Annotated in this window: 55 protein-coding genes (1 of these 55 only partly in view); 42 read left to right on the top strand and 13 right to left on the bottom strand. The window is 33.7% G+C overall.

Annotated features, from left to right (window positions below):
* The first annotated feature begins 144 nt into the window (after positions 1 to 144).
* Together ACK1U5_RS09385 and ACK1U5_RS09380 are read left to right on the top strand one after the other, a co-directional pair.
* A complete protein-coding gene (locus tag ACK1U5_RS09385; RefSeq protein WP_069605411.1) occupies positions 145 to 540 on the top strand; it encodes a DUF2871 domain-containing protein in 396 nt (131 codons plus the stop codon).
* A gap of 17 nt (positions 541 to 557) precedes the next feature.
* On the top strand, positions 558 to 1,037 hold the full coding sequence (locus ACK1U5_RS09380; protein WP_000561046.1) for a CcdC family protein: 480 nt from the start codon (positions 558 to 560) through the stop codon (positions 1,035 to 1,037).
* 47 nt (positions 1,038 to 1,084) lie between these two features.
* Here the strand turns inward: ACK1U5_RS09380 and ACK1U5_RS09375 are convergent, their stop codons facing one another.
* Complete coding sequence (locus tag ACK1U5_RS09375) at positions 1,085 to 1,315, bottom strand: DUF896 domain-containing protein (RefSeq protein ID WP_001179612.1); 231 nt, start codon at positions 1,313 to 1,315, stop codon at positions 1,085 to 1,087.
* 189 nt (positions 1,316 to 1,504) lie between these two features.
* On the opposite strand from ACK1U5_RS09375, the gene ACK1U5_RS09370 reads away from it, so the two are divergent.
* Positions 1,505 to 2,788, top strand: a complete 1,284-nt coding sequence (locus ACK1U5_RS09370) for an aminopeptidase P family protein (RefSeq protein WP_000842970.1) — start codon at positions 1,505 to 1,507, stop codon at positions 2,786 to 2,788.
* Positions 2,789 to 2,882: 94 nt separating this feature from the next.
* Here the strand turns inward: ACK1U5_RS09370 and ACK1U5_RS09365 are convergent, their stop codons facing one another.
* Complete coding sequence (locus tag ACK1U5_RS09365) at positions 2,883 to 3,518, bottom strand: pentapeptide repeat-containing protein (RefSeq protein ID WP_000687273.1); 636 nt, start codon at positions 3,516 to 3,518, stop codon at positions 2,883 to 2,885.
* 362 nt (positions 3,519 to 3,880) lie between these two features.
* Here ACK1U5_RS09365 and ACK1U5_RS09360 point away from each other — a divergent pair, with 362 nt between their 5' ends.
* On the top strand, positions 3,881 to 5,521 hold the full coding sequence (locus ACK1U5_RS09360) for a multicopper oxidase family protein (protein ID WP_030025079.1): 1,641 nt from the start codon (positions 3,881 to 3,883) through the stop codon (positions 5,519 to 5,521).
* Between the two features lie 51 nt (positions 5,522 to 5,572).
* Here the strand turns inward: ACK1U5_RS09360 and ACK1U5_RS09355 are convergent, their stop codons facing one another.
* Positions 5,573 to 6,118 (bottom strand): hypothetical protein, encoded by a 546-nt coding sequence (locus ACK1U5_RS09355; protein WP_069605410.1) that lies wholly within the window; start codon positions 6,116 to 6,118, stop codon positions 5,573 to 5,575.
* A gap of 322 nt (positions 6,119 to 6,440) precedes the next feature.
* Between ACK1U5_RS09355 and topB the strand changes: the two genes are divergently transcribed.
* Positions 6,441 to 8,585, top strand: a complete 2,145-nt coding sequence (topB, locus tag ACK1U5_RS09350; protein WP_000766764.1) for a DNA topoisomerase III — start codon at positions 6,441 to 6,443, stop codon at positions 8,583 to 8,585.
* 204 nt (positions 8,586 to 8,789) lie between these two features.
* On the top strand, positions 8,790 to 10,037 hold the full coding sequence (locus ACK1U5_RS09345) for a DUF4153 domain-containing protein (protein ID WP_069605409.1): 1,248 nt from the start codon (positions 8,790 to 8,792) through the stop codon (positions 10,035 to 10,037).
* Between the two features lie 204 nt (positions 10,038 to 10,241).
* Here the strand turns inward: ACK1U5_RS09345 and ACK1U5_RS09340 are convergent, their stop codons facing one another.
* Positions 10,242 to 11,207, bottom strand: a complete 966-nt coding sequence (locus tag ACK1U5_RS09340; protein ID WP_000103818.1) for an arsenic resistance protein — start codon at positions 11,205 to 11,207, stop codon at positions 10,242 to 10,244.
* Between the two features lie 292 nt (positions 11,208 to 11,499).
* On the opposite strand from ACK1U5_RS09340, the gene ACK1U5_RS09335 reads away from it, so the two are divergent.
* The 5 genes from ACK1U5_RS09335 (at position 11,500) to ACK1U5_RS09315 (ending at position 16,922) form a co-directional block, all read left to right on the top strand.
* Positions 11,500 to 12,192: an FMN-dependent NADH-azoreductase gene (locus tag ACK1U5_RS09335; protein ID WP_069605408.1), complete on the top strand. Its 693-nt coding sequence runs from the start codon at positions 11,500 to 11,502 to the stop codon at positions 12,190 to 12,192.
* A gap of 238 nt (positions 12,193 to 12,430) precedes the next feature.
* Positions 12,431 to 13,789, top strand: coding sequence for a branched-chain amino acid transport system II carrier protein (brnQ, locus tag ACK1U5_RS09330; protein WP_001284785.1), 1,359 nt, complete (start codon positions 12,431 to 12,433; stop codon positions 13,787 to 13,789).
* 83 nt (positions 13,790 to 13,872) lie between these two features.
* Entirely contained in the window at positions 13,873 to 14,292 is a 420-nt protein-coding gene (locus tag ACK1U5_RS09325; RefSeq protein WP_000750855.1) for a VOC family protein, read from the top strand.
* Between the two features lie 287 nt (positions 14,293 to 14,579).
* A complete protein-coding gene (locus ACK1U5_RS09320; protein ID WP_000114337.1) occupies positions 14,580 to 16,229 on the top strand; it encodes a copper resistance CopC/CopD family protein in 1,650 nt (549 codons plus the stop codon).
* 72 nt (positions 16,230 to 16,301) lie between these two features.
* Positions 16,302 to 16,922 carry a YcnI family copper-binding membrane protein gene (locus ACK1U5_RS09315; RefSeq protein ID WP_069605407.1) on the top strand — a complete coding sequence of 207 codons (621 nt, stop codon included), beginning with the start codon at positions 16,302 to 16,304 and terminating at the stop codon, positions 16,920 to 16,922.
* A 42-nt stretch (positions 16,923 to 16,964) separates the two neighbouring features.
* On the opposite strand, the gene ACK1U5_RS09310 is transcribed toward ACK1U5_RS09315, so the two are convergent.
* Entirely contained in the window at positions 16,965 to 17,870 is a 906-nt protein-coding gene (locus ACK1U5_RS09310) for a DMT family transporter (RefSeq protein ID WP_000192805.1), read from the bottom strand.
* Positions 17,871 to 17,967: 97 nt separating this feature from the next.
* Between ACK1U5_RS09310 and ACK1U5_RS09305 the strand changes: the two genes are divergently transcribed.
* The 7 genes from ACK1U5_RS09305 to ACK1U5_RS09275 all read left to right on the top strand — a co-directional run bounded on the left by ACK1U5_RS09305 (position 17,968) and on the right by ACK1U5_RS09275 (position 23,909).
* Complete coding sequence (locus ACK1U5_RS09305) at positions 17,968 to 18,837, top strand: LysR family transcriptional regulator (RefSeq protein ID WP_000156771.1); 870 nt, start codon at positions 17,968 to 17,970, stop codon at positions 18,835 to 18,837.
* 120 nt (positions 18,838 to 18,957) lie between these two features.
* Positions 18,958 to 19,389 (top strand): Rrf2 family transcriptional regulator, encoded by a 432-nt coding sequence (locus ACK1U5_RS09300; protein ID WP_069605406.1) that lies wholly within the window; start codon positions 18,958 to 18,960, stop codon positions 19,387 to 19,389.
* 71 nt (positions 19,390 to 19,460) lie between these two features.
* Positions 19,461 to 20,111 carry a DsbA family oxidoreductase gene (locus tag ACK1U5_RS09295; RefSeq protein ID WP_016117599.1) on the top strand — a complete coding sequence of 217 codons (651 nt, stop codon included), beginning with the start codon at positions 19,461 to 19,463 and terminating at the stop codon, positions 20,109 to 20,111.
* Positions 20,112 to 20,168: 57 nt separating this feature from the next.
* The gene (locus tag ACK1U5_RS09290; protein ID WP_069605405.1) at positions 20,169 to 20,771 is read left to right on the top strand and encodes a nitroreductase family protein; all 603 of its coding nucleotides are present in this window, start codon (positions 20,169 to 20,171) and stop codon (positions 20,769 to 20,771) included.
* A 126-nt stretch (positions 20,772 to 20,897) separates the two neighbouring features.
* On the top strand, positions 20,898 to 21,029 hold the full coding sequence (locus ACK1U5_RS09285) for a hypothetical protein (protein ID WP_000997344.1): 132 nt from the start codon (positions 20,898 to 20,900) through the stop codon (positions 21,027 to 21,029).
* 111 nt (positions 21,030 to 21,140) lie between these two features.
* A complete protein-coding gene (locus ACK1U5_RS09280; protein ID WP_069605404.1) occupies positions 21,141 to 22,751 on the top strand; it encodes an amidase family protein in 1,611 nt (536 codons plus the stop codon).
* A gap of 144 nt (positions 22,752 to 22,895) precedes the next feature.
* The gene (locus tag ACK1U5_RS09275; RefSeq protein ID WP_001006597.1) at positions 22,896 to 23,909 is read left to right on the top strand and encodes an AI-2E family transporter; all 1,014 of its coding nucleotides are present in this window, start codon (positions 22,896 to 22,898) and stop codon (positions 23,907 to 23,909) included.
* An 85-nt stretch (positions 23,910 to 23,994) separates the two neighbouring features.
* Here the strand turns inward: ACK1U5_RS09275 and ACK1U5_RS09270 are convergent, their stop codons facing one another.
* A complete protein-coding gene (locus ACK1U5_RS09270; RefSeq protein ID WP_000715321.1) occupies positions 23,995 to 24,939 on the bottom strand; it encodes an L-lactate dehydrogenase in 945 nt (314 codons plus the stop codon).
* Between the two features lie 200 nt (positions 24,940 to 25,139).
* Here ACK1U5_RS09270 and ACK1U5_RS09265 point away from each other — a divergent pair, with 200 nt between their 5' ends.
* The 7 genes from ACK1U5_RS09265 to ACK1U5_RS09235 all read left to right on the top strand — a co-directional run bounded on the left by ACK1U5_RS09265 (position 25,140) and on the right by ACK1U5_RS09235 (position 32,514).
* Entirely contained in the window at positions 25,140 to 26,576 is a 1,437-nt protein-coding gene (locus tag ACK1U5_RS09265; RefSeq protein ID WP_069605403.1) for a flavin monoamine oxidase family protein, read from the top strand.
* 106 nt (positions 26,577 to 26,682) lie between these two features.
* The gene (locus ACK1U5_RS09260; RefSeq protein ID WP_001044939.1) at positions 26,683 to 27,606 is read left to right on the top strand and encodes a CobW family GTP-binding protein; all 924 of its coding nucleotides are present in this window, start codon (positions 26,683 to 26,685) and stop codon (positions 27,604 to 27,606) included.
* A gap of 262 nt (positions 27,607 to 27,868) precedes the next feature.
* Positions 27,869 to 29,086: a substrate-binding domain-containing protein gene (locus ACK1U5_RS09255; protein ID WP_000062000.1), complete on the top strand. Its 1,218-nt coding sequence runs from the start codon at positions 27,869 to 27,871 to the stop codon at positions 29,084 to 29,086.
* 90 nt (positions 29,087 to 29,176) lie between these two features.
* On the top strand, positions 29,177 to 29,950 hold the full coding sequence (locus ACK1U5_RS09250) for an ABC transporter ATP-binding protein (RefSeq protein ID WP_000149321.1): 774 nt from the start codon (positions 29,177 to 29,179) through the stop codon (positions 29,948 to 29,950).
* Entirely contained in the window at positions 29,928 to 30,629 is a 702-nt protein-coding gene (locus tag ACK1U5_RS09245) for an ABC transporter ATP-binding protein (RefSeq protein ID WP_001196709.1), read from the top strand. The genes ACK1U5_RS09250 and ACK1U5_RS09245 overlap by 23 nt, the downstream gene beginning before the upstream one ends.
* 21 nt (positions 30,630 to 30,650) lie before the next feature.
* The gene (locus tag ACK1U5_RS09240; RefSeq protein WP_000382787.1) at positions 30,651 to 31,511 is read left to right on the top strand and encodes a branched-chain amino acid ABC transporter permease; all 861 of its coding nucleotides are present in this window, start codon (positions 30,651 to 30,653) and stop codon (positions 31,509 to 31,511) included.
* Positions 31,512 to 31,560: 49 nt separating this feature from the next.
* Positions 31,561 to 32,514, top strand: coding sequence for a branched-chain amino acid ABC transporter permease (locus ACK1U5_RS09235; RefSeq protein ID WP_002004900.1), 954 nt, complete (start codon positions 31,561 to 31,563; stop codon positions 32,512 to 32,514).
* A gap of 61 nt (positions 32,515 to 32,575) precedes the next feature.
* Here ACK1U5_RS09235 and ACK1U5_RS09230 read toward each other — a convergent pair whose 3' ends face one another.
* Positions 32,576 to 33,364: a LysR family transcriptional regulator gene (locus ACK1U5_RS09230; protein ID WP_000405005.1), complete on the bottom strand. Its 789-nt coding sequence runs from the start codon at positions 33,362 to 33,364 to the stop codon at positions 32,576 to 32,578.
* 120 nt (positions 33,365 to 33,484) lie between these two features.
* Between ACK1U5_RS09230 and ACK1U5_RS09225 the strand changes: the two genes are divergently transcribed.
* A complete protein-coding gene (locus tag ACK1U5_RS09225; protein ID WP_069605402.1) occupies positions 33,485 to 34,033 on the top strand; it encodes a DUF4865 family protein in 549 nt (182 codons plus the stop codon).
* A gap of 88 nt (positions 34,034 to 34,121) precedes the next feature.
* On the opposite strand, the gene ACK1U5_RS09220 is transcribed toward ACK1U5_RS09225, so the two are convergent.
* Positions 34,122 to 34,865: a hypothetical protein gene (locus ACK1U5_RS09220; RefSeq protein ID WP_044584359.1), complete on the bottom strand. Its 744-nt coding sequence runs from the start codon at positions 34,863 to 34,865 to the stop codon at positions 34,122 to 34,124.
* Between the two features lie 304 nt (positions 34,866 to 35,169).
* Between ACK1U5_RS09220 and ACK1U5_RS09215 the strand changes: the two genes are divergently transcribed.
* The 13 genes from ACK1U5_RS09215 to ACK1U5_RS09155 all read left to right on the top strand — a co-directional run bounded on the left by ACK1U5_RS09215 (position 35,170) and on the right by ACK1U5_RS09155 (position 50,743).
* Positions 35,170 to 35,709 (top strand): DUF4352 domain-containing protein, encoded by a 540-nt coding sequence (locus ACK1U5_RS09215; protein WP_069605401.1) that lies wholly within the window; start codon positions 35,170 to 35,172, stop codon positions 35,707 to 35,709.
* A gap of 370 nt (positions 35,710 to 36,079) precedes the next feature.
* Entirely contained in the window at positions 36,080 to 36,523 is a 444-nt protein-coding gene (locus ACK1U5_RS09210; RefSeq protein ID WP_001205523.1) for a MarR family winged helix-turn-helix transcriptional regulator, read from the top strand.
* Positions 36,524 to 36,642: 119 nt separating this feature from the next.
* The gene (locus tag ACK1U5_RS09205; protein WP_069605400.1) at positions 36,643 to 37,698 is read left to right on the top strand and encodes an LLM class flavin-dependent oxidoreductase; all 1,056 of its coding nucleotides are present in this window, start codon (positions 36,643 to 36,645) and stop codon (positions 37,696 to 37,698) included.
* A gap of 593 nt (positions 37,699 to 38,291) precedes the next feature.
* Positions 38,292 to 39,695, top strand: coding sequence for a cytochrome ubiquinol oxidase subunit I (gene cydA / locus ACK1U5_RS09200; RefSeq protein ID WP_069605399.1), 1,404 nt, complete (start codon positions 38,292 to 38,294; stop codon positions 39,693 to 39,695).
* Positions 39,682 to 40,698 (top strand): cytochrome d ubiquinol oxidase subunit II, encoded by a 1,017-nt coding sequence (gene cydB, locus ACK1U5_RS09195; protein ID WP_000950083.1) that lies wholly within the window; start codon positions 39,682 to 39,684, stop codon positions 40,696 to 40,698. Before cydA ends, cydB begins: the two co-directional genes overlap by 14 nt.
* Positions 40,698 to 42,419 (top strand): thiol reductant ABC exporter subunit CydD, encoded by a 1,722-nt coding sequence (gene cydD, locus ACK1U5_RS09190; RefSeq protein ID WP_069605398.1) that lies wholly within the window; start codon positions 40,698 to 40,700, stop codon positions 42,417 to 42,419. The genes cydB and cydD overlap by 1 nt, the downstream gene beginning before the upstream one ends.
* On the top strand, positions 42,416 to 44,140 hold the full coding sequence (gene cydC, locus ACK1U5_RS09185; protein WP_000073648.1) for a thiol reductant ABC exporter subunit CydC: 1,725 nt from the start codon (positions 42,416 to 42,418) through the stop codon (positions 44,138 to 44,140). The genes cydD and cydC overlap by 4 nt, the downstream gene beginning before the upstream one ends.
* Positions 44,141 to 44,273: 133 nt before the next feature.
* The gene (locus tag ACK1U5_RS09180; protein ID WP_000664251.1) at positions 44,274 to 45,422 is read left to right on the top strand and encodes a hypothetical protein; all 1,149 of its coding nucleotides are present in this window, start codon (positions 44,274 to 44,276) and stop codon (positions 45,420 to 45,422) included.
* Positions 45,423 to 45,529: 107 nt separating this feature from the next.
* Positions 45,530 to 48,091, top strand: coding sequence for a glycosyltransferase (locus tag ACK1U5_RS09175; RefSeq protein WP_001260424.1), 2,562 nt, complete (start codon positions 45,530 to 45,532; stop codon positions 48,089 to 48,091).
* Positions 48,092 to 48,110: 19 nt separating this feature from the next.
* Positions 48,111 to 49,241, top strand: a complete 1,131-nt coding sequence (locus tag ACK1U5_RS09170) for a DegT/DnrJ/EryC1/StrS aminotransferase family protein (RefSeq protein ID WP_000443946.1) — start codon at positions 48,111 to 48,113, stop codon at positions 49,239 to 49,241.
* Positions 49,234 to 49,800: an acyltransferase gene (locus ACK1U5_RS09165; RefSeq protein ID WP_001084165.1), complete on the top strand. Its 567-nt coding sequence runs from the start codon at positions 49,234 to 49,236 to the stop codon at positions 49,798 to 49,800. The genes ACK1U5_RS09170 and ACK1U5_RS09165 overlap by 8 nt, the downstream gene beginning before the upstream one ends.
* A 184-nt stretch (positions 49,801 to 49,984) precedes the next feature.
* The gene (locus ACK1U5_RS09160) at positions 49,985 to 50,206 is read left to right on the top strand and encodes a hypothetical protein (protein WP_000459099.1); all 222 of its coding nucleotides are present in this window, start codon (positions 49,985 to 49,987) and stop codon (positions 50,204 to 50,206) included.
* Between the two features lie 90 nt (positions 50,207 to 50,296).
* Positions 50,297 to 50,743: a DUF6376 family protein gene (locus ACK1U5_RS09155; RefSeq protein ID WP_000695229.1), complete on the top strand. Its 447-nt coding sequence runs from the start codon at positions 50,297 to 50,299 to the stop codon at positions 50,741 to 50,743.
* Positions 50,744 to 50,778: 35 nt separating this feature from the next.
* Here the strand turns inward: ACK1U5_RS09155 and ACK1U5_RS09150 are convergent, their stop codons facing one another.
* The 3 genes from ACK1U5_RS09150 to ACK1U5_RS09140 form a co-directional block, all read right to left on the bottom strand.
* Positions 50,779 to 51,117 carry an EamA family transporter gene (locus ACK1U5_RS09150; RefSeq protein ID WP_001089868.1) on the bottom strand — a complete coding sequence of 113 codons (339 nt, stop codon included), beginning with the start codon at positions 51,115 to 51,117 and terminating at the stop codon, positions 50,779 to 50,781.
* Positions 51,110 to 51,451: an EamA family transporter gene (locus ACK1U5_RS09145; protein ID WP_000805125.1), complete on the bottom strand. Its 342-nt coding sequence runs from the start codon at positions 51,449 to 51,451 to the stop codon at positions 51,110 to 51,112. Before ACK1U5_RS09145 ends, ACK1U5_RS09150 begins: the two co-directional genes overlap by 8 nt.
* A gap of 143 nt (positions 51,452 to 51,594) precedes the next feature.
* Positions 51,595 to 52,596, bottom strand: coding sequence for a S66 family peptidase (locus ACK1U5_RS09140; RefSeq protein WP_069605397.1), 1,002 nt, complete (start codon positions 52,594 to 52,596; stop codon positions 51,595 to 51,597).
* Between the two features lie 259 nt (positions 52,597 to 52,855).
* On the opposite strand from ACK1U5_RS09140, the gene ACK1U5_RS09135 reads away from it, so the two are divergent.
* Together ACK1U5_RS09135 and ACK1U5_RS09130 are read left to right on the top strand one after the other, a co-directional pair.
* Positions 52,856 to 53,809 carry a D-alanyl-D-alanine carboxypeptidase family protein gene (locus ACK1U5_RS09135; RefSeq protein WP_069605396.1) on the top strand — a complete coding sequence of 318 codons (954 nt, stop codon included), beginning with the start codon at positions 52,856 to 52,858 and terminating at the stop codon, positions 53,807 to 53,809.
* 246 nt (positions 53,810 to 54,055) lie between these two features.
* Complete coding sequence (locus ACK1U5_RS09130) at positions 54,056 to 54,658, top strand: nitroreductase family protein (protein ID WP_001987122.1); 603 nt, start codon at positions 54,056 to 54,058, stop codon at positions 54,656 to 54,658.
* Between the two features lie 41 nt (positions 54,659 to 54,699).
* Here the strand turns inward: ACK1U5_RS09130 and ACK1U5_RS09125 are convergent, their stop codons facing one another.
* Positions 54,700 to 54,870, bottom strand: a complete 171-nt coding sequence (locus ACK1U5_RS09125; RefSeq protein WP_001244279.1) for a hypothetical protein — start codon at positions 54,868 to 54,870, stop codon at positions 54,700 to 54,702.
* A gap of 741 nt (positions 54,871 to 55,611) precedes the next feature.
* On the opposite strand from ACK1U5_RS09125, the gene entFM reads away from it, so the two are divergent.
* Positions 55,612 to 56,904 carry an enterotoxin EntFM gene (gene entFM, locus ACK1U5_RS09120; RefSeq protein ID WP_000755498.1) on the top strand — a complete coding sequence of 431 codons (1,293 nt, stop codon included), beginning with the start codon at positions 55,612 to 55,614 and terminating at the stop codon, positions 56,902 to 56,904.
* A gap of 99 nt (positions 56,905 to 57,003) precedes the next feature.
* Here entFM and ACK1U5_RS09115 read toward each other — a convergent pair whose 3' ends face one another.
* Positions 57,004 to 57,671, bottom strand: the 3' portion of a protein-coding gene (locus ACK1U5_RS09115) for an alpha/beta fold hydrolase (protein WP_001194306.1). The gene runs 97 nt beyond the window's last position; the window shows 668 of its 765 coding nt (coding positions 98-765); its start codon lies off the right edge, out of view — the gene reads right to left on this strand; its stop codon occupies positions 57,004 to 57,006.

Here is a 57,671-nt window from a genome sequence, read left to right as displayed (position 1 = left end):
TGAAAAGCCATTCTACAATTATTATTTGTGGAATGGCTTTTTTATTTTCAAAAATTGAATGTAATATTTTGTTCATACTCCGTTCATAAACTTTGCTTAAAATAATTGCAGCGAATATAGAAAGTTTACAACAGGAGGAATAGAATGAAGAAATTATATAATGCGGCATTTATTTACTTAATTATTGGTTTATTATCAGGTGTATTTGCAAGAGAGTATTCGAAAGCACAAGGAATTAAAGGATCCACAATATTGCAATTAGTGCATACACATGTATTAGTGCTCGGTTTTGTATTCTTTTTAATTGCTTTAGCCTTATGTAAAGTGTTTCATGTACAAGAAACAAAGAGCTTTTGTGCATGGTTTGTTGTTTATAATGTAGGAGTAATCTTTACTATTGCTACAATGCTATGGAGAGGTCTTCTACAAGTAAATGGAACTGACTTTTACGGTTTAAGCCATATGGCTGGATTAGGTCATGTTATTATAAGTGTCGGGCTCGTTTGGTTTATGATGTTGCTCAAAAAGTCTTTTAAATAGATAGGAGTGGGAAGAGTATGATAGCACTTTTATCAAGTATTTTAGCGGTTTGTATGGCTGTTGGTGTCATGTTTCTGCGCTTTAAAGCAGCGAAAAAGCCGGTAACGAAAAAGAAAATTATATTGCCGCCAATTTTTATGAGTACAGGCGCAACGATGTACTTTTTACCAGAGTTTCGATTAACATCGTTAGAAATAGTTGAGGCAATTAGTATAGGGCTTATCTTTTCTATTTTTCTTATTAAAACAACTAAGTTCGAAATAAAAGGCGAACATATATTTATGAAACCGTCAAAAGCATTCATATTTATTTTAGTAGGCTTATTAGCTGTACGCGTGGCATTAAAGTCATATTTAAGCCAATCAATTGATTTGGCAGAGTTAAGCGGCATGTTTTTCTTACTTGCATTTGCGATGATTGTGTCGTGGAGAATTGCAATGTATCGCTCGTTTACTAAATTAAAAAAGACAATAAAAAGAGCTGGAATTTCTATATAGGAAATCCAGCTCTTTTTATGTTTTATTAGAATTCTTTAGCTCGGAACTCATTTGCTTAATTTTAAACGTATTTGAGCATCTTGTAATGCAGCAGGTGTAACGTTAAGACCATTTTGATCAACAATTTTTGTGTTTAATAAAATGGAATCTAAGCTTCCACGAAATGTTTGTGTATAGTTTTGGCGCAACATTTGTTGTTCTTGTTTTTCATCAACTGTTAATCCATTCGCTTTTTCTTTTTTTGACAATTCGTTAATACGGAATAAAATGTTTTGCATTTTGTTCACCTCTTATTTAAATTTAAATTAGTAACTTACTAATTTATAGTTATTGTAACTTGTTTAGTTGCCTGTGTCAATACTATCTAAAATTTAGTTAAAAATTGACGAAAAATTATAACAATAATAGAATGAAGTGTATTGAATAATTAGTTTCATAATTATACATAAAACGCTAGGGGGATTATCATGAAATCAACATTTTTTGCTCAAAATAGAGAACGATTAGCAAACACATTACCAGAGGGGTCTATTACGATTTTATTTGCGGGACAAGCACCGCATATGTCAGCTGATGCACATTATAAATTTGTACCGAATCGTAATTTTTACTACTTAACGGGAATCGATGAACCAAATGTTATTTTTATGCTGAAAAAGGTTGGAAGTAGTGTTGAAGAAACACTTTTCATTGAAAAGTCAGATCCAGTAATGGAAAAATGGGTCGGTAAAACAGTTTCTAACGAAGAAGCAGAGAAAATTTCAGGTATAAAGAAAGTTGTATATTTAGATAGCTTTGAAAAGACAATGTCAAATATACTTTTTACAGAAAATGCGAAGCATCTATATTTAGATATAGAACGTCGTGATTGGAATGGTACGGAGACAAAAACATTAGCATTTGCTAAACATGTAAGAGAAAAATACCCACACGTAACAATTGGTAATGTATATCCGAACATTTGTGAATTACGAGTATTTAAAACAGAGGAAGAAATTGAAATTATTAAAGAAGCGATTGCTATAACGAAAGACGGTATTTACAACGTACTTAAGCATGCAAAAGCAGGCATGATGGAGTATGAATTAGAAGCACAATTTGATTTTACACTGAAGTCATCTGGCATTAAGTACCATGCGTTCAATACAATTTTGGCGAGTGGGAAAAATGCTACAGTTCTTCATTATGAAGATAATGATGCACAAATTCAAAATGGTGACTTAGTATTACTAGATTTAGGTGCTCAAAAAGACTACTATAACGCTGATATTAGTTATACATTCCCGGCAAATGGAACATTCTCTAGTCGCCAAAAACAAATTTATAATATTGTATTAAAAGCATTAAAAGAAACAACAGAGATTATTAAGCCAGGATTAAAGTTCGCTGCATTAAATGAGCATACAAAAAAGGTACTGGCAGAAGAGTGTAAAGCAATTGGTTTAATTCAAGAAGATGAAGAGTTATCAAAATACTATTATCATGGTGTCAGCCATTTCCTTGGTTTAGATACACATGATGTAGGAACATATAAAGATAGAGTGTTAGAAGAAGGTATGGTTATAACAATTGAACCTGGTCTTTATATTGAAGGAGAATCAATTGGAATTCGTATTGAAGATGACATTCTTGTAACGAAAGACGGGTATGAAAACTTGTCAAAAGATATCATTAGGGAAGTTGAAGAAATTGAAGAATTTATGAGTGTAAATAATGAACATGTAAAAGGAAACCAAGCTGTAGTTAAATAATAAAAGAGTCATCACTAATTTATTTGAACTTTATCTCGAATCGTGGACAATTAAAAAATCCATGATTCGGGATAGGGTTCTTTTCTTCGAAATACTAATCTTTAATTATTAATCCTAATAAAGTAGCAAACTGAACAGCTTGATATGTCGATACTTTACATCCTCTTAAATCGTTCACTGAAACTGTAAGTGTATCAAAGGTAGAAGAACTAATATCTATCCCCTTCAGTGATGTCTGATCAAAATTAGCTTCATCAAGACTACATAATTGGAATTCAACTTTTTTAAGTTTACAGTCAAAAAAATCTGCATTATTTAATGAAGTTTCATTGAAGATGATTTTTTCTAGTTTAGAATTTCCAAATGCCGCTAAATTCAAAATTGAATTCTCAAATTTAACATTTCCTAAGCTAGATCCTGTGAAATTTACTCCGATTAATTTACTGTTTTTAAATTCGACTCTGTGAACAGAAGAATTACTTAAATTAACATTTGATAAATCACAGTTTTCAAAACAAACATCTGTAATATCAATATTGCTAAAGTCTGTATTAGTAAACTTACAGTTTTTTATCACCGCATCATATAACCGCACTCTATCTACAGATTCATTTTCGAAAGTGGAGTCTATAATTTCACACACTTCCAATGTTGGATCTTCTTCATAAAAAATATCTTGAAAATTCTTTGAAGATAACTCTGGTGAAATTTTTGGTCTATCAATTTTCATCGTATATCAATCCTCTTCTATTTGATATATTTGTGTAATTTGAGTCCATTGTCTGTGAGGAACATTAGTTCTTATTATACAGAAATCTAAGTTCTTTTGTGAAGAGCATTTTAGCTGCATTTTTCTTATTTAATAATAGCAGTGTTATTGTTTCTTAAGAAATAACGTCAAAACAAATACGAGAACGGCTAATATAGTCGCTACAAGGAAAGCATTTTGTATTACTAAAATATTCGTCTCTTGTAATGTCTCCGCTTTTAGTAATTTTCCAATTAGCTTACGTAAGATCTAATTACATCTCCTTATTTTCTTGAAAATCAACTTCTATAATGATTTTGAAAAAGAATAAGGAGGGATTGTCCATGAAGCGAGTTGTATTAGCAGCCGTTACTGTCTCTGTAATATTTTTAATTGCTGCCTGTTCTGTGACGACAAATACAACAAATGATCATAAAAATATGAATGATAACAAAACACTACAGACTGAAACAGCTACAAAACCATTGAAGGTTGAAAAAGGGCCAGAAGTTACTTTAATAGCGAAAGAAGAAAAGCAAAAATTAAGTAACGGTGTTATTGTTCCAGTCTGGACATTTAATGGCTCATCTCCTGGTCCAGAAATTCGAGTGAAAAAAGGTGAAAAGGTGAAAGTGACATTAAAAAATGAATTATCTGCACCAGTATCTATTCATTGGCATGGATATCCTGTCCCAAATAACATGGATGGAATTCCGGGCGTGACACAAGATGCAGTTGAACCAGGAAAAAGTTTCACTTACGAATTTGAAGCGAACGTACCAGGAACGTACTGGTATCACTCGCATCAAGATTCTGTAAATCAATTAGATAGAGGTTTGTATGGAGCGCTCATTGTAGAGGATACAAAGGAAAAATATGATAAAGATTACACATTACTGTTGGATGAATGGGTTACAGATAAAGAAGAAATTAAAAAGCAGTTAAAAGAAATGACAAAAGGGCAAATAGGTAATAAATCTAAAGGTGATGAAAATACGAAAAAGAATGATGATAAGAACGGCATGGATCATTCTGGTATGGACATGGGCAGTGATCAAAAAGACTCTGGCAATATGGCAGGAATGGACCATGGAAATATGAAGATGGAAGGTCATGATATGAGTATGTATGATTTATTCACAATCAATGGAAAAAGCGGTGATTTAGTAGTGCCATTGAAAGTGAATAAGGGAGATAAAGTTCGTCTTCGACTTGTTAATGCTGGTTATCTATCACATGATATACATGTTCACGGTCATGATATAAAAGTAATTGCGACAGATGGTCAACCAATAAACAATCCAAAAGTTATAAAGGATAAAGTAATTTCAATCGCACCGGGTGAACGTTATGATATTGAATTTACTGCTAATAATCCTGGGAAGTGGTATGTTGAGGACCATTCAAAAAATAAAGGTGCAAAAGGAATGAAAGCTGTTATTGAGTATGATGGCAGCAAAGAGATGAAAGATAAAGCAGATGAAAAGGGAAAATTAGCGAAATTAGATATGACGAAATATGGTGCTAAAAAATTAGGTAGTTTCACGTTAAATCAAGAGTATACTGCCACATATAATATGGACTTAAATACGCAAATGAATGAAAATGAAATGGTATATACAATTAACGGAAAGGTATTTCCGGATATTGACCCAATTCAAGTAAAAAAGGGTGATTTAGTAAAAGTGAAATTGGTAAATCGTTCTAAAATGGATGATCACCCAATGCATTTACATGGTCACTTCTTCCAGGTGTTGAGTAAAGATGGAAAACCGATAGAAGGTTCTCCAATTGTAAAAGATACATTGAACTTAAAACCAGGAGAAGAATATGAAGTAGCCTTTGTAGCAGACAATCCCGGTGAGTGGATGTTCCACTGTCACGACCTACATCATGCTTCAGCAGGGATGGTAACGGAAGTGAACTATACAGATTATAAATCTGACTATGTTCCAAACCAAAACATTCCTAATAAGCCAGAATAATAGGAAGCAGTTATCCTATGGATAGCTGCTTATTCATTTTTGTTGCAAGTACTAATGTATATGTTGATTATGCCCAGGTGAAGGTGCAGGAGTATGATGTGGGAATGTCGCGAATACGGCAACGATAATTACTACACTAATTGAAAGTAATAACAAAAAACGCTGTTGGATAAAAGTAGAAAAGTTCTCCGATAACAATTGAATCACACAGGACATAGTAATCGTTATAGTAAGTAAAAGGCTAATGAACAATATACTATGAGCTTGTTGAGCGTTTAACATTTCTGTAATCATTGCTCCCATCATACTTGCCATTAATCCAGAGAACAGTCCTTCTAAAGCAGTATATAGGTGAAAACGTAGACCCACTAAAAAACCGATAAAACCACTAATTAAAATAGCAAGTAAAGTAGAATATAGTAATTCCCCCTTAAAGAGAATGCCTAAATAAAAACCAATACTTAAACCGATACTCATACTAAAAGACATAATAAATACCATATACTCCATTAGGGTACCCTTACGTTTAGAAATATTGGATGCAATAAGAATTGAGGTACAGCAAAGTGTTAAGGTAGTTAACGTATAAGCAAACATTATGATACCTCCTTGTCCTATCGTTCATTTCATCATATGTGTACTTATGATAATTTATATCTGCATATTATCTGCACAATTTCATAGATGTAAGCAAAGGAACGCTTGATTTTTTAGGGCGTCTTTTTTAATTGTAAGCATGTGAAAGAAATTGTTATATTATGAGTTTCTATTGTGAAGCCATAAAGAATAAGCGTATAATATTATAGGTCTCACATTTGCGAGACAAACCGCGAATGATAAATAAGATTGTTGTTTTATCATCGCTTCTAAACATATAGACAATGAAAGTAACACTGGAATACAGATAGGGAGTTATAAAATGAAATTAATTATTGCCGAGAAACCAGATCAAGGGTTGGCTCTTGTTTCACAGTTTAAATATCGCCGGAAAGATGGATATTTAGAAGTAGAAGCAAATGAGTTATTTCCAAATGGAGCGTACTGTACATGGGCAATTGGTCATTTGACGCAGTTATGTAATCCAGAGCATTATCACGCAGAGTGGAAAAAATGGTCACTTAATACATTACCGATGATTCCAGAGCGTTTTCAATTTGAAGTAACAAAGTCAAAGTATAAGCAATTTAACGTTGTGAAACAGCTGTTACATAATCCACAGGTAACAGAAATTATTCACGCAGGCGATGCTGGGCGTGAAGGGGAACTAATCGTACGAAATATTATTAATCTTTGTAATGTGCAAAAGCCGATGAAGCGTCTATGGATTTCGTCTTTAACGAAGCAAGCTATTTATCAAGGGTTTAAAAATTTACTTGATGAATCAGATACAATTAATACGTATTACGAAGCATACACAAGATCTTGTGCTGACTGGGTTGTTGGTATGAATGCATCACGTGTGTTTAGTATTTTGCTAAAGAAAAAAGGAATGAATGATGTATTTTCTGCTGGTCGTGTCCAAACACCAACGTTAGCATTGATTGTAAAGCGTGAGAAAGAAATTGAAAACTTTAAGTCAGAGCCTTTCTGGGAAGTGTTTGCAACCTTTAATATAGAAGGAAAGAAATATGACGGGAAATGGGAGAAGGATAATGAATCCCGCTTAAAAGACCCTGATATGGCGAATAAAATTGCGGCATTTTGCCAAGGGAAACCGGCTGTTGTGAAGGAAATGAAAACGGAGCGTAAAGAGTTTCAGCCGCCGCTTTTATTCAACTTATCATCACTGCAAGCAACGGCAAATAAAGCCTTTAAGTTTTCACCGAAAAAGACGCTTGATATAACGCAAGCACTCTATCAAAAAGGGATTGTTTCTTATCCACGTTCAGATTCTAACTATGTTACTCAAGGAGAAGCAGCGACTTTCCCTGATATTTTACAGAAGTTAAGTCAGTTTGATGAATATAAAGGCTTATTACCGGCACCAATTGAATCCATTATGAACAATAAGCGTTATGTGAATGAAAAGAAAGTAACAGATCACTACGCAATTATTCCGACAGAGCAAGTTACAAACCCAAGCAGACTATCCGGTGATGAAAAGAAAATTTACGATATGATTGTAAGAAGGCTCATTGCAGCTCATTATGAAGTTGCAATCTTTGACTATACAACAATCATTACGCTTGTAGATGAACGCGCTGAATTCATTTCAAAAGGAAAACAGCAAATTCAAGAAGGTTGGCGTAAAGTTATTTTCCAAGACGATAAAGATGACGAAACCATTCTTCCAATTGTAGCTGAAGGTGAAGAAGGAAAAGTTGTAAAGGTGAAAGTGAAAGAAGGAAAAACACAGCCACCGAAGCGTTATACAGAAGGACAACTTATTACGTTAATGAAAACAGCCGGTAAGTATTTAGAGAATGAAGAGCTAGAGAAGGTATTGAAGAAAACAGAAGGTTTAGGTACGGAAGCGACCCGCGCGGGTATTATTACGATGCTGAAAGACCGTAAATATATAGATGTAAAGAAAAACCAAGTGTATGCGACTGATAAAGGAAAAGTATTAATTACCGCAATTGGTGACAAAATACTAGCTTCACCGGAAATGACTGCGAAATGGGAACAGCGTCTTGCGGAAATTGGTGAAGGTACAGCTTCACCAGCAACTTTTATGGAACAGACGAAAAAGCTATCAGCTAAAATTATTGAAGACGCAGTGGAAATGTCTGAGAAGTGGGATTTCACGGGACTACATGTTGAATCGATTGAACGAAAAGGATCGAAATTTACAACGGGTAAAAAGGTTGGTAGCTGTAAAAAATGTGATGGCGATGTAATTGATAAATCAACGTTTTACGGTTGTTCTAACTATAATACAACGCAATGTGATTTCACCATTTCAAAGAAGATATTAAGTAAAACAATTTCGCAAAAGAATATGACAAAGCTCTTAAAAGGTGAAAAGACCGATTTAATTAAAGGCTTTAAAAAGGGCGAGAAAACGTTTGATGCGAAATTAGAGTGGAAAGATAATAAGATTAATTTTGTATTTGAGAATTAATTTGTTAAAAGAGCATGACATAAAATTGTCATGCTCTTTTGTTTTTCTTTGAAATGAAATTTAACGATAAAAAAAATGCTTTAAATAATAAAATTTTATTGTAAAACGATAAATTTTATATTAAAATCAAAATCATAATAAATGAGTGAAGTACTTTTGTTAAAAGGTAACAATCTTATTTTTTTAATTAGAGGAGGTATAATTATGAACAGTAACAATTTGATTGTTAAACATATGGATAACCCCCATGAGTTGGAGAAGATGTATAGAAAAGATCCGAAAGCTTTTAAAAAAGCATTCTCACAAGCATGGGACCAAAACCCTGATTCTCAAATTCTAGCTGCTTGGTATGAAAGGTTGCATTTCAAGGAGAAAGTAAATAAAGAAAAAACATCTTTGTTTCAAAAAGGTTTCTTATTCATGGGCCTTTTAGCTATTCTGGCCGGCATAAGCACCAGGATCATTTTCCACTTTGTTGAGCAGGAAGCAATTGCTCCAATAAACTTGGCTTTTGGTGTAATTCCCTTTATTGCTGCTTATTTTGTTTACAATAATAAGCCGAAAAAAAGTATTATTTATTCCCTTATAGCGTTATTCCTAGTTTCCGGGGTGTATCTTAATACGTTGCCAATAAATTATAAAGACAGTACCATACTTGCTTATTTACATCTTCCTATATTTTTATGGGTCTTAGTAGGGCTTGCGTTTACAGGAAATGAATATTCAAAAGGCGGTACAAGATTAGCCTATATTAAATTTAATTTAGAATATTGTCTTCTCTACGGGAGCATGGCAGTGAGCGGAATGATACTAGCAATATTCACCATGCGTTTGTTTAGCTTTGTTGACTTAGATATAGGAGAATTCTATTTTAGTAATGTTGTTTTATTTGGAGCAGCGGCTCTCGCTATTGTGGCTGCATACTTAGTATCAATGAATCTTAAGCTTGCTAAAAATATTACACCATACATATCTAAAATCTTTAGTCCGCTTGTCCTGGTCACATTGTTTATTTATCTTATAACGATAATTTTGGTCGGGAAAAACCCGTTCTTGGATCGTAATTTCCTAATGGCATTCAACGGAATACTGCTTGGTGTATTGGCTGTTACTATATTTTCTATCGTTGAGAGTGACTCGGACGAGAAAAAGAACATTTCAGATTATATAAATTTTTCCTTAATTGTTCTGGCGCTTATTATTGACACTGTCGCATTGTCAGCCATAGTATTCAGACTTTCTTCTTACGGGATTACACCTAATAGACTAGCTGTTTTAGGTGTAAACATACTGATCTGGGCAAACCTAATTTGGATTATGTTTTCCTATATGCGTTTCTTGCAAAACAAATCAGGACCAAAAGCTATTCAAGATGCCGTTACGAAGTATTTGCCAATATACGGACTTTGGGCAGCTTTCGTTATATTTACGTTTCCTATCATTTTTAATTAGAAAGGATCTGTTAATGCGGGAGTGGTGAGGGCTAATAATCATTGGGGGATGAACAAAACCCCCAATGATTAAAGTTTCACTTTATTATAATTGGTATTATTATGTTTGTAGTTTCGGTAATTTCATTTGTAATGATAAATAAGAAATAAGTGTTGTATGTAATCTTTCCATAATAAAAAACGTCCCAAAATGGGACGTTTTTTATTATGCGTATTGCCGTTTTTTCTTAATAAGCAACAAAACTTGTGACACACAAGCTAGTACCGGTAACTCAATCAATGGTCCAATAACGAGTGCAAGTGCGATAAGAGGTTCGTCTGGAAAAGCGGTTACAGCGATAGCGAGTGCAACAGGTGAGTTTCTTGCTAACGTTGTTAAGCTTAGACTTACTGTATCTTTGTAAGATAAATGCATCATGCGCCCGATAAATTGTCCTAGTAAAAAATTAATGATGAAGAACAATAGAACAGGAACGAGTAATAATAAAACAACATTCATATTTTGTAGTAAATATTTACCTTGTGATGCAAACATCGCTACTATTGCTAAACTTAAAAATACAATTTGAGCAGAGCTGAAAAACGGAATGAGTTTATTCTCGAGAGTTTCAGCTTTTTTCATTTTATTCATAATGAACTTTGTAGCGTGTGCAAGTATAAATGGTAAGACGATTACGATAACAATACTTTCTACTAAAACAGAAATCGCTACAGTTTTCATGACACCAGCAAATAAAAATAAATAAATGGGAAGGAGCAGTACTTGCAAAATTAAATTTACAGGTAAAATTGTAGTAGAAAGTGCTACATTACCTTTCGCTATTTCAGTAAAGATTAAGTACCAATCTGTACATGGAGTAACCATTAACATTATAAATCCAACCCAAAGTGCTGGATGATCGGAAAGAAATAGTGCTCCTAACCCCCAAGCGAGTAAAGGTGTCCATAAGAAGTTAATAGTAAGACTTGTTCCAGCAAATTTTAAATTGCGAAATCCGTTTTTTATTTCTTTTAATGGAATGCTGAGGAATAATCCATATAGCATGAAAAATAAGAAGGGGACAATAAATTTGTCTGAATACGTATGTATCATATTAAATTGTCCGAGTACGATGCCGCATGTAACAGCAAAAAGAATAATAAAAGTTTGAATCTTTTCTATAGTGCTCATGAATAAATCCTTTCTATATATGAATTTTCCTCTCTAAGTTTATTATACAAGTAATAAAGATGTATTTGGTGTTCAATTGTATCTCGCTTAATATTTTTAAGTCGAGATTTTATTTTTTATTAAAAGTTACTTGACTAAAGTAAGTGGCTATATTACAATCACTTACATAAGGTAATTAAATAACAAAAAGTTACAATGGCGTAACTTAAGGTATCTATTGGAACTTTTTCTTAGAATAAGAATTTTTATGATGATGAATAATGAATATGAAAAGAAAGATTAGGTGAAGAAAATGGGACTATTTAGCTCATTATTTGGTAAAAAAGAAGAAAATAAGAATGTAGAGGGGAATAAAAAAATGTCAAAAGTATTATTTGTAAAAGCAAACGATCGTCCAGCGGAGCAAGCAGTTAGTTCAAAAATGTATGAAACATTTGTAAGTACTTATAAAGAAGCAAATCCAAATACAGAAATTACGGAATTAGATTTATTTGCATTAGATCTTCCTTATTACGGAAATATCGCGATTTCAGGTGGATATAAACGTAGCCAAGGTATGGAGTTAACAGCTGAAGAGGAGAAGGCAGTTGCTACAGTAGATCAATATTTAAATCAGTTTTTAGAAGCTGATAAGGTTGTATTTGCATTCCCATTATGGAACTTTACAGTACCAGCACCATTAATCACATATATTTCATACTTATCTCAAGCTGGAAAAACGTTTAAATATACAGCAAATGGCCCAGAAGGTTTAGTTGGTGGTAAGAAAGTAGTTGTGTTAGGTGCTCGTGGTTCAGATTACTCTTCAGAACAAATGGCTCGTATGGAAATGGCAGTTAATTACGTAACAACTGTACTTGGATTCTGGGGAATTACAAATCCAGAGACAGTTGTAATTGAAGGACACAATCAATATCCAGATCGTTCACAACAAATTGTTGAAGAAGGTCTAGAAAACGTTAAAAAAGTAGCAGCGAAATTTTAATTTATGATAGTAAATGGAAAAACCAACATGGATGACCGTGTTGGTTTTTTAGTCTATTTTTCATGTTAAAAAATGTATATTTATAAAATAAAAGAAAAGTTCGAAAATAGTATTGCAAAATATTATATAGCAAACTATAATGAGTTCAAGAATAGTTGATACTTAAATTAAATATTCAGAAAATTCAATTAGTTAAAATTGGAAAATGAGATAAGGAAATTTGAATGGGGGTTATATTATGGCGAATAAAGTACCGTTTTCGTTCATAGTAGTTATTGGATTAATGTTATTTGCACTATTTTTTGGAGCAGGAAATTTAATTTTCCCAGCGATGCTTGGTCAATCAGCAGGAGAGAATGTATGGATTGCTAACGCTGGATTTTTAGTAACTGGTGTTGGATTACCATTACTAGGTGTACTAGCATTTGGTTTTTCAGGTAAAGATGATTTACAGTCATTAGCAAGTCGTGCTCACCCAGTGTTCGGGATTGTATTTACAACAGTTTTATACTTAGCGATCGGTCCATTATTTGCAATACCGAGAACAGGAAATGTATCTTATGAAATTGGTCTTAAGCCGTTTATGCCAGAGGGAGTAGGTTCTACACCTTTAATTCTTTTCACAATTATATTCTTTAGCATCACTTGTTTTTTTTCGCTAAATCCCGCGAAAATTGTCGATATTGTTGGAAAAATTTTAACGCCAATTAAGTTGACTTTCATCGGTATTTTAGTAATCGTTGCTTTTATACATCCGATTGGAGATATGCAAGCACCAGTGGAAGCTTATACATCACATGCATTCTTTAAAGGATTCCAAGAAGGATACTTAACGATGGATACGCTTGCATCATTCGTATTCGGGATTATCATCATCAATGCTATTAAAGAAAAAGGTGCGAAAACGAAAACACAAATTATGGTCGTTTGTGCAAAAGCGACAATAATTGCAGCATCTATTTTAGCAATTATCTATACAGCTCTTTCTTATATGGGTGCTTCAAGTGTTGCAAAGCTTGGACATTTAGAAAACGGCGGAGAAGTATTAGCGAAAGTTTCTAACTACTATTTCGGATCATATGGCGGAGTATTATTAGGATTAATGATTACAGTAGCTTGTTTAACAACTAGTGTGGGACTTGTATCAGCATGTTCTTCATTCTTCCATAAGTTATTCCCAAATGTTCCTTACAAAGCAATTGCAATCACGCTATGTGTATTTAGTGCAATTGTTGCAAACGTAGGATTAACACAGTTAATCGCAGTTTCTGTTCCAGTATTAACAGCAATTTATCCACTAGCAATCGTATTGATTTTCTTAACATTCTTCCATTCATTATTCAAAGGAAGAGCTGAAGTTTATCAAGTGAGCTTAATCGTAACATTTATCATCAGCTTATTCGATGGATTAAGTGCAGCTGGAGTTAACATTGAAGTAGTAAGCCAAGTGTTCACTAAATTCCTTCCGATGCAGGAAGTAGGATTAGGCTGGATCTTCCCAGCGATTATCGGTGGATTTATCGGATATGGCATTAGCGTTGTAAAAGCAAAAAATCAAGTTCAACCAGCAACTAGAGCGGATAAGAAAATAGGTTAAATAAAAAAGTTATAGAACTTGTTTCTATAACTTTTTTTGTTACTATTAATAATGAGAAAAAATAAAGTAGTAGGGGAAATAAAATGAAAAAAACAATTGATCATATCGGAATCGCAGTTCGTGATATAGATAGTACCATACGTTTTTATGAACAGGTTCTATCAGGAGAATTAATAGATCGTTACGTAAGTGAGGCACCAGGTGTAGAAAGCGAAGTAGCCATTCTTGAAGTGGATGGAGATAGAATTGAATTACTTGCGCCGACAAATAACACCACTTCACCAATTGCCCGATTTATAAAACAAAAAGGTAAAGGTGTACATCATGTTGCGTATCGTGTCGATGATTTAGATGTGGCTCTAGAAGAGTTAAAAGAACAAGGTATTCGGACATTAGAGCATACACTACGCATTAATAAGCACGGTAGAAGGTTAATTTATCTTAACCCAGCGGATACTGAAGGAACGATTATCGAGTATTGTGATTATCCGGAAGAGAAATAGAAGAGGGATATTTTTTTAAAGGTGTTACGTAATAACGTAATACCTTTTTATTTATGTATTTCACATTTTCTTCACAAATGATTCACGATAACTTTTCTTCTTTGATAACTTACATAAATATATTTTATGATATAATAACAATCGGCTTTAAAAATGTAAGTTGTATCTATCGTGATAGTTACTATTATATTAGAAGTTTATATTTAATCAGGTTAATATTTCGCCCGAGAATCAAACTTCGGAAGTTAAAGTAATGAAAATAGAGCAATGAGGAAGAAAGAAGTGAAATGAGTGTGAAAGTAATGAGAAGATTAGGGACATGGCTATTACTTGTGTGTGTGCTTATCATATTGATACCGCAAAGTGCATCTGCTCATGCGTACGTTGTGAAATCAAACCCTACTGAAAATGAAACATTGAAGAAAGCACCATCTGTTGTAAAAATCGAATTCGATGAGGACATACAAGTTTCAAGTTTTAATACATTGTACGTGAGAGATACATCAGGTAAAAGGGTCGATTTAAAAGATGCTCATATTGATAAAAAAAATAAAAAGCTATTAGAAGCTGGATTAAAAGACAATCTCAAAAATGGTCTTTACTCTATTCAGTGGAAAGTGATTTCAGCTGATGGACATCCAATTCAAGGAGTTATCCCGTTCCGGGTTGGATTAGCGGAAGCGGAAACAGACGATATACAAGTGGAAGAGATGGGCTACGTCCCACAAATCGATATGATTATGGAACGTGGAATTTTATATACAAGTTTCTCACTATTTATAGGAGTGCTATTCTTTAATCTTATTATGTATAAAGGCAATGCAACCTCGGTTCGATCAAGGAGTAAGAACATAATATGGATCTCTTTATTTGGGATATTGATTAGCTTGTTATTCAATCTACCACTGCAAGCGAAAATAAATGCTGATGTTTCATGGCTAGAAGCATTCAATCCTTTACTATTAAAAGAAACATTACAGCTTTCTGTTTTTGGTTATGTATGGATTACTCAAATGGTTCTCATTAGTACGCTTATAATTGTTACGTATTTTGCGGTGAAGCATGAGAAGTTTTCGTCGTTTAAAGTATGGAGTATTCCAATACTATTGTTTATAGGGCTACTTGTTATGAAGGCCTTTAATAGTCACGCATACGGTTTAAAGTTTAAAGACATTGCTGTCGTTATGGATTTTCTACATTTATTAGCAGCTTCATTATGGGTTGGTGGTTTATCATCTATTATTCTTCTTTTATGTAAAGAGGATAATAAGTGGCATATGTATTGGGATATGATTAAGCGTTTTTCACCGTGGGCAACAGGTGCTGTCATTGTGATTTTAATAACAGGCCTTTTTAATAGTACATTTTTTATTCCAACAATCCACTCGTTATTTGATACGAAGTATGGATTGGCTTTATTAGCAAAGATACTATTATTTATTTTCATGGGGATATTGGGAATTATTCATTATGTGAAAGGGAGAATAAGAGCGCAGCAAGGATTAGGAGCTACGGTGAAAGTAGAGTTTGTCATTGGAATTATCATTTTCGTAATCGTAGCTTTTATGACAAACGTACAAACACCACCGATGCCTCCTACTGGACCATTTACAGAGAGTAAGCAATTAGATAATGGATATGAACTTACGCTAAATGTAAGTCCGAATAAGGTAGGACAAAATAAATTCCATATTACACTAAAGGACGAAAAGGGACAGCCTGTTACTGATATGGAACAAATGATATTGACGACTCAATCATTAGATATGAACATGGGAAAAGGTTCATTTAAAGTTTCAGTAGTTTCACCAGGAGAATATGAAGCAGAAGGTATGTATATTAATATGACAGGAAACTGGAATATACATGTTCATGGATTAACAAAATCTCTTGATAGTTTCGATACAGATTTTAAATTTATTGTAGGTGGCAGATAAAATTTTACCAATCATGCTGCTAGCGAGTAGCAGGATAAACAGATGTTATAGATGAAAAGGAGTAAATAGAAAATGAAACGTATAAAAAAATTAGGAACAACAATGATCGCAACAATTATTGCAATGGGAATGTTTTCGTTACCTGTTAGTGCGCACGTCACTGTAAAACCAGCAACTTCTGACGTTAGTTCTTGGGAGACTTATACGATAAAAGTACCAGTTGAAAAAAATGTAGCAACGACAAAAGTTACACTGAAAATACCGTCTGGAGTGGAGTTCCAACAGTATGAACCAGTGCCAGGATGGAAAGTTGAGGAGCAAAAAGATAATGCCGGAAAAGTTAAAACTGTAGTATGGGAAGCGACAGGAGAAGGAATTTTAACAGGTCAGTTCCAGCGATTTACTTTCGTCGCTAAAAATCCGGATAAAGAGCAAAAAATAGCTTGGGACGCATATCAACAATATAAAGATGGAGAAATTGTTGAATGGACAGGTGATGAAAAAGCTGAAAAACCGCATTCACTTACTACAATTGCAAAAGGTACGTCATTAACAGGAGAACATGGTGAAGTGTCTAGTGTAGAAAAAAATGAAGGTACTAGTAATATGCAATTGATAGCAATTGTCTTATCTATTTTTGCCATAGTATCGTCGGTAAGTGCGTGTGTTTTTGTAGTACGTCGTAAAAAGTAAGACGTAAGAAAGAGCCTACAAACAGTAGGCTCTTTCTTACGTTTATTTCAATTCAACTTGCTGCCTTACAGCAAGTGTTTTCGGTTTTATATTTACAAAACAAATACTCACAACAATAAATAATAGTCCGATGAATAAGCTAATGGTAATAGCCTCATGTAAGAAAATTGAACTTACAATAATAGCTATTAGTGGAATGAGGAATGTATAAGCCCCAACTTTACTTGCTTCACCAGCTCCAACAAGTGTGAAGTATGCAAGCCACCCCATTGCAATAACAAAGAATGAAATAAAGAGAAGTACGCTAACAAATGGCATACTCCAAGCGATACTAGACCAGCTTTCAAACTCTGAACCAAATCCAATTAAGCAAAGGCCACCAATAATAAGCTGAAGTGTTACCATCCAAATGGCATTAACACGGTGACCAGTCTTCTTAATAAATACTGTGCCAAGTGCCCAGCCGATAGCGCATCCTAACGCGAGAAGGATTCCAATGATAGAAATATGTCCTGTTAAACTGCTAGAGCTAATAACACCTACACCAATAAATCCGAGAACAAGCCCGAAAATTTTCAAGCCGTACATTGATTCTTCAAGCCATATCCACGAGAAAATACCGAGTAAAACTGGTTGTAGAAATACAATGGCGGAAAATAACCCAGCAGGCATATATTGAAGGCCGACAGTTTGTAATCCGTAAAATATAATGATGTTAAGTAAAGAAGAAATAACGTATAAATGCCACGTTTCTTTTAAATGTAACTCTTTGTATTTCGGTAATGCGAACAGGAGTAAAATGAATCCTCCAATTAAAGTTCGAACGCCTGCAAATAAAACAGGTGGTGTATAATGCAGGGCAAACTTTGATAAAGGCCAATTGATTCCCCACATGAAAACGAGAAAGGTAAGGATGATGGCCGTCTTAGTTCGAGAAAGCTGTGTCACTGAAAGACCTCCTTGTTGTTATTCATTTCACTATGATATGATATCGACTGTAATAAATAAAATGAATCTTTTTTATGAGGAGTATAAGTGATTAGTTATGACCATTACACAACTGCAAGTATTAATAAAAACTGTTGAGTTAGGTAGTTTTACGAAAGCTGCCAGGGTATTAAATATGACGCAGCCAGCTGTTAGTCATGCGATTTCAAGTATTGAGTCAGAGTTAGGAGTTACTATTCTTATACGTGATAAACGAAAAGGGCTCCTCGTTACGGATGTAGGAAACAGGATTCTTGTACATATTAGAGAGATTTTGAACGGTGTAGAGAAGATTGAACAAGAAGTTGCGATGGAGAAAGGACACGAAGTTGGGACGATTCGAATTGGTAGTTTTCCGAGTGCTTCTGCACATTTCTTACCCAAAATGATAAACCTTTTTAAGGAGAAGTATCCGAAATTAGAAGTGGTTCTTTGTGAAGGAACGATTAAAGAAGTTGAAGATTGGTTAGTATCGAGGGTTATTGATATAGGAATTGTTATTTTGCCTAATAAAGATATGGAGATTGTTCCATTAACGAAGGGGAAAATGGTTGCTATCTTAAGAGAGGATCATCCTCTCTGTAAGAAGGACTCTATTACAATTAGTGATTTAGAGAATGAACCAATCATATTATGTAAGGGCGGATACGAACCACCTATTATTGATATGTTTAAACAAGCAAACGTACCACTTCGGGCTGAGTATGTAATTTCGACAGTTACTACAGCTTTAAATATGATTCAAGAAGGATTAGGCATTGCAATATTAGCTGAATTATCTTTAACGAATTTACCAAAAAATGTGCAAACGAGAGAATTGGAACCACAAGTATGGAGAGAAATTGCTTTAGCTGTTCCTTCATTAAAGGATTCTTCAATCGCTGTGCAGCTATTTATTGAAGAATTTCAATCGCTATTTGCAGAATAAAAAGAGGTGTCTCATATATCATAATGGGACACTTTTTAATTTACTTATAAAAAATCTATGAAAAGGATTGACTTATTTTTCAGTTGTAACTATAATGATTACATCGAGGTGGTGATTACGATGAAAATTAGTAGCCGCTTTTCCATAGCTGTTCATATTTTATCTATTTTGAAAAACAATCCATCTTCACTTTGTACTTCAGACTATATGGCTGAGAGTGTCAATACAAATCCAGTAGTCATTCGTAAAATCATGTCGTACTTGAAACAAGCTGGCTTTGTTTACGTAAATCGTGGACCGGGTGGCGCGGGATTACTAAAGGATTTACATGAAATCACATTGTTAGATGTGTATCATGCAGTGAACGTAGTCGAAGAAGACAAGCTATTTCATATTCACGAGAAACCGAATCCAGATTGTCCAATTGGTGCGAATATTCAAGCGGTGTTAGAAATTATTTTAATTCAAGCACAATCCGCGATGGAAGAAGTTTTGAGAAATATTACAATGGGGCAGTTGTTTGAAACTTTGCAAGAAAAAATGAATGCTTAAATCATATTTATATTTTTTTGTCATTAATGTAACTGATTTGATTACAACAATAAAGGTAAGGTGTAAAAGTTATGACTGTAAAAATGAAAGTATACTCAGATTTTATATGTCCGTTTTGTTTTTTAGCAAAAGGTCCATTAGATGAGGTAGCGAAAGAGAAAGATGTAGAGATTGAATGGATGCCATTTGAATTACGTCCAAGTCCATATGCAAAAATAGATCCATGGAATGAACCAGAAAAATTAGGTTCATGGGATGCTTTCATTCTTCCGACAGCGAAGAAGTTAGGAATTGATATGCGCTTGCCACGTGTTTCACCGCATCCATATACACATTTAGCTTTCGAAGGATGTCAATTTGCGAAAGAACGTGGACTAGGTAATGAGTATCATCACCGCGTATTCACAGCATTTTTCCAAGAAGAGCAAAACATTGAAGATATTGATGTGTTAACAAAATTAGCGGTAGAAGTAGGACTTCCTGAGGCGGAATTTAAAGATGCTTTAGTAACTCGTAAATATAAAGAAAAGCATCAAGAAGCAATTCAACACGCATATGATGAAGCGAATATTATGGCTGTTCCAACTGTCATGATTGGAGATGAAGTCATTCAAGGGCTTGCTAGTAAAGAAACACTAGAAAGGGTCATTGATAAAGAAATTGAAAAGGATAAAACAAATTCATTTGAAGGTATGCAATGTAATACCGATGGATATTGCTAATTCGCTTGTTATGAAATAAAAAAATAAATTATAAAACAAACATTTGGAGGAATTAAAATGTCAGCAACTACAACAAACTTAAAAGAAGCAATCGTGAACCGCCGTTCAATTCGTAAAGTAGCAAAAAACGATGCAATTACGAAAGAAAGAATTGAAGAAGTGTTAAAAATAGCTTTACACGCACCAACATCTTTCAATATGCAAAGTGGTCGTATGGTTGTATTAATGGATGGAGAGCATGAAAAGTTTTGGGATATCGTTAAAGAAACACTAAGAGCCCGCGTACCAGCAGAAAACTTTGAAGCGACTGTAGAAAGACTAAAAGGCTTCCATGCAGGTGTAGGAACAGTTCTATTCTTTGAAGATCAAGCAACTGTAGAAAAAATGCAAGAAAATGCGCCATTATATAAAGATCAGTTCCCATTCTGGTCTCATCAAGGAAATGCGATGTTACAACATACTGTGTGGATGCTATTATCTGCTGAAGGAATTGGAGCGTCATTACAACATTACAACCCAATCGTAGATGCTGAAGTGAAAGAAACTTGGAACATTCCGGCAGAGTGGAGCTTAGTAGGTCAAATGCCATTTGGTGAACCAAACGAACAACCAGCAGAAAGAACGTTCTTACCTACTGAAGATGTAGTGAAATTTTATTAAGAAATACAATATGTAACGAGAAGGAAGCTGTGCTTAAAAACAGCTTCCTTTTTTGTAGTGGTGTTAATTTATGCGTATTTAGGGAAGAAATATAAGAAATAATACGGTGAGAAGGGAATTAGAAAAATGAATGATGAGAAAAAATATACAGTGGTAGGTACTGATGTTGAGGAAGTAAAGCGTTTAAATAAAAATTCAGGGTTAACGTATAATCAAGTGAAAGAAATGTTAGCAAAGCAAATGCAAAAAAAGAAGTAATTAGATTGAAATCTTTCATTTTTTCATTTAGCATTTTGATTGGAGAGAGTTAAGTAAAAGGTAACTCTCTTTTTTGTATAGCTAAGCATCTTATAGAGTGGAGGAAGCAACATGAAGAAATGGGTAAAGGTAACGCTGTCTATCACTGGAGGCATTGTCTTATTAGCGTGTGCTGGTGGATATTACGTGTATAAAAATTATTTTCCAAAGGAACCTGAGCGTATTGTATATGATAAAGAAAGAGTGCTACAACCGATACATAATCAGCTTAAAGGAATCAATATAGAAAATGTAAAGATAAAAGAAAAAGAAGTCGTAAATGCGACTGTAGATGAGCTTCAAAAAATGATTGATGATGGAAAGTTGTCATATGAAGAATTAACGAGTATTTATCTCTTTAGAATACAAGAACATGATCAAAATGGAATAACATTAAATTCTGTTACAGAGATAAATCCTAATGCGATGGAAGAAGCAAGAAAGTTAGATCAAGAGCGGGGTAGAAACAAAAATTCGAATTTATATGGTATTCCTGTCGTTGTAAAAGATAATGTACAGACGGAAAAAGTGATGCCGACTAGTGCAGGAACTTATGTATTAAAAGATTGGATTGCAGATCAAGACGCAACAATTGTGAAGCAGTTGAAAGAAGAAGGAGCATTTGTTTTAGGAAAAGCGAATATGTCTGAGTGGGCGAACTATTTATCTTTTACAATGCCAAGTGGGTATAGCGGGAAGAAAGGACAAAATTTAAACCCGTACGGTCCGATTACATTCGATACTTCAGGATCAAGTTCAGGATCTGCTACAGTAGTTGCAGCAGATTTTGCACCGCTTGCAATTGGAACAGAAACGACGGGATCGATTGTTGCACCCGCGGCGCAGCAATCAGTAGTTGGGTTACGTCCATCTTTAGGTATGGTAAGCAGAACAGGAATTATTCCGTTAGCTGAAACTCTTGATACAGCAGGACCTATGGCAAGAACGGTAAAAGATGCAGCAACATTATTTAATGCAATGATAGGTTATGACGAAAAAGATGTTATGACAGAAAAAATGAAAGATAAAGAAAGAATTGATTATACAAAGGATTTATCGATAGATGGATTAAAAGGGAAAAAGATAGGGCTTCTTTTTTCTGTAGACCAACAAGATGAAAATAGAAAAGCAGTAGCAGAAAAAATTAGAAAACACCTTCAAGATGCAGGTGCGATATTAACTGATAATATCCAGTTAAGTGCTGAGGGTGTAGATAATTTGCAAACATTAGAATATGAGTTCAAGCATAATGTAAACGACTATCTTTCACAGCAAAAGAATGTACCGGTAAAATCGTTAGAAGAGATTATAGCGTTTAATAAAAAGGATAGTAAAAGACGAATAAAATACGGACAAACATTAATTGAAGGGTCTGAAAAATCTGTTATAACGAAAGAAGAGTTTGAAAACGTAGTGCAAACGAGTCAAGAAAATGCAAGAAAAGAGCTAGATAGGTATTTAGTAGAAAAAGGTTTGGATGCTCTAGTTATGATTAATAACGATGAAGTTCTTCTATCAGCTGTAGCTGGTTATCCGGAATTAGCGGTTCCTGCTGGATATGATAAAAATGGAGAACCAATCGGTGTAGTGTTTGTAGGGAAACAGTTTGGTGAAAAAGAGCTTTTCAATATTGGATATGCGTATGAACAGCAGTCTAAAAATAGAAAATTACCTAGTTTATAAAAGATTATATGAAAAATAACTGGAATCTAACAATATGAAAAGAAAAAAAGGATTCTTCTCAATTAGTAAGAAAGATTGTCTATAGGAGTTCATAAAATGTAATATATTCAATTTCCATCCATTGAAGGGGGAGGTTAATTCTTAATGAATGAAGTAAAGAGTTTTTTTCGAAGTAGAGGGTTTCAACGGTTTCTCGTTTTAATAATAGTAGCGCTTGTATTATACGCATTAAAAAGTATGATTAATTTAATATTAATTACGTTTATACTGACGTTTTTAATGGATCGATTTCAACGTTTTATTTCAAGAAAATTGAAAGTAAACCGGAAAATTGTTATTGCATGTTTATATATAATATTGGTTTCCTTTATAGGCACAACGTTATATAAATATTTACCTGTGCTGACGATACAAATTTCACAATTAATTTATCAGTTTAAACTATTTTTTCAAAATCCACCTGATAATGAAATCGTTAAATATGCACTTTCGACAATTAATGGGATGGAAGTATCAAAATATATAGAACAAGGTGTAGATGTCATCTATCAATCGATAGCAAATATAGGGAAGGTAAGTTTACAAATATTATTATCTCTAATTTTAAGCTTATTTTTCTTATTAGAAAAAGAGCGTATTATTACATTTACATCTAAGTTTAAAGATAGTAAGTTAAAAATCTTTTATGAGGAAATTGCATATTTTGGTGAAAGATTTGCAAGATCGTTCGGCAAAGTAATTGAGGCTCAGTTTTTAATTGCCGTTGTAAATTGTATTCTTACTGTCATTGCATTAATCGTTTTAGGATTTCCACAGCTACTTGTATTAGCTGTTATGATTTTCTTACTAGGGTTGATTCCTGTTGCAGGTGTGATTATTTCTTTGTTTCCACTTTGTATCATTGCTTACAACGTAGGCGGAGTTATGTACGTAGTATACATACTCGTATTCATAACAGTAATCCACGCTCTTGAAAGTTATTTTTTAAATCCGAAGTTTATGTCTGCAAAAACAAATTTACCAATATTCTACACATTTATGATTCTTATCTTCTCAGAGCATTTCCTCGGAATATGGGGGCTTATTATCGGGATACCAATCTTTATCTTTTTATTAGATGTACTTGATATAAATAATGAGGATGCGACTAAAAAATAAGAAATGATAGAAAATCACAAAAAGTCATAGGAGATAATGAAAATAAAAAGCAATCCAAAATAAATTGGATTGCTTTTTATTTTCATTAAAGAACCGGAGCCATTGTTTCTTTCAATACTTGAACAGAGTGATCGAATTTTAATTCTTCATCTTCACTTAATTCAACTTCTAAAATTTCACGAACACCGCCGCGATTTAAAACAGCAGGTACCCCTATATAAACATCTTTTTGACCATATTGCCCTTCTAAGTAAGCTGATACAGTTAATACACTATTTTCGTCGTTTAAAATTGCTTTTGTAACACGTAGAAGTGACATGCCGATACCATAATAAGTTGCGCCTTTACGCTCAATAATATGGTAAGCTGCATCACGGACGTTTATGAAAATTTTGTCTAAATCTTCTTGATTATACGTGTTGTCTTTTTCAAGCAGTGTTTGTAGTTTTTGGATACCAACGGAAACATGGCTCCAAACTGGAAGTTCAGTATCGCCGTGTTCTCCGATAATATAAGCGTGAATGTTGTGTGGACCAATATCGAAGTACTCACCTAACATATAGCGGAAACGAGCAGAATCAAGCGTTGTACCAGAACCGATTACACGTTCTTTCGGTAAACCAGATTCTTTCCAAGTTACATAAGTTAAAATATCTACAGGGTTTGTTGCGATTAAGAAGATGCCATCAAATCCGCTATCCATAATACTGCGAACGATTTGTTTAAAGATTTTGGCGTTTTTCTCAACTAAATCTAAACGTGTTTCGCCTGGCTTTTGTGGTAATCCAGCTGTAATAACTACAAGGTCAGCATCTTTACAATCTTCGTAGCTGCCTTTCCATACTCTAGTTGGAGCTGGTGCGAATGGAACAGCATGACTTAAATCCATTGCTTCTCCTTCAGCTTTTGCCTCATTTACATCGACTAAAACAAATTCTTCAGCTACGGCTTGGTTAATCATGCAGTAAGCATAACTACATCCAACTGCTCCTGTTCCTACTAATACAACACGGTTAATACCTTTTTTCATTTCAAAATTCCTCGCAATTTCATTGGTTTTGTTATGTAAGATAATACGTCTTACTTCTATAGAGTCATATCTAGTTTATTACATTTTATAAAAGATATTCAAGTATTTGAAAATGTATCCGTGCAAATCCGCGAACAAAACATAGGAATTCAGTGAACCGAATATAATTCAGTAAAATCCTTTGTAAAAGGGGAAATGGCATGGGGAACCCATTAGCAATGGAAGAAATGCTTCATATTATTCATGCAGGGCTTTTTAAAAAGAATAACCCAAAACGGATTACGATTGCAGGTGCAGGGATTTCTGGATTAGTTGCAGGTTCTTTATTAAAAGAGGCTGGGCACGAAGTAACGATTATAGAAGCAAATAACAGAATAGGTGGCAGGGTGTATACGATTCGGGAACCATTTAGTGTGGGTTTATATTTTAATGCGGGACCGATGAGAATCCCTGACACCCATAAGTTAACCTTAGCGTATATTCATAAATTTAAACTACCTTTAAACCTTTTTATAAATAAAACTTTTGCAGATATCATTTATACGAATAACATTCAAACGAGATTGAATGTGTTTGAAAATGAGCCAAGTGTACTTGAATATCCGGTTTTGGATAAAGAAAAAGGAAAAACGGCAGAAGAGCTAATGATTGAAGTATTAGAACCAATACTAAATTATATTAAGAAGGATCCTGATAAAAACTGGCTTATCGTTGAAAAAAAGTATAAAACGTATTCGCTTGGTTCATTTTTAATGGAGTATTATTCAGATGGTGCAATAGATATGATTGGGGTACTTCTTGATATGGAAGCTTATATGGGAATGTCCTTAATTGAAGTATTACGTGAAATGATTTTCTTTACTTCAACAACGAAATATTATGAAATAACTGGTGGAATGGATAAGTTATCGAATGCATTCTTACCACAATTAAGGGAACATATTTTAATGCAGTATAAGGTTGATAAAATTATACAAGAAGATAATAAAGTAATGTTACAAGGAAATCATGAACAAACGCTAGAGCAATTTACAATAACAAGTGATTTTGCTATTATTACAATTCCATTTTCAGCGTTAAGATTTGTAGAAGTTCAGCCATACTATTTATTCTCTTATTTTAAAAAAAGAGCAATTCGTGAATTAAATTATATTGCTGCAACTAAAATTGCAATAGAGTTTAAAAGTAGATTTTGGGAGAAAGCGGGACAGTGTGGAGGTAAATCTATTACTGATTTACCGATACGGTTTACATACTATCCGAGTTATGGCATTCATACTCCAGGACCAGCTATCGTTATAGCAAGTTATACGTGGGCAGATGAGGCGTTAACATGGGATAGTCTCCCGCAAAGAGATCGTATTCGTTACGCATTAAAAAATTTAGCGGAAATATACGGTGACATCGTCTATAGTGAGTTTGTCACTGGAACATCTTTTAGCTGGAGTAAAAATCCGTATTCTTGCGGTGCATTTACAGCTTTCGAACCAGGCCAAGAGCTCGAGTTATTTCCGTATATTACACCACCATCTGGAAAAGTACACTTTGCAGGAGAGCATACGACATTAACACATGGGTGGATGCAAGGGGCAATTGAGTCTGGAGTTAGAGTTGCATATGAAGTCAATGAACAGTGAATCTCTTATATTTACAAATGGTCATTCTTTTAATAAAATAATAAGTATAAATCGTAATTATTACGCTTTGAATACATTTGAAGTAAAGAAATGGATGGTCGGTTGAATGAATAAAGTGGAGATTCATATATTAGGTGGTTTTTTAGGTAGTGGAAAATCAACATTATTACAAAATTTATTGTTAGCAGAGAAAAAGAAGAATAGAAAAGTTGCAGTATTAATGAATGAAATTGGTGAATACTCAGTAGATACAGATATTATTGGAAAAGAGAATGTTTTAAGAGAACTTCTTAAAGGATGTATTTGTTGTACATTAAAAGAAGAGCTTGAAATACAATTACATTCGTTATACCAACAAGAAAGACCAGATGTAATTTATATAGAAACGACAGGTGTTGCGCATCCAATTGAAGTGTTAGACGCGTGTGTCTCGCCAATTTTAGCTCCTTTTCTGGAAGTGAAATCAATTGTAGTCGTTTTAGATGCAGTAAGGTGGTTAAATCGAAGTATATTAAGTGCAAATGTACAACAGCTATTGCATGAGCAACTTAAATTTGGTAGTCACATTCTTGTTAATAAAGCAGATTTACTAACAGATGAAGATAAGAACACAGTATTTGAAGAAGTAAAGGCAATAAATGATCATGCGAAAATGTATGAGACAAAGTATTGTAATATATCTTTAAAAGATATAGAAGAAGCAGAATTTCCAAATGATGAGGAACATGAGACACTACATGTCAAACAGCATTTACATATACAAACGATGACATATCAATTTACGAAACCGATTGATCAAGACAAATTATATGAATGGCTTTCGAATTTACCAGATAGTATTTATCGAGTGAAAGGTTTTGTGAAATTCCATGGAGATAAATACCCTCACCTATTCCAATATTCGTTCGGAGTACCAACTTTATTAGAACAAGACTTCGGTTTCCCGACAAACTTAGTAGTAATAGGAGAAGGACTAGATAAGAAACAATTGGCTGAAGGGTTAGAGAAAGTAGAACTTAACTCTAATTAAGGGGAAAAGACTAACTTAAAAATAAGTTAGTCTTTTTGTATGGTCATTACTGAAATGAAACAGTATTTTCAATTGGATTGCAGAATATATATTGATTGTATGTCCGTTTCCATTACATAGGAAGGTGATTATATATTTGTGCCGAATGTAGAGGGTACTACAAGAGTTTTCCATTATCTATCGAATTAGTTAGTCATGATTACGGACAGGGGATTTTGGCGTGTTTGATTCTATCAGAAAGTAAAGTATGGGGAGGATCACAATGTCGATGAAAAAACGTAAGTGGCTAAAGACAATGTTTACTGGTTGTGTTTTAGGTTCGTTATTAATAACGGCAGCTTGTTCAGGAAAGAAAACAAGTACAGAGGATGAAAAAACGATTAAGGTAGGAGTTCTTGCTTCTTTAACAGGACCGCTAGAATCGTATGGAAAACAAACAGTGAACGGATTTGAATTAGGGTTAGACTATGCAACTGGTGGAACTGGGAAAGTAGATGGGAAAAAGATTAAGTTTGTTGTAGAAGATACAGAAACGAAAGCGGATGTAGCAGTTAAAAAAGCTACGAAGTTATTAGAAGAAGAGAAAGTTGATTTTTTAGTTGGATCGTCTAGTTCAAGTGATACGTTAGCGGTTTTACCACTGGCCGGGGAATATGAAAAGATTATGGTTGTAGAACCGGCAGTTGCGGATAGTATTACCGGGAAGAACTGGAATAAATATATTTTTAGAACTGGAAGAAGTTCCTCACAAGATGCGATTGCAGGAGCAGCAGCAATTGCGAAAAAAGATGTAAAGATTGCGACATTTGCCCCAGATAACGCTTTTGGTCGTGAAGGGATTGCTGCATTTAAAGCGGGTGCGAAAAAATTAGGTGCGAACATTGTGAATGAGCAATACGCGGATACAAATTCAACAGATTTTACAGCGAATATTCAAAATATCATTAGTTCAAAACCAGATTATTTATTTATCGTTTGGGCAGGGGCAAATTCACCTTGGAAACAGTTGAAAGATATGAATGTGGAAGCGCAAGGTATTAAAATTTCTACAGGTGCGCCAGATATACCAGCATTAAAAACAATGGATGCATTAGTAGGTATGCAAGGTTTTTCTGTATATTATCACACACTTCCAAAAAATAAAGTGAATGATTGGCTAGTTGAAGAGCATAAAAAACGTTTTAATGGTGCAGTGCCAGATTTGTTTACAGCGGGAGGAATGTCGGCAGCAATTTCTATTGTAGAAGCTTTAAAGAAAACAAAAGGTGATACAGATGTAGATACATTGATTAAGAAAATGGAAGGAATGGAATTTGATACACCGAAAGGAAAGATGAAGTTTAGAGAGAAGGACCACCAAGCGATGCAGACGCTGTATTCTATCACATTGAAAAAGCAAGATGGTGTTGATTATCCGGTGCCAGTGTTAGAGCGAGAATTAACGATGAAAGAAACAGAACCACCAGTTCAAAATAAATAGACTGAATTTTCTGTTGTTTTTGTATAAAGAGGGGGGGACCCTCTTTATACATATTTCTTTCATACTCACGGCTTTAAAGGGAGGGATTTCGTGACACATTTGCTAGAGACGAAAAATCTTAGCGTATCTTTTGGTGAACATCATGTTATTAAAGATGTAAATTTAACTGTCCAAAAAGGAAAGCTCATTTCTATTATCGGGCCAAATGGTGCGGGGAAGACAACATTATTTAATTTACTAAGTGGACAGATTTTACCTACAACAGGTGAAGTGTATTTTAAAGGGCAAGATATTACAAAACTATCGATTTCAGATCGAACACGCTTAGGAATCGGTCGCTCTTTTCAGCTTACAAACATATTCCCAGAATTAACGGTACTTGAAAATGTCCGTTTAAGTGTTCAATCATTCGTACAAGATTACTATAGTTTTTTCCCGAGTTCAGCAAAATTAAAGCAACAAGTTGGAGAGGCGAGACGTTTCTTAAAAACAGTATTACTTCACGAGAAAGAGAACGTATTAGCGAAAGATTTGGCACATGGAGAGAAAAGAAAGCTAGAACTTGCGATGTTATTAGCTTTAAAAACGGATGTGTTATTGCTTGATGAGCCGACGGCAGGTATTTCGGTTGAGGAAGTCCCTGCTATATTACAAGTGATTGAAAATATTAAGAAACATCCAGAGAGCACAATTGTACTTATCGAACACAAAATGGATATGATATTAGGTTTGTCAGATCATCTTATCGTTTTATTTCATGGAGAGTTATTGGCTGAAGGATTGCCAGAAGAAATTATGAAAGATGAGCGTGTACAAAGTGCTTATTTAGGGGGATTATATAGTGGCACTATTACAAGTGAATAATATAGAAACGTATTTAGATCAGTTTCATATTTTGCAAGGAGTATCTCTTACTGTTGAGAAAGGGACGATTACTGTACTGTTTGGTAGAAACGGGGCAGGGAAAACAACGACATTACGTTCAGTTATGGGGTTTCACCGGATTGCAGATGGTGAAATTTATTATGATAGTGCAAAAGTAAGTGGATTACCTACACATTTAATTTCAAGGAAAGGAATAGGGTATGTACCAGAAAATCAAGGTATTTTTCATGATTTGACAGTAGAAGAAACATTCGCTCTTGCTAGGGGGAAAGGTGAAGAAGTAGAAGGGAAAATAGAGTGGATGCTGGAACTATTTCCGGATTTAAAGCAGTTTTGGAATAAGAAAAGTGGGCTCTTGAGCGGAGGGCAAAAGCAAATGTTGGCTATTTCAAGAGCGTTTATTAATAGTGATGGATTATTACTTATTGATGAACCGAGCAAAGGGCTATCCCCGATAATGGTGGAGAAATTAATGGTAGCTATTTTGAAGATGAAAGAGAAAACAACAGTTTTACTTGTTGAGCAAAATTTTATGATGGCTAGTCAAATTGGTGATTATTTTTACATTATGGATAACGGACGAATTGTTCATAACGGTTTTATGAATGAATTAAAAAAGGATAAGGAAATGTGTCATAAATATTTAGGAATCTCTTAACATGAATCCGAGGTGAAAAGGATGGATGTGTTAATCAATTTATTTGTAAATGGGATTTCAACAGGGATGCTCATTTTTTTGTTAGCATCAGGTCTTTCACTTATTTTCGGTCTAATGAGCGTTTTAAACTTTGCACACGGTGGTTTATTTGCATGGGGAGCATTTACAGGTGTTTGGTTATTTAATATGACAGGAAGTTATATATTAGCTTTAGTTGGAGCAGTAGCCATGGGAATGTTCCTAGGATTTATTTTAGAAAGGTTTCTTATTAGACCGGTATATGGAAATCATGTTCGACAGCTGCTCGTTACGCTTGGAGGAATGCTCGTTCTTAGTGAGTGTATTAAAATATTTTGGGGGCCAAACCCTATTAGTGCAAAATTACCGTTATGGTTACAAGGAAGTTTTACATTCGGAGGTATTATATTAATTAAATATCGTCTATTTGTTATTTTGATTGGGATAATTATTTACATCGCACTACTACTATTACTCAAAAAGACGAAGATAGGTCTTATGATCCGTGCAGGTGTAATGGATAAAGAAATGGTTCAAGCGCTTGGTATTAATGTAAAAGCGATATTTTCTTTCGTCTTTTTATTAGGAGCAGGGATGGCAGCTTTGGGAGGATTCTTATTAGCGCCGTATTCGGGCGTTATTTTCGCCGAGATGGGCATGCAGTATGCAATTTTAGCTTTTATAGTAGTAATTATCGGTGGATTAGGAAGCGTCCAAGGTTCAGCTATTGCTTCTTTAATTGTCGGATTAGCTGGTGCTTTTACAGCGTATTTTATACCAGATTTATCACTTGCAATTAATATGTTAATGTTACTATTTTTCTTAATAGTGAAGCCAACTGGACTTGTTGGTGAAAAGGGGTGAAATGGTGAACAACACATCGGACCGAATTAAAGTATACTTTGGAGTATGTATGCTCATTTGTTTAAGTGTATTTCCGTTCGTAAATGATTCAAGGAGCCTGTTAATTTTGTTCACTCAAATCTTCATCTTTGCTATTTTTGCAATGAGTTTTGATGTATTGCTTGGGTATACAGGAATTGTATCGTTCGGTCATTGTATGTTCTTTGGGATAGGAGCATATGGGGTAGCGCTTTTATTTGATCGACAAGGCGTATCAATAACGAACTTTTTAATTGGAATAGTAGCTGCAATTATCATTTCAGCAATCGTTAGTTATATAATTGGTTTACTTTCTTTACGGCTGAAAAGTCATTTTTATGCAATGTTAACACTTGCTATTTCACAGTTGTTTTTCGTCCTTGCTGAAAAATGGCGTGGGCTCACTCACGGAGGAGATGGTTTTACATTTGGGGTACCAGACGTATTCCGTGATCGTTTTACGTTTTATTATGTAACACTTATATGTTTACTTATCATTTTTGTTCTCTTACGTCTTTTCACCAAATCTTCTATTGGAAAAGTATTAAAAGCAATTTCACAAAATGAGCAACGTGTTGAAGCACTAGGATATAAAGTGCTTCATTATAAAATTATTGCTAGCATTGTTGCAGGAGTAGTAGCTGCGATTAGCGGTGGTTTATTTGTGATCACATTGCGTTTTGTTAATACGACTGTATTTTCAATTGAAATGACATTAAATGCATTATTGATGACGATGATTGGTGGGGTTGGAACGTTAATTGGAGCAATTGCAGGAGCTGGAATTATTGAATCCCTAAAATATTATTTATCAGAACTAGCTACAGAGTATCCGATCTTTGAACGATGGACGATTATTCTTGGTTTATTGTACATTATCGTATTACTAGTTTTCCCGAAAGGATTAGTTGGTACAGTTAAGGGACTGAAGAATATGAAACGGAATAAGAAGGAGAAAAGTGCAGAAGTGGAGCAAAATGTGTGAAAAATCAATTGTATAGAATATGAAAATCCCTCTTTTAGATTCATAAAGGAGGGATTTTTTATTAACCAAATAGTTCATCAGGGATTTGTTTGAAAGAGTTTTGATTTGTAAAAAAATGAACAGCTAATTTCTCAACTGGAACATCTTCAATTGGTACCAATTTATCATTTTTAATTGGCAAAAAGGCTATCCCTTTTCCGTCCTGAATAAACTCTTCCATAAGCGAATAAGAATCTAATTGTTGAAGTTGACGCTGAGATAAATTATTTTCTTTTAGAAATTGTATCGTCTTATTTCTAAAAGGACACTTTTTGTCATTACTAACGAAGAAGAGTTCCTTTGAATAGTCAATGATACATTTTTCTTGATCTTTTAGTAAGCCTATAGAAATTGAAGTAGTAAATACTTTTTTAAAACCTGCACCAGAATCATCCTCATAAGTGATGACCATATCAACTTTTTGTTGCTGCAGTAATTTTGGCAAATGACTACTATTTTCTACATATATTTGATAATTCATGAAATTTTCTTTAATACGCTTACTTAAATAATTAGTCAAAATCGATTGTGACGTCGCGATTATATAAGAAGACCCACTTGTTTTAATTTTATCTTTCGCTTCTTCTAATAGAGTTAATATTTGATTCGTGTAATCTAATAAAATGTCACCAGAAGGTAATAAGGAAACGCCTTTGTTATCTCTATGTAGTAAAGGCGTTTCTAATTCTTGTTCTAATTTTTTGATTCGCTCAGTTACGTTCGGTTGAACATAACCTAACTCTTTAGCAGCTTTACTAATAGAACCCTCACTGGCTACAGTTTTGAATATAATAAGATCATTTATTTCCATATATCTCAGCCCCTTATGCACTATCATTATAAATGATACCAAACATAATTTATACCTATTTTACGTTAGCTACTTATCGATTTATCATAATGTATATAAGATTGAAAGCGAGTGATAAACATGATTGGAATGCAATATAAGGTCATTTTGCCAAAGGATTATGACATGGAAATTATTAAGAAAAGGGTAAAGGATAATGGTTATAAAACTGATGGTTTCCAAGCACTAAATTTTAAAGCTTATTTAATTACGGAAACGGAGAAAGACGGGAATTTTTATAACTGCTATGCACCTTTATATATTTGGAATGGTCATGAAGGGATGAATAAATTTATCTTTGAAGGGTATTACGATAATATTTTACAATCGTTTGGTTGGCAACAAATACATATAGGTGTTCCATTAGTTGTTAATCTAAGTGATGATTTTAAGAAATGTAAGTATGTTGTTGAATACGTGGGGAGTATTTCTCAAAAGAATTCATTGATTGAAACTCAATTTAACTTTTTTAATAAGAATGTCCAGAATACAGAAAATTGTAAAGGGAATGTAATAGTGTATAACCCAGATAAGTGGGGATATAGTCAGTTTGAATTTTATGAAGTAAAGCCTGAAATTGAAGAGATAGGGGATATTACATTATATGAGGTTTTACACATTTCACAGTAGATGCGGAATTGAAATAGAAATAAATTATTTATAAAAAATCCATTTTGATTCAAGTAATAATGTTCAAAATGGACTTTTCTTAATTATCTTATGTATATTCAAAACAAATTACTGTTTTTCTTAATTCTTTATTAAAGAATAAGTAAATACGATCGGCACCATAAGCTTGAAAATAATATCCTGTAACAAATCCAACATATGTAAAGGGATGTCCATATTCATCTTTTGGTACATATAGAAGATTCGTAAAGTCAAAAATTTCGTCTTCGTTATCGCAGTCTTCTAATAATTCTTCACCTTCTTCTGTCATAAAACGAACATCATCTAGGATACCATTTACCACAGGATAATTTAATCCCCAGCCATTTGTTTGTTTTTCAGCAAACTCTTGTTCTAATACTTCTACAGATGTTATTTCTTTTCCTAAGCTAGAATAAGGATAAATTTTTTGATTACGTTGAAAATACTCTTTACGGATTTGATAATCTCTTTTATTACTCTCATAGGCTTGTTCTATTATGTCAGAATTATTTTGTTCGATTTCGAAATAATTCCAATCCGCTTCAAATTTATATTTTCCATTAATGACATCGAATCCTAATGTATCTGCTTTCGTAAAATTTGTGTGAAATGGTTTGGTGAAATCACCCACGCAACCATCATGGATTTCTTTTGCTGACACAATATGTACCCATTCGTCCAATTCCGGTTCAATACATTGTAAGTTTATAGAACAAATGGGTAAAAAGTGCTTTTTATGTTGTTCCAAATCATCATAAAATATGTCTTCATATTCAGGGAATGGTTTTATAAATTGTTTAGAAATATGCATGTTCTGCCCACCTTTATATTAGTGATTTGTTTAATTTTATCATTTTATTTTAATTTTTTCTTATTTAAAAATTTATGATACACATAGTTATGGGAATAAAGAGTTCGTAAGTAAGGTGGATGTCTTATTGTTAAAATTTTATCATATGTCGAACAGTTGAGAGATGAAGCAAAGTAAGACTTCATACTTATACATAGCCTTATTACATTCGACACATAACGACAATATGCTGTTCATTTATCTGTTAGTATAATATATAGTTTTTGGGGATTTTTATCATTTTTACATTGGGGGAAGGGAATTTATGTTTAAAAAAATCGCGACAGTCACTTTAGCAGGGACGTTAGCTTTCAGTTTATCGGCATGTGATGAGAAGAAAGAAGTAGCTAAAACTGTATCAAATAATACGAAGGAAGAGCAAAGTAGTGCCAAAAAAGAAAATACGAAGAATGAAGATACAAGAGAATATAATGTTGAAAAAACTACTCAAATTAGAAATCAAAAATTAACAGTCCATAAAGTACAAATAGCACAAGTGGCAGAATATGATAAGCTGGAAAAAGGTAATGAGTTTGTTATTGTTCATGTTACAGTAGAGAATATTGGTAATCAAAAAGTTAGAATTAATCCATTAGATTTTTACCTTAAAAGAGGAGATGGAAGTATCGTGGACCATACATTTTCAACTAGTAATAAAAATATTTTTAAAATTAAAGATGTAGATCCAAACGGTAAGTTAACAGGAGCCATAACATTTGAAGCGAAAAAAGGTGATTCTAATCTTGAATTAATTTATAGACCTGATGTTATGTCTAAAGAGGAAGTAAAAGTAGAACTTAAATGATTTATCCCGTAAGAGCCCAATTGGTGTAAACAAGAGCCTTTTATGCAAACTTATACAAGTTTTACATGAAGACGGTATGCTCAAATGAATTTACGGTACGATAAAAGAAAATAATAGATTAGAAGACGATGTGAATTTCAAACATATTGTTTTGAAAACAAAAAATAAATGCATGATAAGGATTGGCGTTGGAGCTTAATCCTTTTTTTATGGAGATGTAGAGAATGGCAAGTAGACCTAATACTACACGAGTGATGCCTTTAGTTAAGTAAAAGTAAGTTGAGCTATATAAAAAATGTGATTTTCTCTTGCATTACTATCACTTGAGTGGTAAAGTGATAGTAAGATTCACGATAGGAAGTGATCAAACATGCGTGATAATACGATAGGATCATTAATATGGTTACGTTTAATACGATTTACGAACCAAAGTAATCAAATGTCAAATGAGTTTTTAAAACGTTTTGATTTAACGACAGCTCAATTTGATGTGCTTTTGCAAATACGTACGTATCAACCACTAACACAAATGGAGTTAGCTGAAAAGGTAACTGTTACACAAGGTGGCATTTCTCGAATGTTAACTCGTCTTGAAAAAGAAGGATATATTGTACGAAAACAAGATTGGAAAACGAAAACAATTAGTCTTACAGAGCAAGGAGAAGCAGCTTTAGAGAGAGCATTGCCAGAGCAACTTGCATTTCAATCTTCGTTTTTTGATGATGTATTAAATGAAGAAGAGCAGAAAATATTATATGAGCTGATGACGAAAGTTCATAAGCATAGTGAGAAAAAAGAATTACCGCAAGAGTAATTTTTTTTACATTATCAATTGACTAATCAAGTGAAGGTGTAGGTAATACGTAGATATACCTGACTTACCAACGTTTTTAGAAAAAAACTAATACTACTTTATTAAAGGGGAGAGTAACTATGGAAAAATACCGTATAGATATAAGAAAAGGAATTGAGTTTGGATTATATTCAATTGGTGATCATGTTTTAAATCCACATAATGGGGAGAAAATTACGCCAGAGAAAAGAATTCACGAACTAATTGATACAGCTAAGTTAGCAGATGAGGCAGGGCTTGATGTGTTTGCTGTCGGTGAAAGTCATCAAACGCATTTTACAACACAAGCTCATACAGTTATTTTAGGAGCTATTGCACAAGCTACGAAAAATATAAAAATTGCAAGTTCAGCAACGATATTAAGTACATCTGACCCAGTTCGAGTATATGAGGATTTCGCTACAATTGACTTGATTTCTAATGGACGTGCAGAAATTGTGGCTGGTCGTGGATCTCGTATTGGGGGATATAGTTTACTTGGTTATAACGTGAATGATTATGAAGAATTATTCGAAGAGAAGATGGATCTTTTATTAAAAATTAATAACGAGGAACATGTCACATGGAATGGACAGTTCAGAGCACCGCTCGCACATGCATCGGTTATTCCGAGAGCGAAAAATAATAACTTACCAATTTGGCGTGCGGTTGGAGGTCCACCAGCTAGTGCAATTAAAGCAGGACGTGCAGGTGTACCAATGATGATAACAACACTTGGTGGTCCAGCAATTAACTTTAAAGTGTCAGTAGATGCTTACCGCGAGGCGGCTGTACAAAGTGGATTTGATTCAGCTAGTTTACCAGTTGCGACAACGAGTTTATTTTATACGGCAAAAAATTCACAAGATGCACTTAGTGAATATTACCCTCACATTAATGCTGGTATGCTTACACTGCGCGGTGGTGGGTATCCGAAACAGCAATTTACAAATGCAATAGATTACCGTGATGCTTTAATGGTTGGTAGCCCACAACAAATCATTGAGAAAATGCTGTACCAATATGAATTATTTGGCCAACAACGCTTTATGGCACAAATTGATTTTGGCGGTGTACCATTTGATAAAATTGAGAAAAATATTGAATTAATTGCTACTGAAATTTTACCAGCCGTTAGAAAACATACAGCAAAATAAATAAAAAAACTGAGAGTCTAATCGACTTTCAGTTTTTTTATTTGTTCTGGAAAAATGACAAAAAAATGAACTTTTAGTCGAGGAAGAGGGAAGTTATTTTCTATTTTTGAATAACATTATTTCGAGTTTGAATTTTAAAAATACATTTTTCTCTTGACAAAAAACAAGCGTTTATCGAGGGTGGTTTCGAGGACATTTTTTCGGGTGAAAGTCAAGTGTATGAAGAGAAAAACGATTGTTTTATAGATATAAAAGTAAGAAGTATATTGAAAAAACACATTTTGCTAATGAGAAAAATCTGATTCAAAAAAATGACAAAAGACATATTTCAGACAAAATGATGTCAATAATACGTCAAAAATAACCTGAATTTACTATGCAGGTATATTATACAATTCGATTAACGAATAAAACACTACAGAAATAGTGAAAAGGTAAAAAATAGCATTACAATAGTTTGGAAAACTGAAACTTCATATTTTTCGACAATACATACAAAATGTTTTTGTCTTTTCGTATTTCTTAATAATTGAGTTTGATAAGATTGCTCAATTAACTTTTATTATAAAAACTATGAAGGAAGTGATTTTAGTATGGAAACGCTCGAATTGGCACGAATACAGTTCGCATCAACAACGATTTTCCATTACTTTTTTGTTCCGCTGTCAATTGGTTTAGCTTTTATTATTGCGATCATGCAAACGTTGTATGTGGTAAAAGGGCAAGAAGTATATAAGAAGATGGCAAAGTTTTGGACGCAATTATTCCTTATTAACTTTGCAGTAGGTGTAGTAACAGGTATTTTACAAGAATTCCAGTTTGGTATGAACTGGTCAACGTATTCACGTTTTGTAGGTGATGTATTTGGTCCATCACTTGCGATTGAAGGATTACTGGCATTTTTCATTGAGTCTACATTCCTGGGTTTATGGGTATTCGGTGAGGATAAATTACCGAAGCGAATTCACTTAATGTGTATTTGGCTCCTTTCAATTGGAACGATGTTATCAGCATTCTGGATTTTAACTGCAAGTGCATTTATGCAGTCACCTGTCGGGTATGAAATGGCAGCTGATGGTCGTGCGCAAATGAATGATTTCTTAGCCATTATTCAAAACCCACAACTATGGGTACAATTCCCGCATACAATTACAGCGGCAATTGCAACAGGTGCATTCTTTATTGCTGGTGTAAGTGCATGGAAAATTAAAAAAGGACAAGAAACTGTAGTATTTAAAAAATCTTTCCGAATTTCTATCATTGTTGGAACAATTACAACGGCGCTTGTATTATTCTTCGGTCATGCACAAGCGCAACAATTAATTAAGACACATCCAATGAAGATGGCGGCAGCTGAAGCGCTATGGAATACAAGTGAGGATCCAGCACCATTTACAGTATTTTCGAAAATTGATACAGAGAAGAAAGAAAATTCGTTTGAAATTCAAATCCCTTATATGCTAAGTCTATTATCGTATGATAAGTTTAGCGGTCAAGTTGAAGGGATGAATCAAATTCAAAAACAATATGAGGAAAAATATGGACCTGGAGATTATATTCCTCCAGTGCATACAATGTTTTGGAGTTTTAGAGCGATGGTAATGAGTGGAACATTCATGCTTCTTCTAGGAGCTTACGGATGGTTCTTATCAAGAAAAGATCGTTTAGCGGAAAAAACGTGGTATTTAAAATTAATGGTGTATGCAATTTCTCTTCCATTCATCGGTAATACAGTAGGGTGGATTATGACTGAAATGGGTCGTCAACCTTGGGTTGTATTTGGTGTAATGAAAACAGAAGATGCTGTATCACCAAATGTAACATTCGGTGAAGTATTATTCTCACTTATTTCATTCACATCAATGTATTTAATTATGGGTGGAATTTGTGTGTACTTATTTGTTCGTACCATTAAGGGCCACACGAATAAGAAAACGAAAAAGGATTATCAAAGCCATGATCCATTTGATAAGGAGGAAGAGTATGTTATCTCTTAATGAGTTATGGTTTTTAGTTATTGCAATCTTGTTTGTTGGATTCTTCGTACTGGAAGGTTTCGACTTTGGGGTAGGAATGGTTTCGAGGTTTTTAGGAAAGAATGATTTTGAAAAACGAGTTTACTTAAATACAATAGGACCGTTCTGGCACGCGAATGAAGTATGGCTTGTTTGTGCTGGCGGAGCGATGTTTGCGGCATTTCCGCACTGGTATGCAACTTTATTTAGTGGTTTTTATATTCCGTTTGTATTTATGCTTCTTGCTTTAATTTTAAGAGGTGTTTCCTTTAAATTTCGTGCGAAAATAGATAATCATAAATGGAAGAGTGCATGGGATTGGGGAATGTTTATTGGAAGTATGTTACCTCCTATCCTTTGGGGAGTTGCGATTGCAAACTTTATGGTAGGTGTACCTATTGATGAGAGTAAAAATGTTGTAGGTGGATTCCTGCAATTACTTCATCCATTTGCGTTACTTGGAGGAGTAATGTTTCTCCTACTATGTATTGTTCACGGATTACAATTTCTTACGATACGTACAACTGGTAAATTGAGAGAACGTGCACGAATTGCTGCAATAAAAATTGCACCATTTTCATTAATTACACTTCTTGTTTTTGCTGGTGTGGGGTTATGGAAAACCGACATTTTCACTGCTCATGGAACAGAATGGATTATGGTGCCAATCGGAGCTTTTGTAGCACTATTAGTGTCCACTTTATTAAATAAAAGAAGAAGAGATGGTTGGGCTTTCTTTATGACGAGTTTAACAATCATTTTACTAAGTGCGAGTGTATTTATCGGTATGTTCCCACGTGTTATGATTAGCTCTTTAGGAGCAATGAATGATTTGACAATTTACAACGCAGCATCAGGAGCTTATGCATTAAAACTTATGACTTACTTTGCGATTGCTATTTTGCCTTTCGTTATCGGAAGTCAAATATGGAGTTATTATGTATTTAGACAACCTGTTAAGTCAGACAACGATTTGGAGTACTAATGAAAAGAAAAAGAGGACTTCCGTCTTATCCCGGTAGCCGTATTTTATATGTAGCGTTAACGATTATTAGTATTTTAGAAGCTTTTAGTATTATTGCGCAAACAATCTTTTTAGCACGAGCTATTACGTTTTTATTTCATGGAGAGACAGTACAAACAATATTAAGTGAAATTGTTTATTTTGGTATCGCGTTTGCAGCGCGTCATATAGTAGTTCGAACATCACAAATATTAGTGGAACGTTTTGCTGAAAAAACAGGGTCGTTACTAAGAAAACAACTAGTAGAGGCATATTTCACATTAGGTCCAAGGTATGTTCAAACTGTTGGGACTGGTCATCTGGTTACCTTATCAATTGAAGGGATTGAGAAATTTAAAACATATATTGAATTAACGATTCCTAAAATGATTAGAAGTAGCATCGTTCCAGGTCTAATTGTACTATATGTTTTTACGCTAGATATTGAGTCTGGAATCATTTTAGTTGTAACGATTCCTATCGTGATCATATTTATGATTCTTCTCGGATTAGCAGCGCAAAAAATGGCAGATAGTCAGTACGAGATATATCGTGTACTTTCGAACCATTTTGTAGATACGTTAAAAGGTTTAGAAACATTAAAGTATTTAGGGAAAAGTGAACAGCACGAAGGAAAGATTGAAAAAGTAAGTAAAAGGTATAGAAAAGCAACGATGCGTACTTTGCGAGTTGCTTTTCTTTCTTCTTTTGCATTAGATTTCTTTACGAGTTTATCAATTGCGTTTGTGGCAGTTGGATTAGGGATACGTTTAATAGATGGAACGATTATACTATTACCAGCCCTTACAATTTTGATTTTAGCTCCGGAATATTTTCTGCCGATTAAACAAGTGGGAGCAAATTATCATGCGACATTAGATGGACAAATTGCGATGGAGCAAATAGAAGAGATTTTGCAACAACAAAAAGGAATACAAAAGAAAGATTTAAATGAAGATATAGTATGGAATGCCTCTAGTAGCTTGAAATTACAAGACATCAAAGTTAATAATACTGAATCTGAAAAGGCTATATTAGAAGGAATTAATTTTACTTGGGAAGGTAACGGTGCTATTGGTGTTATTGGTAAAAGTGGTGCAGGCAAATCGACGTTAATCGACGTATTAGCAGGTTTTTTATCTCCTTCGAGTGGAAAGATGTTAGTAAATGGTGTAGAAGTTGATGGATCTACTCGTGAAGATTGGCAAAAAAATATCGCTTATATTCCGCAGCAACCTTATATTTTTCCGCTTTCATTAAAGGATAACATTCGTTTTTATGAAACAAATGCAACAGATGAAGAAGTTGAAAGAGTTATTAATGAAGTCGGCCTTCGTTCACTCGTTACATCACTTCCAAATGGGATGCACGAAAGAATTGGAGAAGGTGGACGTATGCTAAGTGGCGGACAAGAACAGCGTGTTGCTATGGCGCGTGCGCTTTTAAGTAAAAAACCAATCATTTTATTAGATGAGCCTACGGCACATCTTGATATTGAAACCGAATTTGAAATAAAGCAAGCGATGTTACGTCTATTTAATGGAAAGTTAGTATTTTTAGCAACCCACCGTCTACATTGGATGAAACAAATGGACCATATTCTTATTTTAAATAAAGGGGAAATGAAAGAAAGTGGGACGTATGAAGAACTTTTAGAGAATGAGACATTACATTTTCATAGGGAAGAGAGGGGAGAGAAATGAGTAACTGGGTTAAACCTTATATAAAACAAAATAAAGGTAGAATGACTTTAACTATTTTCCTTGGTCTTCTTGGAGTTAGTTCAGGAGCGATGTTACTTTTTATTTCAGGTTATTTGATCTCAAAATCTGCCCTTAGACCAGAAAATGTAATGGCTGTATATGTTCCTATTGTTGCAACAAGAGCGTTTAGTATAGGGCAAGCTGTATTTCATTATATAGAGCGCTTAGTCGGACATGATGTCGTACTACGTATATTAGAAAAAATGAGAACGAGGCTATATAGAATAGTAGAACCACAGGCGTTATTTTTCCGTTCTCGATTTCAAACGGGTGATATGTTAGGAGTGTTATCCGAAGATATAGAGCATTTGCAAAACCTATATTTACGTACAATATTTCCTAGCATATTAGCGCTAGTTGTTTATAGTATCTTCGTACTTGTTATCGGTGCATTTGATTTTGTTTTTGCACTTATTGTAGGTTGTATGTTAGCTATTATCGTTTTTCTTCTTCCGTTTGTATCATTACTTTTGATGAAGAAACATCATGTTACTTTAAAGCAAGGAAGAAACCGTTTGTATCAACAACTGACAGATGCTGTTTTTGGATTATCCGATTGGCAAGCAAGTGGTCGTAAAGATGAATTTATTAATGAGTATGTAAAACAAAATGATCAGTTGTTAAAAATCGAAAAGAGAGTGAAACGCTGGTATCATATTCGGGACAGTATCATTCAATTAGTAGTAGGTATTGTAGTTATTTCGATGATCATATGGACTGGGAATGAAGCGGCAAGTGAACAAATTGCTCCTACAGTTATCGCAGCTTTCGTATTAATGACTTTATCTGTAACGAACGCGCTTATTCCTATTGCAGATGCCATCGATCGAATACCGTCGTATGTAGAATCTACCCATCGTCTTAATGGCGTAGAAAGTGATAGTGTTTTACATGATGAAACGGATTTGCATGGAGAGAAAGATTATATTGAACCAAAACATGTAGATATTGAACTGAATCACGTATCGTATAGTTATCCAGATAGTAATGAGATTGTATTAAAAGATGTATCATTACAAATAAAAGCAGGGAAGAAAATTGCTATTTTAGGGAGAAGTGGGACAGGGAAATCTACTTTACTAAAATTGTTAACAGGGGCGTTAAGCCCAGTAAATGGCCAAGTTGTACTAAATGGTGAACGAGCTAATACGAATCTTTTATCTAAATATATTTCTGTATTAAATCAAAAGCCGCATTTGTTTGATACGACAATTGGAAATAATGTACGAATTGGCAAACCAGAGGCGACGGATGAAGAGATATGGAAAGCTTTAGAGAAAGCACAATTAGCTTCACATGTTACTTCTCTTCCAGACGGATTACAAACAAAAATGCATGAAATGGGAAAGCGGTTTTCTGGTGGGGAAAGACAAAGGGTTGCTTTTGCTAGAACTCTTATGCAAGAAACACCAATTATTGTACTTGATGAACCGACTATCGGTTTAGATCCAAAAACAGAATTGTCTTTAATTGAAACAATGTTTTCTGCAACGGAAGAAAAGACTGTTATTTGGATTACGCACCATCTTGTAGGAATAGAACATGTAGACGAAGTTATATTCCTTGATCGTGGCCAAATTGTCATGCAAGGTAGTCATAAACAACTTCTGAAAGAAAATGAAAAGTATCGTAAACTTTATGAGTTAGATAAAGGAATATAATTTGAATAAGCAATAATTGCAAAAATAGCTACGCCTAATGGTGGAGCTATTTTTTTTGTTAGATTGCAGGTGTATATGATTGTTACGAATTAAAAATGAATTTCATATTATACATATAATGGAGGGGATGTACATGAAGGAACAATATAAAATCATTGTTTTAAGTGATGAATTATCAGGGGATAGGATTCGAAATACGTTAGACAAAAATAAATGTAAAACAATAGTTCATGTTGTGGACGTTTCAGATGTTGTTCGTATAGAAAGTTCTTTTCAATATATAGTCATTTGGAGAGGGGACGCAGAAAAACTTACAAATGATTTGATAAATAGGGGCGTGCAAAGTTCAAAAATTATTAATTTAACAAAATACATGTATGAATGGAAGGATAAATTAATTTCTATCTATCAAATAAATCCGGATCTTATGTCTTTATACATTTCTATGAAAAAAGCAAAGAGTGATCCGACGTATGAATTGTTTGCTACCGGTTTGTCTTATCCGCATTGTGGCATAAGTACGGAGCTTCTCTCAAAAAAGTCAATAAAATTAACACTTCCATCGCAAGATCTATACTATGATTATTTAATAGCGTCACAACTTTTATCAAACAATCATTCATTTCAATATTGTTTAATAGGAATAGCCTATTTCTCGTTTTACTTTGATATGTCGTTATCCTCCGAATCATATAGAATTCACAAAGTATATTATCCATTGTTTCAAGATGGTCATCATACTGTAGTTCACTCTCCTCTACCCACTGATGGATTCTCCCATCTAAATACTCCGAAACCACTTCTTTCTATTTTTAATTTGCATTTTGAATATATTTTATTAGATGAACTAAAAGATGAATCATTGATACTGCCTTGGGTAAATGCTGAATGGAATACTACTCCTCTTCATATTCCTTTTGAAGAACACGGGAAAATAAGAGCAGCTTCACATGCTAAATTGGCGTATCCTCAAACTTTAGTTGAAAATAAAATAATTTTTAAAAAATATTTAGAATTACTGTTAAAAAATGATATAAAACCATTAATTGTTGTATTCCCAGTTACTTCACATTATTTCAATTGTAGTAGTAAGAAATTAAAAGAAGATTTTTATAAAGTTATAAATGATTTTCAAACTCAATATTCTTTTCAAATTATAGATCTATTTGATTCACCATTATTTTGTGATGATGATTTTTATGATAGTGATCATATGAATAAAAAAGGTGCAAATAAAATGTCCGCATTATTAAATATGTTTATTCAGGAACGAAAAGTATGATAATTTGTTTCATGTTTGCATAAAAGTATATAGGCTCCATACAGTTAAAGTAATGTGATTTTTGTGTCGCGTATATAAATAATATGCGAAGAGGTGAGAGAGTTAAAATGAGAACTCGTATTGAAAGAACTGAAGAGGTGGTAGAGCAACTTCCGTTGGTAAGTGTATTAATTCCTACGTATAATCGTCCTCGTTACTTTGAAAAGGCGCTATGTAGTGTGTTAGAACAAACGTACCCTAATATAGAAATTATAGTTGGAGATGACAGCACGAATGATGAAACAGAAAAAGTGTTACAAAAATACTTATGTGATCATTCAAATATTATTTATATAAAAAATAGATCAACTCTCGGACAATTTGAAAATGCGCTAATGTTATTTAATGAAGCGAACGGTGAATATATAAATTTTTTAATGGATGATGATGTATTTCATGTGAATAAAATTGAAAAAATGATGAAGTATTTTTTCGATGATTTAGATAATGAAATTAAGCTTGTAACATCTCATCGTCAAGTCATTGATGATAAAGGAAAAGAGCTACGACATATTTATTCGACTGTCCGTTTATTTGAAGAGGATACCATTATAGCGGGAACAGAATTAGGAAATAAGGTAATTGTGGATCAAAAAAATTATATTGGAGAACCGACAACAGTTTTATTTCGTAAAAATGATTTACAAGAACCGTTTGGGATTTTTGATAAGAGGCGGTATTTATGTAACGTAGATATAGCTTCATGGTTATCTTTATTAAGTAAAGGAAAAGCTGTATATATAGCAGAGACACTTAGTTACTTTCGATTACATCCAGATCAACAGTTAAATGAATCTAATAAAATGATGGATGGGTTAGAAGATTTTTCACACAGTATTATAGCAGGAGAACAATATGGTTTCTTATCCACTGAAAAAGAGTTAGACAAAGCGATAACTAATTTTCTAGATTATGCAAGAAGGATAGTTCCATCATCAATATTATATACATTAGACTATTACCAAAAAATTAGAGCGAAGAAAATAAACATAGAAAAGAAAAAACAACATATAAATAATAATTCTTCTTTACCGAAAGTAAGTATACTTATTCCTGCATACAATAGACCTTATTACTTGGAATTAGCACTCAACAGCGCTTTGAATCAAACATATGAAAATATTGAAATTATTATTTCTGACGACAGTACAAATGATGAAGTCAATGCTATGATTCAACTGTACTTACGTGAATATGAGTGTATTACATATGTTAAAAATGAAACGCCGTTAGTTGCCGAAAACTTTAATAAGTGTGTAGAACTTGCGAATGGGGACTATATAAACTTTTTATTAGATGATGATTTATTTCATCATGAAAAGATCGAGAGAATGATGAAATACTTTTTGACGTTAGAAAATATTTCATTTGTAACGTCATATCGTGAACTGATTGATGAGAATGGAGAGATATTACCACCTTCAACATTAAATATGAAAATCGCGAAAGAAACTACACTTTTTGAAGGAAAAGAATTAGGAAATTATATGTTAAAAAACTTGAAAAATGTAGTTGGTGAGCCGACAACAGTTTTGTTTAATCGGAATTTGTTTGACGGGAAGTTTGGATATTTTAAAGGAAAGGCTTATTCCGCTATTAATGACATTGCAACTTGGCTAGATATGATGAGGAAAGGAAAAGTAGTTTATATACATGAACCTCTTAGTTATTTTAGACAGCATAGTGGACAAAATCAAAAACAAATGCATTTTATTTTAATGACAATTGAAGAGTGGATTGAATTAATTATAGATGCATATAATAGTGGGTTTTTAAGCTCCGAAAGTGAGTATAAAGAGAGTTTATCTTATTGTTTAGAAAATGCGGGATTTATAGTTAAGGATGCAGTAAGAAATGGCGAACTAGATCAAATTTATAATGAAAAGATAAAAAAAGGCTTAAACAAGTTAGTTGCTCATATGTTCGAGAAAGAATGTTGTTATTGTCAATATTGCAATCAACAATTTGAAAAATTTTCACCTTGGCCAGCACATTATGATTTTCCGAAATATAAATTTGAAATGTGGAATAAAGATACAGGGATATGTCCAGTTTGTAATTCGATGGATCGTGAAAGATTGTACCGTGCGTACATTGAAACGGAAACGGACTTGTTAAATAGAAAATATACTATGCTTCATATTGCACCTGAAGCAAAGTTAAGAGATTGGTTTAACGAGTATAAAAATATTACGTATGTATGTGGTGACTTAGAACCAAAGGATCCATTAATGAAGGAAATTGATGTTACAAGGATTACATATGATAGTAATACTTTTGATGTAATAGTATGTAGCCATGTGTTAGAACACGTTCCTGATGATGACAAAGCAATGCGAGAGTTATATAGAGTGTTAAAGCCAAATGGATGGGGAATTATTCAAGTACCGATCGTAATGAATGTAGATTTTATTATAGAGAATGAATTAATTGTAACACCACAATTGAGGAAATTAGCTTTTGGTCAAGAAGATCATGTGAGAATTTACAATCAATCGGGATTTATTCAACGATTAATGAATGCAGGATTTAAGGTAGAATTATATAACATAGCGGAAAAACAAGGAATGAAAAGTGCTAGGAAATTTGGATTATCTGAAACAGATATGCTCTATATTGTCCGAAAATGATAGGAAGGAATAGATAGATATGGAGAGTATTCCTTTTTTACGTGCTTCAACTGTACCTGTAAGTGAGTATTTGGATGAATTGAAGGAAATTGATACATCTCACATATATACGAATTATGGACCTATAAATCAACGTTTTGAGGAAACAATTATGTCGTCATTTTTTCAAAACAGGGGAGCTGTTACAACAGTAGCAAACGCAACGTTAGGGTTAATGGCGGCTATTCAACTAAAGAAAAGAAGAAAGGGAAAGTATGCTCTCATGCCTAGCTTTACATTCCCTGCGACTGCCTTAGCCGCTATTTGGTGTGGATTGGAACCTTACTTTATTGATATTTCAATAGATGATTGGTATATGGATAAAACCGTACTTTTGCATAAGATAGAAGAATTAAAAGAAGAGGTTGCGATTGTTGTCCCGTACGCCACTTTTGGATCATGGATGAACTTAGAAGAATATGAAGAATTAGAGAAGAAGGGGATTCCGGTTGTCGTAGATGCGGCGCCGGGATTTGGTTTAATGAATGGAGGAATGCATTACGGTCAAGATTTTAGTGGAATGATCGTATATAGCTTTCATGCAACAAAGCCTTTCGGAATTGGTGAAGGAGGGCTCATATATAGTAAAAACGAAGAAGATATACAACGTATTAAAAGAATGGGGAATTTCGGATTTGATAGAAATCGTGAATGCACGATGATGGGGTTTAATTGTAAAATGTCTGAATACGCAGCAGCTATTGGGATTGCGACTATAAAAAAGTGGGATCAAAAATTAAAAGAACGCACTCGTATTTCTGAATGGTATAAACAGTTGTTACAAAATACTGGGTTAATGAAAAAAGGGTGGAAAGTCCAAAAGACAGAAGCAGTTATTCACCAATTTATGCCTATCATTTGTCCAGAAGAAGTTCGCAACATACAAGTAATAGAAGAACTGAAAAAACAGAAAATAGAAGCTAGATTATACTTTTCACCATCTTGCCACCAACAAGTTCTTTTTAAAAACTATAAGTCTACAGATTTAACAAAGACGAATAAAATAGCAAAACGAATCGTAAGTTTACCTTTATGGGAAGGAATGACGAAAGAACTAGTAGAGCAAATTGTAATCTGTTTAGAGCAGAAGGTGGTGTCGGTAGATGAATAGTTTTTATAGTCAAGAAGAACTAAAGGAAATTGGATTTTTATCTGTTGGGAAAAATGTATTGGTTAGTAAAAAAGCAAGTATATATAATCCGAGTGCTATATCAGTTGGCAATCATGTAAGAATTGATGATTTTTGCATTTTAAGTGGCAAAATCACAATTGGAAGTTATTCGCACATATCAGCGTATACAGCGTTATATGGAGGGGAAGTTGGGATTGAAATGCATGATTTTGCAAACATCTCAGCTAAAACAATCGTATATGCAGTACTTGATGATTTCAGTGGAAATACATTAATGGGGCCAACCGTCCCGAATCAATATAGGAATGTGAAAGCAGAAAAAGTTATTTTAAAAAAACATGTGATTATTGGTGCTAATTCTATTATTTTTCCAAATGTAATTGTAGGAGAAGGTACGGCAGTCGGCGCGATGAGTATGGTAAAAGAGAGTTTAGATGATTGGTATATTTACGCTGGAGTTCCCGTAAGGAAAGTAAAACCTCGTCAAAAAAAGATGCTAGAGTTAGAAATTGATTTTTTAAAAAGCATTTATTCTTAACAAAAAAGAATGAATGCTTTTTATTTTTATCCCGCTATTTGCCGATAAAGAGTCGACTGGTGAGGGCTAATTAAAGTTTCACTTTATGATAGAGCAGAGTGTATCTTAACTTATTATGTTTTAAATTTTGCTGACCAAGGCAATACTGAGCCATAGTGAATGTAAAGTTGGAGGGCGAGCGTATATGTTTGATGAGGATGGGATTGTTTTAATTATGGAACCAGCTGATGAAAGAAACTTGAGGAGATTTATTTTTTCAGTGCCAAAGTCAGTGTATGAAAAGAAGGGGCTTACATTACACTATGGAACAGCTATAGGACAAGGGTATATGGATATAATTGAAGATATTATAAGCGTACATATAGAAATAGATGTTGTAACGATAATAGGGCATGTAAGAGGGTAAATAGCTATTTGAAAAAGGTTATAAACAATTTAGCTAGAAGTTATGTATAGAGAAAATTACAGACAATTATAAGGACGAAGGGGGTCTAAAATGAAAATAAAATCAATTGTATTAGTATTCATAGTTTCAATTGGTTTAATGGGATGTTCAATAGTGGAAGAAGGAAAGAACTCCATAGATTATGCTCAAAAGGCGACAGACTATGTAAATGAAATAAGTGCATTTGCAAATGATGCACCAGCATTAGCAGAAAAGGCCGTTAATGATAGCGAGGCTCGAAAAGAATTAGAAACGAAGCTTAGTGAAATTAAACAAGATATACCCGCATTCAATGAATTAACGCCACCTGATGTAGCAAAGGATCTTCATCAACAAATCGTCGGATATAACGAAAAGTTAAATACGTTAATTGATACGGCGAAGACAAAGATAGAAGAAGGCAAAGTGGATGTAGAGCAATTTAAAAACTCTGAGCTTATGCAGACGGTAGATCAAGTTCGAGATTTGAAAGATAAAGTGCAAAATTTAGGTCAATAGTAAAAAGCTCCGTTTGTGATAAACGGAGCTTTTTACTATTGGATACAATAAACGATTACACCAACGATAATAATCATGTTGCCGATGAGTTTACGTTTCGTTATTTTTTCTCCTAGGAAATACCAACCGAAAATTAATATGATGATATAACTTAAGGATTCTAATGCTGATGCTTGTTTTAATGCCATGCCCTTCATGGCGATAACATTTAATCCGGCGTTAATTACAAATAAAGAGTAGCCGATAATAACATAAGGATTCACATATTCTTTTATTCTAGAATCGTATTGTTGCAAAGTAGCTTTTTTTAATAATATTTGTGAGTAATTAGCTAAAATTATCCCGAAAATAAATAATAACATATAACTATTCATCTTTTGTCACCACCACAATTCCGACGATAATAATAGCCGCACCAAGTAAATGATTCCACTGAATCGTATCTCCAAATAGAAATACTGACCAAAGCATTGACCATAGTATAATAATTCCGCGATGTGAATATGCTTTTGAAATTTCGAAATGTTTAATTACTTGTTGCCATAAAATTGCATATCCGAATAAAAGTATAACTAGTCCGAAATAAGCAACAAAAAATGAGATGGAAGCAATGGGGAATTTAGCTGCCCATTTCATGTAAACCATAATGATAGAATATATCAAAAAAGCTACATGTAAAAATACGTAATTTTTAATAGTTGGTTTCATTTATTCACTCTCTTTTGCATATAAATATATATTTATACCTAATTTTTCTAATGATATATATTGGAACGTATTTTGTTTAACCTTTCACATTCCAAATTACATAGTATCATGGCTTTTATTGTAAAACAATAGAAGCTATGCATTCATTTTTTCCAAGGTTCTACAATATGTATCGATTTATTTTTTGCATCCAACTCTACTTGAACACCGATAGGTATGGTAATCATTGGATGTGTATGACAACAATCGAAGTCAGCTAGAAAAGGAATTCTTTGATTTTGAAGTACTTCTAATAGTATTTCAAAAGGTTTTCGATTGGTACCACAATCATCAAATTGCTCGTGTTTTCCAAGAATAATACCTGAAATTTTATCGAATACACCGTTAATTTTAAGTAATGAAAAGCTTCTTTCAATAGTAGCTGCATCTTTTGAACTGTCCTCAATAAAGAGAATGTCGCCTTCTTGAATATGTGGCATATAGGGACTACCCAAAATTCCTTGTATCGTGTTTAAATTCCCGCCAATAATACGCCCAGTAGCTTTTCCATCAATTACTGAAATCCAATCGTTTGGTCGAAGTTCTTTCTCCTTCGTCTTTTCTTCCCAATTAATAAATTCATCTGACCAAAATAATGGTTGTTTTATATGATAAGGAAGAGAATGATCATGTAGTAAAGTTTCAGAAAAATATTTGTATGTACAATCAACAAAAGGTTCAAATTCGCCAAAGGAAGGGACGAGAGCTGGTCCATAAAATGTAGGGATTCCTGTTTTGGCGTAAATTCCTAGTAATAAAGCAGTTGCATCTGAATACCCAATCATTATTTTAGGGTTCTTTAGAAAAGCATCATAATCAATATAAGGTAATATTGAATTTGAATTCATCCCACCAATTGTTGACATAATACAAGAAACATTAGGATTTCTTATCAAGACATTTAGCTCCTCAGCACGCTCTTGTATACTACCAGAACGATAAAAATCATATCGACCTGTTAATGAACCTTCTAATATATGAAACCCTTTCTGTTGTAAGTAAGATTTTGCTCGTTCAAATCTTTTTGGAGAAGTGTAGGTTACTGGTGAAGAAGGGGAGTAGATCCCAATTGTGTCTCCGTATTTTAATGATTTTGGAAGTAGCATTTGTATGAATCCCTTCTATTAAATAGTTTATCTCGCTATTTGACGGGTAGCCCGATTGGGGGGCTGATTAAAGTTTCGCTTTATTTACGAGAGTTTATTATTGAATATTCTTACGTTTCAATATTGTAAGTTTAACATAAATAAATTAAAATAATCATTGCTGTATATGAATAAATATACCTTTTACCTTGACTATATAAAGGAATTGTTGTTAAGGTTAAATATGAGTGTATAAAAGGTTTGCTAAAGGAGTTTTGAAATGAATCGGTTAAAATGGGGAAGGATGACAGTCCTATTAGTTATTATTTTAGGGATATGTTGGTTCTTATTCCAAGGAAATCAAAAGAGCATAGCGAATGTAGAGGGACAACCTTTGCAAGTGGCAGAACTACCTAAAGTAGGATTTACTGAAAAAGTAGTCCCGCCAAAGTACATCCCACCAGAAATTAACGCAAAAGCAGCTATGATTATCGATGCGAGTGATGGAGATATTATTTATCAATATAATGAAAATGAAGCTTTTGCACCGGCTAGTATGTCTAAGATGATGACAGCGTATCTCTTACTAGAGAGTATACATAACGGGAAAGTTCGCTGGGAAGATCCAGTAAAAATGAGTGCGAAGGCGGCACAAACAGAAGGAGCGAGAATCCCAGTACAAGTTAATGACACATTAACTGTTAAAGATTTATATCATGCATTAATGATTGAGTCAGCTAATAATTCGGCTGTGGCCTTAGCAGAACATATGGCAAAATCGGAGAAAGATTTCGTTCAGCTTATGGATGCAAAAGCGAAACAGTTAAAAATGTCGGAACATGCTAAATTTGCAAATGCTTCTGGATTACAAGAGCCAGATGGAAGTGAAACAAAAATGACGGCTGCTGATGTAGCGCAATTGGCGTATCATCTTATAAAAGATTATCCGGAAATATTAGAAGTGACTCACTTACGTCAAAGTCAGCTAGCATTTAATAATATTAATGTTATAAGCACAAACGACATGTTAAACAAAAATAATAAAAGTTTATATATAGAAGGAATGGACGGACTAAAGACTGGATTTACAGATAGCGCAGGATACTGTTTTACTGGGACTGCAAAGCAAGGTGATAATCGAATTATTACAGTGGTCATGGGGACATCAAGTAAAACAAAACGTTTTACAGAGACAAATAAGTTAATGTCGTATGCATTTGGATTAGTTAATTAAGTAAGTAAAATACGAATCTAGATCGCTACATAAGTAAGACTGTTTGTTGTTACTAATTTTAGATAACAACAAACAGTCTTTTTATTTTTATTTTAAAAAGGAAAAAGCTTCTAAATATAAGTGTTATTATTTGAGTTTGTTTGTTGCTGTGATATTATAAAGTTATAAGCTTATTAATAATAAGTTTGAGGGGCGTAATATGATATATACATATGAAATAGCCTCAATTGAAAATTGGAGGGAATTATGATGGCAAAAGATTTTTACTCAGCAATTGAAGACAGAAGATCTATTTATGCAATTAGTAAAGAGCAAGTAGTTTCTGATGAGAAAATTCAAGAAGTGATTTATCATGCTGTAAAACATACACCTTCAGCTTTTAATTCTCAAAGTGCTCGCGTTGTTGTTTTATTAGGAGAACAACATGATAAATTATGGGATATTACGAAAGAAACGTTACGAAAAATTGTACCTGAAAATAACTTTGCACCTACTGAAGAAAAAATGAATGCATTTAAAAGTGGTTATGGAACGGTTTTATATTTTGAAGACAGTGAAGTAGTGGAAAGCCTTCAAGCTAACTTTGCATTATATAAAGATAATTTCCCAACTTGGTCTCAGCAATCATCAGGAATGTTACAATTTGCAATTTGGACAGCTTTAGAAATTGAAGGGTTTGGTGCTACGTTACAGCATTACAATCCGCTAATTGATGAAGAAGTGAGAAAAGAGTGGGATGTTCCAGAGAATTGGAAACTTATTGCACAAATGCCATTTGGTAAACCGGTAGTACATGCTGGTGAAAAAGAATTCCAACCGCTAGAGGACCGTGTGAAAATTTATAAATAATTTGATAAAAGGTGAACAGGAATATAACCTGTTCACCTTTTTTATACGTAATAAGGGTTTTTTTGTCCTGCATTTTTCATCTGATTTTTTAATTCGTTTTTACGTGTTTCAATAGCTGATACTTTTTGTAATGTTATCATTGAAACGAATTGAATAAAAGCATAGTATAGCTCTATATTTTTTTGTATTGGATCATCTATTATATTTCTCACAAATATGCCTCCTCTTTTTATTCCAATAAAACTCCGTATTAATGGGCAGCCCGAGTGGTGAGGGTTAATAATTAGCGGAGGATGTATAAAACCCTTACTGATTAAAGTTTCATTTTATAAGGGAATGAAACTTTAATCAATTCGCTAAAATTCTTTTTTATTAAGATATGTATATAATACTATAAATATCCTATAAATTCCATTATGGGAAAAAGAGAACAGTTGATATAGTGTGTGTTTTCTTTAAAGGAGAAATGGCTTTTTTGAAATAAATCTTACAATTCGTCAAATTATTTCAAAATTGTAGATAGTATAGAAATTTAGTTTTCTAAAAATATTATACTATTGATAAATAGAGTGATTTTTGTCATGATGAAAGTATACTTCATGTAAGGAGCTTTATAAGGAAATACATAATGTGGTTTGTATTAGGTTAATAGAATTTTTTATAGAAGATAGAAAAGGGATGTTTTATATTGAGATATTAAATGGAATGTCGAATTTTCATGCGATATATGAGAAATTTGAAAAAATCATTGCAAAAATACTATAATTAATGATAAAGTTCACATGAAGTTCACACAGATTTCACTTCGTTCATTTAAAATGAACTCTGTGTGAAAAATAAAACTCTTGCTAAAAAATGGAACTGGATGAATATTTTACTTTGATAATATTGTAAAGTATTAAAGTTTTAGTTTTTTTTAAGAGGATAGTAGGGAAAGGAAGTAAAGACAACTTATGAAAAAAGTAATTGCAGGTTTAGCAGCAGCTTCTGTAGCTGGCGTTGCAGTTCCAGGAATGGATTCTGCTCATGCACAAGTTTCAAATGAAGCGCTAAAAGAAATTAATGGACAAACTCAAACTCAAACTCAAACTCAAACGACTGTAACTGAAACAAAAACTGTAGAAACAACTTCTGAATTAAAATACACAGTAACTGCTGATGTATTAAATGTTCGTTCAGGTGCTGGTACAGGACATAACGTTATTTCTAAAGTAAAGTCAGGCCAAGTGCTACAAGTAGTTGGACAAGAAAATGGTTGGTTCAAAGTAAACGTAAATGGTCAAACAGGTTATGTAAGTGGTGACTTCGTAACGACTGGTGGCAAAACAGGAACGACTGTTCAACAAGGAACAGGTACTTACACAGTAAACGTTTCTTCACTTAACGTACGTACAGGCCCAAGTACATCTCATACAGTATTAGGTTCTGTAAACAAAGGTAAAACAGTACAAGTTGTAGGTGAAGTACAAGATTGGTTTAAAATCAACTTCAATGGTGGAACTGGATACGTAAGCAAAGACTTCGTAACAAAAGGTGGTTCTGCTGTATCTAACGAAACACAACAACCAACTACAAACAACAATACTACAACAGTTCAAACTGGTGGTTCTTATGTTGTTAACACTGGTGCTTTAAAAGTACGTACAGGCCCAGCTACATACAACGCTGTAATCGGTGGAGTAACAAATGGTAAAGTATTAAACGTTACTGGTGCTGAAAATGGTTGGTACAAAATTAACCATAACGGCCGCACAGGTTACGTAAGTGCAGACTTCGTTAAGTTTGTAAAAGGCGGAGTAAACAACGTTACAAATAACAATAATGTTACAAATAACGTTCAACAACCAGGTAAAGACGTACAAAAACCAACAACAGGTGGAGATACATCTTCAATCGCTGGATTCGCTAGATCTTTAAATGGTTCACCATACAGAACTGCTGGTACAACACCTGCTGGTTTTGACTGCAGTGGATTCATTCACTACGTATTAAATCAAACTGGTCATAAAGGCGCTCGTCAAACAGTTGCTGGATACTGGAGCTCTAAAACAAAAACTAGCAATCCACAACCAGGTGATTTAGTATACTTCCAAAATACTTATAAATCAGGTCCTTCTCACATGGGTGTTTACTTAGGAAACGGTCAGTTCATTAGTGCAGAAACAGATGCAACTGGTGTACGTATTAGTTCTGTAAGTAACTCTTACTGGAGCAAGCACCTATTAGGTTACACAAAAGCATACTAAGAAAAAGTAGTTTTATATACTTTTCGTATAGAGAAAAGGCTTTCCAAGGAAACTTGGGAAGCCTTTTTATAGTTGAATAAATTGGAAGTTTAATAGTTTTTATTTTAACTTTCCATTTAAAAATCGATCATATAAGTCATGGAAATAGTTAGGACGAAATAAGTTCGCTGCATGTCCCGCTAACGGTATTTCCTTATATAGAACGTTAGGCAAAATAGATTTCAAATCAAATAGACAAGATTTATAGAGATGATCATGTTCTCCCATTACCCATAGTATAGGGTGAGGAAGTGATTTTAATTTAGATTTTAAATCGAATTCTAACCGATGTCGTAATGACTGGGCAATTATGGATGAATGTAATTGTAATCCGAAACGGTAGTAAATATTTCTTGAAATGACTGCGAACGGATTTGCTTTTAATATACCGCTTGGAAAAATAGTATTTGCGTATTGAGAGAGCCATTTAGAGTATTCATCTCCTCGCTTCTCCCAAAAATTTTGAAATACATTATATAAACGAGAAGGGTTATTGTAATGTCCTCCAATATGACAAATACTTAATACTTTTTCTGGATGCATTTGTGCAAAAATTGTAGAGATGTAACAGCCGTAACTTAGCGCACAAATATGTGCTTTTTTAATACCTTCTTGTTCATATAAGTTTAATAATTGATCTACGAGGCGCTGTAATGAAAAGTCGATTGCTTCTCCTTTATCATCACCGTGACCTAATAAGTCATAAGTTATAATGTTGTAGGAGGCAG

The sequence above is a fragment of the Bacillus sp. XB1 genome (assembly GCF_053557995.1).
This window is presented reverse-complemented; position numbering and strand designations above follow the sequence as displayed.

What these genes read in the sequence shown, in the direction of transcription:
- ACK1U5_RS09135 (WP_069605396.1), top strand. Translation starts at nt 52,856, where the DNA reads ATGAATCGGTTAAAATGGGGAAGGATGACAGTCCTATTAGTTATTATT.
- ACK1U5_RS09370 (WP_000842970.1), top strand. Translation starts at nt 1,505, where the DNA reads ATGAAATCAACATTTTTTGCTCAAAATAGAGAACGATTAGCAAACACA.
- ACK1U5_RS09205 (WP_069605400.1), top strand. Translation starts at nt 36,643, where the DNA reads ATGGAAAAATACCGTATAGATATAAGAAAAGGAATTGAGTTTGGATTA.
- entFM (WP_000755498.1), top strand. Translation starts at nt 55,612, where the DNA reads ATGAAAAAAGTAATTGCAGGTTTAGCAGCAGCTTCTGTAGCTGGCGTT.
- brnQ (WP_001284785.1), top strand. Translation starts at nt 12,431, where the DNA reads ATGGCGAATAAAGTACCGTTTTCGTTCATAGTAGTTATTGGATTAATG.
- ACK1U5_RS09315 (WP_069605407.1), top strand. Translation starts at nt 16,302, where the DNA reads ATGAAACGTATAAAAAAATTAGGAACAACAATGATCGCAACAATTATT.
- ACK1U5_RS09165 (WP_001084165.1), top strand. Translation starts at nt 49,234, where the DNA reads ATGAATAGTTTTTATAGTCAAGAAGAACTAAAGGAAATTGGATTTTTA.
- ACK1U5_RS09340 (WP_000103818.1), bottom strand. Translation starts at nt 11,207, where the DNA reads ATGAGCACTATAGAAAAGATTCAAACTTTTATTATTCTTTTTGCTGTT.
- ACK1U5_RS09180 (WP_000664251.1), top strand. Translation starts at nt 44,274, where the DNA reads ATGAAGGAACAATATAAAATCATTGTTTTAAGTGATGAATTATCAGGG.
- ACK1U5_RS09275 (WP_001006597.1), top strand. Translation starts at nt 22,896, where the DNA reads ATGAATGAAGTAAAGAGTTTTTTTCGAAGTAGAGGGTTTCAACGGTTT.
- ACK1U5_RS09360 (WP_030025079.1), top strand. Translation starts at nt 3,881, where the DNA reads ATGAAGCGAGTTGTATTAGCAGCCGTTACTGTCTCTGTAATATTTTTA.
- ACK1U5_RS09345 (WP_069605409.1), top strand. Translation starts at nt 8,790, where the DNA reads ATGAACAGTAACAATTTGATTGTTAAACATATGGATAACCCCCATGAG.
- ACK1U5_RS09170 (WP_000443946.1), top strand. Translation starts at nt 48,111, where the DNA reads ATGGAGAGTATTCCTTTTTTACGTGCTTCAACTGTACCTGTAAGTGAG.
- ACK1U5_RS09285 (WP_000997344.1), top strand. Translation starts at nt 20,898, where the DNA reads ATGAATGATGAGAAAAAATATACAGTGGTAGGTACTGATGTTGAGGAA.
- ACK1U5_RS09260 (WP_001044939.1), top strand. Translation starts at nt 26,683, where the DNA reads ATGAATAAAGTGGAGATTCATATATTAGGTGGTTTTTTAGGTAGTGGA.
- ACK1U5_RS09325 (WP_000750855.1), top strand. Translation starts at nt 13,873, where the DNA reads ATGAAAAAAACAATTGATCATATCGGAATCGCAGTTCGTGATATAGAT.
- ACK1U5_RS09230 (WP_000405005.1), bottom strand. Translation starts at nt 33,364, where the DNA reads ATGGAAATAAATGATCTTATTATATTCAAAACTGTAGCCAGTGAGGGT.
- ACK1U5_RS09215 (WP_069605401.1), top strand. Translation starts at nt 35,170, where the DNA reads ATGTTTAAAAAAATCGCGACAGTCACTTTAGCAGGGACGTTAGCTTTC.
- ACK1U5_RS09140 (WP_069605397.1), bottom strand. Translation starts at nt 52,596, where the DNA reads ATGCTACTTCCAAAATCATTAAAATACGGAGACACAATTGGGATCTAC.
- ACK1U5_RS09130 (WP_001987122.1), top strand. Translation starts at nt 54,056, where the DNA reads ATGATGGCAAAAGATTTTTACTCAGCAATTGAAGACAGAAGATCTATT.
- ACK1U5_RS09280 (WP_069605404.1), top strand. Translation starts at nt 21,141, where the DNA reads ATGAAGAAATGGGTAAAGGTAACGCTGTCTATCACTGGAGGCATTGTC.
- ACK1U5_RS09355 (WP_069605410.1), bottom strand. Translation starts at nt 6,118, where the DNA reads ATGTTTGCTTATACGTTAACTACCTTAACACTTTGCTGTACCTCAATT.
- ACK1U5_RS09320 (WP_000114337.1), top strand. Translation starts at nt 14,580, where the DNA reads ATGAGTGTGAAAGTAATGAGAAGATTAGGGACATGGCTATTACTTGTG.
- ACK1U5_RS09255 (WP_000062000.1), top strand. Translation starts at nt 27,869, where the DNA reads ATGTCGATGAAAAAACGTAAGTGGCTAAAGACAATGTTTACTGGTTGT.
- ACK1U5_RS09145 (WP_000805125.1), bottom strand. Translation starts at nt 51,451, where the DNA reads ATGAAACCAACTATTAAAAATTACGTATTTTTACATGTAGCTTTTTTG.
- cydD (WP_069605398.1), top strand. Translation starts at nt 40,698, where the DNA reads ATGAAAAGAAAAAGAGGACTTCCGTCTTATCCCGGTAGCCGTATTTTA.
- ACK1U5_RS09265 (WP_069605403.1), top strand. Translation starts at nt 25,140, where the DNA reads ATGGGGAACCCATTAGCAATGGAAGAAATGCTTCATATTATTCATGCA.
- cydB (WP_000950083.1), top strand. Translation starts at nt 39,682, where the DNA reads ATGTTATCTCTTAATGAGTTATGGTTTTTAGTTATTGCAATCTTGTTT.
- ACK1U5_RS09225 (WP_069605402.1), top strand. Translation starts at nt 33,485, where the DNA reads ATGATTGGAATGCAATATAAGGTCATTTTGCCAAAGGATTATGACATG.
- ACK1U5_RS09385 (WP_069605411.1), top strand. Translation starts at nt 145, where the DNA reads ATGAAGAAATTATATAATGCGGCATTTATTTACTTAATTATTGGTTTA.
- ACK1U5_RS09375 (WP_001179612.1), bottom strand. Translation starts at nt 1,315, where the DNA reads ATGCAAAACATTTTATTCCGTATTAACGAATTGTCAAAAAAAGAAAAA.
- ACK1U5_RS09175 (WP_001260424.1), top strand. Translation starts at nt 45,530, where the DNA reads ATGAGAACTCGTATTGAAAGAACTGAAGAGGTGGTAGAGCAACTTCCG.
- ACK1U5_RS09235 (WP_002004900.1), top strand. Translation starts at nt 31,561, where the DNA reads ATGCTCATTTGTTTAAGTGTATTTCCGTTCGTAAATGATTCAAGGAGC.
- ACK1U5_RS09155 (WP_000695229.1), top strand. Translation starts at nt 50,297, where the DNA reads ATGAAAATAAAATCAATTGTATTAGTATTCATAGTTTCAATTGGTTTA.
- ACK1U5_RS09210 (WP_001205523.1), top strand. Translation starts at nt 36,080, where the DNA reads ATGCGTGATAATACGATAGGATCATTAATATGGTTACGTTTAATACGA.
- ACK1U5_RS09240 (WP_000382787.1), top strand. Translation starts at nt 30,651, where the DNA reads ATGGATGTGTTAATCAATTTATTTGTAAATGGGATTTCAACAGGGATG.
- ACK1U5_RS09335 (WP_069605408.1), top strand. Translation starts at nt 11,500, where the DNA reads ATGGGACTATTTAGCTCATTATTTGGTAAAAAAGAAGAAAATAAGAAT.
- ACK1U5_RS09220 (WP_044584359.1), bottom strand. Translation starts at nt 34,865, where the DNA reads ATGCATATTTCTAAACAATTTATAAAACCATTCCCTGAATATGAAGAC.
- ACK1U5_RS09290 (WP_069605405.1), top strand. Translation starts at nt 20,169, where the DNA reads ATGTCAGCAACTACAACAAACTTAAAAGAAGCAATCGTGAACCGCCGT.
- ACK1U5_RS09305 (WP_000156771.1), top strand. Translation starts at nt 17,968, where the DNA reads ATGACCATTACACAACTGCAAGTATTAATAAAAACTGTTGAGTTAGGT.
- ACK1U5_RS09150 (WP_001089868.1), bottom strand. Translation starts at nt 51,117, where the DNA reads ATGAATAGTTATATGTTATTATTTATTTTCGGGATAATTTTAGCTAAT.
- ACK1U5_RS09160 (WP_000459099.1), top strand. Translation starts at nt 49,985, where the DNA reads ATGTTTGATGAGGATGGGATTGTTTTAATTATGGAACCAGCTGATGAA.
- cydC (WP_000073648.1), top strand. Translation starts at nt 42,416, where the DNA reads ATGAGTAACTGGGTTAAACCTTATATAAAACAAAATAAAGGTAGAATG.
- ACK1U5_RS09270 (WP_000715321.1), bottom strand. Translation starts at nt 24,939, where the DNA reads ATGAAAAAAGGTATTAACCGTGTTGTATTAGTAGGAACAGGAGCAGTT.
- ACK1U5_RS09365 (WP_000687273.1), bottom strand. Translation starts at nt 3,518, where the DNA reads ATGAAAATTGATAGACCAAAAATTTCACCAGAGTTATCTTCAAAGAAT.
- topB (WP_000766764.1), top strand. Translation starts at nt 6,441, where the DNA reads ATGAAATTAATTATTGCCGAGAAACCAGATCAAGGGTTGGCTCTTGTT.
- ACK1U5_RS09295 (WP_016117599.1), top strand. Translation starts at nt 19,461, where the DNA reads ATGACTGTAAAAATGAAAGTATACTCAGATTTTATATGTCCGTTTTGT.
- ACK1U5_RS09380 (WP_000561046.1), top strand. Translation starts at nt 558, where the DNA reads ATGATAGCACTTTTATCAAGTATTTTAGCGGTTTGTATGGCTGTTGGT.
- cydA (WP_069605399.1), top strand. Translation starts at nt 38,292, where the DNA reads ATGGAAACGCTCGAATTGGCACGAATACAGTTCGCATCAACAACGATT.
- ACK1U5_RS09300 (WP_069605406.1), top strand. Translation starts at nt 18,958, where the DNA reads ATGAAAATTAGTAGCCGCTTTTCCATAGCTGTTCATATTTTATCTATT.